This window comes from Salibacter sp., assembly GCF_031581065.1.
In the GTDB taxonomy this organism is placed as follows: domain Bacteria; phylum Bacteroidota; class Bacteroidia; order Flavobacteriales_G; family Salibacteraceae; genus Salibacter.
The window spans coordinates 1-57,671 of sequence record NZ_JAVLBN010000011.1 but is presented as its reverse complement, the minus strand read 5'-3'; the positions used below and the strand labels follow the sequence as shown (position 1 = coordinate 57,671).

Here is a 57,671-nt window from a genome sequence, read left to right as displayed (position 1 = left end):
TCAAAAACTTTAAGAGTGGCTTGCTTAGTCCGGCCGAAGGAAGACTCAACCTTCGCATAAAAAATGAAGCCGGAGTTGATTTTGGAGTAGATCTAAAAACAGTTGCAGGAGCTAACACCAACACAGGACAATCTGTCAATCTCGATCACTTTGTAACACAAAATAATGTAAAACTGAGTCGCTCACTTGAGAGCGGGAGTGGCTATCCACCAATTAGACCGAGCAATTACAATGCAGTTATTAATGAACAAAACAGTAATCTGCCCGAGTTCATAGGTGTACTGCCAAAAGAGTTTAAGCTTGTTGGTGAAGTAGAGCTCAATCCGCTTGGAAATATTTCGAGCGGCAATGACTTCGCGTATTTTGGAACCGGATTTGAAATGAACATCGATGCTGAAATCCCGCTCAGGTTTAATGCTCAGAACCTCATTTTTCAGGATACTACTGAGTTTTCGATCGACAGCGATTCGAAAGAAGACACAAAACGGATAAATGGCGGATATTTACTGGTTCATTGCTTCAACCTCTACCCTATTGAAGGTGAACTACAGGGATATTTCATGGATTCTACCAACACGATTGTGGACTCATTATTTACAGAGGATTTGGGTTATTTGTCTGGTGGAATTATCAATAACGATCAGAACCGCGTTACCAACAGAAGTGAAAGTACAATCCGCGTGCCGCTAACGCCACAAAAAATCGACAACTTGTATGAAGCTTCTAAAATTTGGTTCAACGCGAAGCTGAACACGACAAACCAGCCAGACTCACTTACCTTTTACGACAACTACGACCTCAACATCAAGCTTGTAGGCGACTTCAACTATCAACTCGAAGCTGATTTATGAGAATTTGGATCATAGCAATTTCAGTATTGTGGAGTGTTTGTACCGTAGCGCAAACCCGTTATTTTGATGCTGCTCCTCAGCTAGATGACAATAAACTTGCAATTGAGTTCAACACTGAATTATACGCTTCATCAAACGCTATCTCAAACCAGTTTTTATACGGATTTATTTCGGGTGGTAAAATTTCATCTTCAACCCAGGAAATGATGTTGAAAAACACAAGCCATAAAAACAGGTTAGGACTTGATTTTAATACCGGTTTTTCTGTTCATTTAAAACCTGATAATCAAAATAAAATCACTTATCACTTTGGTGTTCATGACAGGCAACACGCAAATGCATCATTCAGCGGAAACGCTTTTAAGTTATTGATTGATGGAAACAAACAATTTGCAGGAGAGGAAATCGATATGAGCGATTTTTCTTTTTCAATGCTTCGTTATCAACAAATAAGAGCCGGTATTTCCTGGAAATACAAACCTGGTAAATCATTTCACCTCTCAGCATCATTCCTCAATGGTGAGCAGTACCAATCTGCTCAAATGGATTACCTTACTCTATACAGCTCAGCTTACGGAGATGAAATCAGGTTTAATGGAGGAGGCGCAATCTACCAGACTGACCCTGAAAACAAGGGTTTTGCCAAATCAAATGGCTATGGAGCATCCATCGACATACAGCACGACTGGGAATTAGCGCTCGGTCAGAGCCAAAACGGCCGGCTGAGTGTGGCTCTGAACGACATAGGTTTCATAGCTTTTGATGGAAATTCTCGTAAACAAGAAATCGACACGCTATACAGCTTTAAAGGAACGCAACTGGGAAATGTAATTTTACCCTTTGATACCAGCTACACTTTTATCGGTCCTGATTCAGTCGCTGATGATATTTTGCAGAAAAAAGACACAACCGGTTACAATGTAATGTTGCCCGGCTGGTTCAGAGTTAATTTGTATCAGCAATTTGAACGTTTTGATGTAAAAGCCGGATTTCAGGCCAGATTTAACGCAAGCCAAAAACCTTACTTCTACGTAGAATCAAAGTATTTTTTGAATGAAAAATGGAAATTGGGTGGAATCCTTGGTGCCGGAGGTTACAGCAACTTTAACATAGGAACAAGTGTGGAATACTCAACTGATAAAATCACCTTGCAAGCTTTGAGCCAACACCTTGAGAGTGTCGTGGTTCCTTCCAGGCTGGGAGGTTTGAATTTGCAGATTAGAGCAATTGTCAAAATCTAAAAAGGGAGCACTCAACCAAACACATAAACCACTAATCCACTAACCTAATCAAATCAAAATTTGAGCGCCCCCTCTAATCTTTTTAAGCTTTTTCTTTAACTAAGAGCTCTTTTTCGATGACTTCTACAAGAGTCTCTTTTGGTAATGCTCCTGCCTGCATCATCGGCTGACCTTCCATCGGAACGAAGAGAATACTCGGGATTGAGCGGATTCCGAAAATTGAAGCCAGCTCCTGCTCTACTTCAGTATCAACTTTGTAGATGTCAACTTTTCCCTTGTAATCTTCTGATAATTCTTCAAAAATTGGTGCTACTGCTTTACACGGCCCGCACCAGTCTGCATAAAAATCTATAACAGCAGGTCTTTCACCGTTGTATTCCCATTCCTGCGTTTTTGTATAATCGAAAAACTTTTCTTTAAAACCTTCTTTTGTCAATTTGCTAGTAGCCATAAATATCTCGTTTAAATTTGTGTACAAAAGTAGTTTGGGATAAACATTTGTACAGTAACCCAAATCACATATAAAAAATCATATATAATTTTACGTCAATAAAACACATAAGTTCCATGAGCATTTGGTTTAAAAACAACATAAACCTCGAAGACTTAAAAGGTATCGAGTCAAACACTATACACGAGTTAATAGGCATTGAAGTAACTGAGTTGACAGATAACAGTATTTCAGGTAAAATGCCCATAGATCACCGCACAAAACAGCCGGCCGGCATTCTACACGGTGGAGCATCAGTCGTTTTAGCCGAGGGATTGGGTAGCATTGCCAGCAATCTCATTATCGATCAGAGCCGGTTTTACGCTGTTGGGCAAAACGTGAATGCGTCACACATCAGGCCCGGAGTAAAAGGCTTTGCAAATGGAACAGCTACTCCTATTCATATTGGTAGAAGAAGTCATTTGTGGGAGATTAAAATTACCAATGATGAGGGAAAACTCATTTGCATTAGCCGACTTACAATGGCTATTTTACCGAAGGAGTGATTTTGAGTATTTGACCGTTTTGCTTTTTAGGTTCTGACCATAACGTATATTTGCGTAAATACACCGAGTTCATGAAGCTTTCATACGCTGAAGAAAATTATTTAAAAGCTATTTACCGCTTGAATAGACAAAGTGAGAGTGGCACCAGTACGAACGAAATTTCACACTACGTGGAAACCAAAGCCTCCTCAGTTACTGATATGCTAAAGCGGCTGGCCAAAAAAGAAATGGTCAACTACAAACCTTACCAACCAATAACGATTACTGAAGCAGGTCGTTTAATGGCGATTAAGACCATTCGAAAACACCGGCTTTGGGAAGTATTCCTGGTTGAAAAACTGAACTTCAAATGGGATGAAGTACACGAAATAGCTGAAGAATTAGAACATATTCACTCTGATAAACTCATCAACAGACTGGATGACTTTTTGAACAAACCCACTCATGATCCGCACGGTGACCCAATCCCGGATGCAAATGGAAACATCGAACACCACAAAGACATCACCATTGCCGATTTAGTTGAAGGACAAGTCGGGATGATCATCGGGTTAAAGGATACAAGCTCTGAGTTTTTGCAGTTTTTGGATAACAGCCAACTCACTTTGGGTAAATCCATTAAAGTTGAAGAGGTAACCGGTTATGACGGGAGTGTCACCATTACGATTAATATGACGACCAGAAAAACCATCTCTCACCAGGTTGCTAAAAACCTTTACATCAAAAAGTTAACACGTTAATGAAAAAGATCAATATCCAAAATAAAAAGGCGAAGTTCGAATATGAGTTTGTCGAAAAATTCACTGCCGGGTTGAAACTGCTGGGCACTGAAATAAAATCGATTCGTGAAGGAAAAGCCAGTATTAAAGAAGGATATTGCACATTTGAGAATGATGAGCTCTTCATCTACAACATGCACATCACTGAATATGAAAATGCGAGTTTTAGCAACCACGAGCCAACACGCAAGAGAAAACTTCTCCTCAACAGACGGGAACTCGACAAGATGAAGAAAAAGGTGAATGAAAAAGGTTTCACCATTGTTCCTACTCGTTTATTCATTAGCGATAAAGGTTTTGCAAAGCTCAATATTGCGTTAGCTAAAGGGAAAAAGATTTACGATAAACGCGAATCCATCAAACGAAAAGACGACAAACGTAAAATCGACAGGGCTCTGAAAAACATATAGACCCTTATTTTGTTTCGTTTATTTATTATCGCCAAAATTTAATTTCATAAATAGTGATATTTATATTCGTCAACCTATATTGCTAATCATTTGGACAGGTACAGTTTTTTGAGTAATTTCAACCTGTTAATAACCAAACTTTACCGCGAGAAATAAACATAATGACAAAAGACCAAGACGAAAATGATCATAGAAGAGCTGAAGAATTAAAAAAATACTCAATCCTCGATACACTTCCTGAAGAAGACTACGATAACATAACCAGAATTGCTTCTCAAATTTGCAACACCAAAATTTCACTCATAAGTCTATTAGATGAAAACAGGCAGTGGTTCAAGTCTCATCATGGAACAGATCTTAAAGAAACTCCCATTGAACATTCTTTTTGCCATCACGCAATTGAAGATAAAGATGAAATGTACATTGTTACCGATGCCAGAGTTGATGAAGAGTTTAAAAAAAACCCTTTAGTCAAAGGTGAAACTAACATTGTATTTTATGCAGGTGTACCGCTCACATCAGAGAAAGGAATCCCGCTTGGCACCCTTTGTGTCATCGATGAAAAACCTAAAAAACTCAGCGATAGTCAGATCTCAACACTCAAGGCTTTGGCTAAACAGGTGATCAACCTGCTAAAGTTGAGGAAAAACCAGGTAGAATTAGAAAATTCAATGCGTTCTTTAAAATCTAAAAATGAAGAACTCGAAAGGTTTGCTTACATCGCTGCTCACGATATAAAATCACCACTCAACAATATTTTCTCGCTTTCATCAATGATTGCTTCTTCAAAAGGAAATTCAATGGATGATGATACTTTAGAAATGGTTCATTACATTGAAGATTCTTCACAAAAACTAATCGATCTTGTTAACGGTTTACTGGAATACAGCAAAGCCGATAACTACTTGAAAACAGAAAGGGAAGAATTACCTGTTTCACAGTTTAAAAATGATATTTTGAACTTTTATTTAGATGATGATAAGTCTAAAATAAAATTCAACTCTAACCCAGATGTCCTTTTCACAAACAAAATTGCACTACAGCAAATCCTACTCAACTTGATAGGTAATTCTATCAAGTATAACGATAAGGAGACAACAAAAATCGTTATCAACATCACTGAAAATCCTGGTGAGTACCTTTTTGAAGTAAGTGATAATGGACCGGGCATACCGGAAAGCCACCAGAAAAAAATCTTTAATATTTTCCACCGTGTCAATGACACCAATGATGATTCAGGAAACGGCATTGGTTTAGCTACCGTTAAAAAACTCGTTACCTCACTTGGTGGTTCTATTGAAGTGCACTCTAAAGAAGGGGAAGGAGCAACTTTCAAGTTTTACATTTCAAAATAGCCTATGAAGCAGGATCATCTAAAAAAACTTGAAAACCTTTACTATGCTGCCCCTATCAATGAAGCGTTAAATCCAACAATTTCAATCTCTGAAAAACGCACAACTATTGAGCAGTTTATCGGTCAGAGCCAATGTCACGCTGGCAATTTTGCCCATGGCTCAGTCATTTTCAAATTGCTCGATGATGCGGCTTATTTCGCTGCAGCCACATCTCAAACTGAATTTTTTCTCGTTACAGCATCTTATGACATAAAATTCAAAAATCCGGCTCCTGTTGGTCGTTATAAAGCAATTGGAGAACTGATTGATTCATCCGGGAGAATGCTAACAGCTGAATCAAAAGTCATCGATGAAAATGAGCAGGTCATCGCTAAAGGAAAAGGGCTTTTTATCCCCACAAAGCAACCGCTTTCAGATTTAGCAGGGTATTCCTCATAGTACTGTTAAAAACATTTTTCAATCTGCCTGATTTCACTAACCGAATACAATACTTTTCAACTGTATTCTCAACACACTGTGATAATGAAAAAAATAGCACTCGTTTTGGCAGGAGCATTTTTGGCTCTGACCGTTACTGCTCAGCGAATGACCGATGAAGAATTCAGCGAAACTTTTAAAAAAGGTATTCTTCATTTGAGTAACAACAAGCTGCAATTAGCTGAAGAAAATTTTAAAACGCTCCATCAGGAAGATGAAGACAATAAGAATGTGACATATCTTTTGGGACAGGCTTATGCCAGGCAGGGGGAGCAATTACCAAAAGCTATAGAGCTGTTAAAATCTTCAATTAAAGCTTACTCACCCAATTACAAAAAAACTGATCCCACCGAAAAACGAGTATCAGAATACGCCTATTACTATTTATTGATGGCTTATAGCAAAAATGGCGATTGCGACAAAACCCTCGATGCTCTCAACCAATTTTACACGGTTTATAGCTACGAAAACGAATGGTATTTGGTTGATGCGCAGGAACTCTTCAGGAATTGCAAACCAAAAGAACCTGAGGCTGAGCCTGAAGAGCAAATCGTACAGGAAGAAAAGCCGGTCAAAAAAGACGAACCAAAGCCGTATAAATATCCTGAGCAAAAACACATCATAGGAACCAAAAATGTTCAATACACTTACAAGGGAACCGAGTGGGGAATTCAGGTAGCTGCTGTTCTCGATCCTGTTTACACGTATGAATTCCCGGGTTTGAGAAACATTGAAGTGTACATGGACAACAACGGTGTTTACCGCTATATCATCGGGCACTTTATGTTTAAGTCGCAAGCTGAGCGACTCCTGAAACTCATACAGAAAAAAGGATACAACGATGCTTTTCTCGTAAACGTGAAAGACAAGCAAAAATTCAGTGAGCAGGTTATCACGATCGATCAGGACAACGTAAATAAAAAGATTGTGGGAAAGATCGATTTCAGAGTGCAAATTGGAGCATTTAGAGGAGATACTATCCCCGACCACCTGATGGAAATCTACCTCAAACTTGACAGTATTTCAGAAACGCAGGTCAACGACTTAACGATCATGACCGTTGGGTCATTTGACACTTACGAAGAGGCCTCTTTCTACAAGGAACTCGTACAGGATTTAGGTGTAAAAGACGCTTTTGTTGCTGCGTTTAATTACAACCGAAAAGTTGATTTACGACACGCCATCATGCACATCAAAGAACAACAAAAAGCTATTGAAACCCGCAAGAAAAAAGAAAGTGAAACAACCAGCCCATGATACGAACAATTATTCTAGCATTGACAATTCTCCCGCTAACAGTATTCGCACAACAATTCCCTAATATTCAAACGGAAAACCTCAACGGTAAAAAGGTGATGTTACCCTCAGATCTGCCTGAGAAAAGTACGGTACTTGGAATCGCCTTTTCACAAAAAGCGCAGGAAGACATGGCTACGTGGATTGAACCTGTTTACAAGCAATTCATCGACAAATCTGGACTGGGAGCTATGATCTATGATGTAAACTCCAGGATGCTGGTGGCTTTTACAGGAGCTAAAAGAGCAGCTTCTCGCAAAGCTGAAAAGATGATTAAAAAGGCAACTGAAAACGATTTTTATCCTTATGTGCTCCTACATAAAGGAAGTTTCAGAGATTTTAAAGACGCTATTGATATAAAAGATAAGGATGAGTTTTACATCCTCATCCTCGATCCAAATGGTAAAGTCATTTTTAAAACTACAGGCCGATATACCGAAAACAAATTCGATAAAATCAGCCTCATAATTGAAGAATAGACTTAACGTCTCAATTCAATAAAGCCTTTAGGAGCGTAGAGTTTTCCATCTTCACCACGAGCTGTGATCTGATAGTAATAAATGCCCTCAGGACAAACATTACCGCTGTTTTCAGTTCCTTTCCACCTCAACTCAGGCGAGTTCGATTCAAAAACCACTGAACCGGCTTTACTGAGAATCACGATATTAAACTCCTGAATATTCTCCGTTTTCACCACAAATTCATCATTAATGTTATCTCCGTTTGGTGTGATGAAATTACCAACTTCAATGGATGAAGCCGGAACATCTTTGACCTCTTTTTCAGGCTGCTTTACATTTACCTTAATCTTATCCATGAACACTTTTCCATTGGCGTCTTCTCCCAAAAGCGTTACCGTGTAACTTCCCGGCTCATCATAGGTGTAATCAGCTTCAGTATTTTCAACCGGATCTGATCCATCACCAAAATCCCAGCGTGCACGCTTCAACGACTCTGAAGAACTCAACGAAACGGTGAGCGGTGCAGCACCACTGAGCGGACTCGCACTTATTTTTGATTTAAATGCTTCTTTGATCGTTTCTTTTTCAGCCTCACTTTTACCGATGTTAGCTACTTTGTCTGAAGCTGATGGTGAAACATTTTGCTCGCTTCCAGTTTCATTTGAACTACTACCGGTATTCGAATCACTGCTTTGGTCAGATCCCTGGGCAGAATCACTGTTTTTTACCTGATCAGCAGACTCGCTATTGCCTGAAGTGGTTTTGTTTTGCGTTGCTTTTTCTTTTTGGTCAGATCCATCCTGAGTCGATACCGGCTCATTCTCAAATTCAAAATTTTTAGATTTTCCAACGTTTGTTTCACTTTGGTCAATCATCTCTTCATTTTGTGCAACCGGCTGGCTATTTACTGATTCCGGATCTGACTGTGAAGAGAAATAAAATGCGGCCCCGGCAACTCCAACAACTGCAACTCCGGCAGCAATCCAGCCACCCACATTTCCCAGTCCTGCTGAAGAACCACCGGCTGTTCCGGCATTCATCTTTGATTGAACTCCCTGCCAAACCGAATCATCGACCGGCATTTCGTGTTTTTCAAACTTTTCCTTGAAAAAATCTGCTATGTTATCCTGTTTTTTCACGATCTAAATAGCTATGTTCTAGTTTCTTAATTGCTTCCTGTAACTGTAATTTTGCTTTCCTGTACTGCGATTTGGAGGTGTTTTCTGAAATCCCCATTTCATCGGCTATCTCCCTGTGAGCATAGCCTTCAATCGCATACATGTTAAATACTGTGCGATATCCATCCGGCAATTCCTGGATTAAATTGAGCAAATCCTGATGTGCCAAATGACTCGTCACTTTTTCATTAATCGGTTCGAGATAGCTGACGTTATCAAGGTCAACATTCGCCTCAAACTTCTTGTTCTTGCGCAAATGATCAAGACACGTATTCACTACTGTGCGCTTCATCCATCCTTCAAATGAACCGGTACTTTCATAACTGCTCATCTTTTGGAATATCTTGACAAAACCTTCCTGCAAAACGTCTTTAGCTTCGTCAGTATCTTTTACATACCGGCAGCAAATAGACATAAAAAGACCACCATAGCGATCAAACAACTCTTTTTGAGCTGCGCTATTACCCTTTTTACAGCGCTTTACAAGGTTTTCAAGATCCATTTGCTAATTCCTTTTCAATAGATGGAAGTTCAACGAAAATAGTTGCCCGATGTGGAAAAGTATCCCTTTCAATCAAATTTGTAAAGTTATCTGAAAGGTCGTGAAGAATTACTTTTTATAGCATTAATCATTTAAACGGTTGCAATGGTTTTAAAGTTTTGAATTGAAATTAAGCCATCCTTAGACGATAACACAGTAAATCTACTTTACAGGACGGAAAAAAATCGCCTCTGAGGAGGCTTGATTTATTCGCAACCGATTCATTTATTTATGTGCTCATGAGCTCGCCATTCGGCTCGGTTTTTTTATCTTTTTTATCAAGAAAAAAGATTGCTGATTTAAGCTAATCAAGAATTTAGTTTTGTCCTTTTGCCTTGATGCAAAAGGACGGAAAGATCAAGGCTCACGGAAACTTTGCTCGAATTTCTAGCAGTCAATCGTCCCGCAGCAAGTGCGTGGATGTAAGAGTCACTAAGTAGCTGATTTTTCAGCTACTAAGTTTTTCTAACACTATTTTTACTGAACTCGCAAACGCCTTTTGCGTGTTTTTCTTTTGAAAAACCCGAAGGCTGAGCTCAGGCACAGCAAAAATGTACGCTCACTCTGCTGAAATTACTACGCGTCAGTTCCCGAGGCCGTAAAAGCTCGTAAAATCATATCGGGAGTAAGCTGGATTCCGTTCTCGTCTCCGGCTTTTCGAGTTTAAAAAATCAAGCGTTCCCTGATTATACTATTAACCAAACCTCAATTCGTAGGTTGCGGCTCATCAGTTAGTGATATGCAGCGGATGTGCGAAGTGTTAGAGATTCTTAATCTGACCAAACCGTCAGATTATTGAAGCTCTTACATCCTCGTGACGAAAGGAACGGGAACGCGTTTCGAAGCGTAACCCAATCAGGATTTTTGTAATCAGACAGCTAATACCAATAGTTACTAATTACCATACCAACTTAGCTAGTTGAGCAAGGAACAAAGCGCGGAGCACATAATCCGACTGCAGTTTTCGCAACGAAGTGGAGAAAAATCGCCTCTGATGAGACTTGATTTTTATTCGCTAAATAATGATTTATAAGAAGCTCATGAGCTCGCCTTTCGGCTGGGTTACGTCCTTTGTGTCAAGTTGAGAGTTCACTCGAAATCCCGCTTATAACAGCGGGGACAAAGGACAATGAGAAAAAACTGTAAACAATAGCGAACTGCAGAAGAATCTATCTCCAAATATTTCCGTAAATTTGAGAAAATGCCACATGAAATGATCTCTAAAACAAAAGTTGAAGAACAATTAAAGTCGTTGCCCGATGAGTTTTCAGTTGAAGATTTAATTGAAAAACTGTATTCAACAGAAAAGGTCGACTTAGATGCTCATCAAATTGAAATGATCAAAATGAGTGAGCAGAACATCAAAGATGGCGACCTCCTTTCACAAGAAGAAATGAGAAAGCTCGACTCCAAATGGCTCGGCTAAAACTCTACTGGTCAAAAGTTGCAAAAGCTCAAAGAGACCATATTTTCAATTATTGGATTGAAAGAACAGGTTCTTTTTCGTATGCCAAAACACTGAATAAGTTAATAATAGCCAGAACGACCTTAATCAACGCATATCCTCAAATTGGAAAGAAAACTAATTACAGTGATGTTCGGGTCAGTATCATCAAGCACTACTCTATCATTTACATCGCTTTGAAAGATAAAATAATCATACTTGGTTTTTGGGACAACAGACAGGATTCAGCTCAATTGAAAAAATTCATTGAACAACAGTTTGATAAATAAACAACCACTTAAAATCACCCCAAAAACAAACGATCCCAAATCAACATCAACAAGCCCTAAACATGAATCGATACCCCGGCTTATCAGTTAGCGATATGCAGCGGATGTGCGTAGTATTAGGGGTTCTTAATCTGACATATTTGTCAGATTTTAGAAACTCTTATATCCTCGTGACGTGACGAACGGGATCGCGATTTAGAGAATGCACTATTGTACAGGACGGAGAAAAATCCCCTCTGAGGAGTCTTGATTTTTATTCGCTAAAAATATCATGAGCTCGCCTTTCGGCTCGGTTGGGTCCTTTGTGTCAAGTTGAGAGCTTACTCGAAATCCTGCTCAAAACAGCGGGAACAAAGGACAATAAAAAACAAGTAAAACAATCGACAAAAAATAAAACCTCACTTTAAGGCAATTCAAAATGATGAAGAAACCCAAATAAGCGAACCCCAAACAATTTCAAATAATAGGCTCATCACCCGATATTCTCAATTATCGGGTTTTAAGGCGATATTTTGAATTATCGGGTTTTTAGCCGATAATCGCTTTCATGATAAGTGTGATCACAGGTGATATTATCAATTCAAGGCAATTGAAAAACCTGAAACAGTAATCGGCCTTTCCCAATTTTTATACCTTTATAAACGCAAATGGATATCAACCCCATCATATTAGCGATACCGGTTTACTTCATTCTCATTGGAGTTGAAGTCCTTTACGATCGATTGAAACACAAAAAACGCTACCGCCTCAACGATGCTATTACCAACATCAGTTGCGGCATTACCGAGCAGGCAACAGGTGTTTTCATAAAAGTGTTTACCGTTGCTGTTTATCACTTTTTCTTTGTGAACTTCGCTGTTTTCTCCGTTCCGGAAACTGTTTTTTGGACTGTCATATTATTCCTAGGTGTTGACTTTTTCTATTACTGGGCACACAGGATGAGCCATCAAATCAATCTCTTTTGGATCGGGCACATTGTCCATCACCAAAGCGAGGATTACAATTTTTCTGTCGCATTGAGACAGGGAGCTCTGCAAAAAGTGTTTACTTCTGTGTTTTATATTCCGCTCGCTGTTATTGGTTTTAAAACAGAGTGGTTCCTTTTTATAGGAGCCTTTACAACGCTCTACCAGTTTTGGATTCACACTGAGATGATCGACAAACTACCGCGCTGGTTTGAGTTTATTTTCAACACGCCATCTCACCACCGCGTTCACCACGGGCGCAATGAAAAATACCTCGATAAAAATCACGCGGGTACATTGATCATTTGGGACCGGATGTTTGGCACGTTCCAAAAGGAAGAAGAAAAACCCGATTACGGTGTCACTTCTCAAACGGCAACATTTGATCCTATCAAGGCTCACATCGACCCCATAAAAGCATTGTGGCGAAACATGAATGCGTTCGATAAAAACACTGACAAACTACGGGTGCTTTATAAAAGTCCGGCATGGTTGGCAAAACAGCCGCAAATCGAGCTACCTGCTCACCCGGTTAGTAAATACGACAACACTGTAGGATCTGACCGTGGCGCATACATCCTTCTTCAATATGCTATCATATTAGGCATTACAGCATTTTTCTTATTCTGGTTTTCTACTTTTAGTGTAGCGACACAGGTATCATTCCTGGCGTTTATTCTTTTTTCGGTAATGTCGATCGGAAAATTACTCGACAAAACAAAAACCGGATCAAATCTCGAATTGATCAGGCTCTTTATTACGCTTATTTTTACGCTATCTGTATCTGTCAGCTCGATGTTTCCTCCATTATTCTCAAGTTCAATCATATTACTGGAAATGATTTCACTAATTTGGTTTTTCACTTTTGGCGTTTCGGCAAAGCCCGCAAAATCCTAAACAATTCAAGTGCTGCTGTTAATAACAAGTCTTCCCTGAAGCTCAAAATATCCTAACAATAGCTTTCTTTGTCAGTAATGAGAACCATTTTGTTTTTACTGCTATTGCTCTTCGCCAGTGTAGGTTTTGGTCAGAACCTCATCCCCAATGGCGATTTCGAGAAAAAACGGGGAAGACGATACACGCACAGGCCGTGGCGTTTCATCAACACAGTTGACCGTTTTGTCCTTGATGGTGACACGCGCAGGCCATACGGCACTGAAGACTGGCAACTACCACAACCGCAATCGGGAAACGTGTATGTGGGCATTAGGGTTTATGCCAAATACCGTGAGTTTTTGCAACTCCGCCTAACAGATGATTTGGAAAAAGGCATACGTTATTTATTTGAAATGTATGTTCACCCCAGCGAGCGGTACAATTCATATTTACGGAGTATAGGTGCCAGTTTTTACCACCGCAGGCCTTACTACACGAGTGAGTACTATATTTATAAAAACCCTCCACAAGTTGAAGAATACAGGCACGATGGTATTGTTGCGGCAGATACAGCTCAAAACGGCTGGGTGAGAGTTTCTGGCACATTCAAATCCAATGGCACCGAAAAATACATCTCCGTGGGGAACTTCAGTAAAAAGCGAATCAGGGATAAGTTCAAAAAGAAAAAATGGTACGTGCCGGATTATTGGAAGTTCAAAGCTTATTACTTCATCGATAATGTTGCCCTTTACAAAATTCGCGATGAAGAGCCCGAAGACAAAGAGGATTTGCAACCGCTGGCTCTGATCGATACAACTGTACACATTCCCGATACACTTCCCTATTCAATTGAAGATGAAAACTATATTTACACAATTGATGAAAAACGAGAGCTCGTTTTGGAAAACATCAGGTTTGAGTTTGGAAGTGATGAGCTTATTCCCACATCTTATCGTGACCTTGAATTGGTTTTGGAGTATTTGAACGCCAACAGAGAAGCCCGACTCAAAATTGTGGGACACACCGATAATGTAGGAGATAAACGCGATAACATGCGACTATCAATTAAACGGGCCAAACGCGTTTACGATTATTTTACTGATAATCAAATAAGATCAGACCGTCTCGAGTATGAAGGAAAAGGAGAGTCAGATCCGTTACATCTCAATAGTACAAGGCAGAATCGGGCAAAAAACAGGCGAGTAGAAATTCTCCTGCTCGAATAATTTGAGCCGTTTTATTCTTGCTGGTTTCGCTATTTTTGGAACGAAGAACAAATTCGCCTCATTACATGAAATCATTTAAACTGCAAGTTGCCTCTCTTAAGACATTTTACTCTGAAATCCAGTCTCTCGTAGAACAGAAGCTATGGATAAAAGTAATCATCGGGGATCATTTTCGATAAAATAGGCAACTTTGAAGCGCAAGGAAATGTAGTGAATGAAAAAGAAGAAACACAAGCAGCGCAAAAAGCATAAATCAAACCCCACTCTTCAATGGGGACGAGCCTTTTTACTCGCGTTACTTATTCTTTGGATTTTCAAATCCGGCTTTTTCGACCTCTACCTCGTTTCATCGAGAAGCATGAGTGCTACCATTCAAAAAGGTGATTTCATCATCGGGAATAAACTTGCAGTAGGCCCAAGGTTGCCCATCACACCGCTCTCTATTCCATTTACACATCAAAAATGGCTGGGATTTCAACCTTACTCCAAAATCGTTCAACTCCCCTACTGGAGAATTCCCGGATACGATACCGTTTCACGCGGTGATATTCTCATTTTTAATTACCCCAATGAATCGCATTACCCAATTGATCAGCGTACTTTTTTCATCAAGCGATGCGTTGCTCTTCCCGGTGATGAACTTACGATCAAAGAGAAAAAGCTCTTCGTCAACGGAGAAAAAACTGAGTTCGAAGGCGCTGAGCTGCAATTTGAATACTCGATTGAAATCGATCACGACCTGTTCGAGCAGATTGAAGGTCATTCGAACATAAACTTTCCTGAAAAGTTTGACGGTAAATTCTCATTGAACATCACAGAACAGCAGGCAGAGAAACTCAAAAGCCAGAAAGGTGTTAAAAGTGTTCGCAAGACCGGCTCTGACCGTTACCAAAACACCGGCCTTACTTTCCCTTCCTCACCTGATCTTCAATGGACAAAAGATAACTTTGGTCCGCTCAAAATACCGGCAGAAAACCGGAAGGTTAAACTCGACCAAAGAACCTTTGAATTGTACAGCTCAACCATAAGAGACCACGAAAACCACGATATTGAACGTATTGATGATCAATATTATATCGATGGAAAGGAAAGAGAATATTACACCTTTGAGCACAATTACTATTTCATTTTAGGTGATAACCGCGATAATTCAAGCGACTCCCGTTACTGGGGTTTCTTACCTGAAAGCCACATTGTTGCCATTACGAGCAGAATACTTTTTTCAGTGAATGAAGAAGGAGTAAACTGGCAAAGAACACTTAAAAGTTTAACCAAATGATTTTTCCCGTTTTTTACGCTGGACCTGTTTACTATTACGCTCATTTGATCGGGCAGGAAAACATTTCATTTGAAATTTGGGAAAACTTCACCAAACAAACACCGCGCAATCGCTGCACCATTGACGGCCCCAATGACGTGACCAACCTGGTAATTCCCATTAATAAAACAGCGTCAAAAATGAAGATGGCCGATGTAGAAATCGCCTATGAAGAAAACTGGCAACACAACCACTGGCAGGCTATTCAGTCAGCTTACGGAACTTCACCTTACTTTGAGTTTTACGATTATTTATTTGAAGAGGTGTATCGGTCAGAGCCCAAAAAACTCATCGATTTCAACCTGGCACTTCATCAAATAATCATGAAATGTTTGAACTTCAATGTTGAATATTCCTTAACCTCAACGTTTCAGCCAATTGAAAATGAATCAGACTACCGATTAAAATTCAACGTAAAACAACACAGGTTTAAAGAAAATTTACCAGAATATTTCCAGGTTTTTGGTGACCGTCATGATTTTAGAAAAAACCTCAGTATTTTAGACCTGATATTTAACCTTGGGCCTGAAAGCAGGACCTATTTACTCGATATAAAGGAAAACCACCTAAACAAAGATTGACGCCACTCCTTTTGTATATTTGACAACCGCAAAACAAAAACTATGGCATCTAAGAAAGAACTCGAATTCAATAAAAATGATGATAAAATGCGACTCAAACTATCTGAGTTGCAAAAGAAATTTGAAAAAGTTTCACTTGGTGGTGGACAAAAACGAATCGATAAGCAACACAAACAAGGCAAGTTAACAGCACGTGAACGTGTTGATTATCTGCTCGATGCTAAAAAGCCGAGCATTGAAATCGGCACCTTTGCCGGGGATGGAATGTACGAAGAATACGGTGGATGTCCCTCCGGAGGTGTTGTCGTAAAAATAGGCTACGTGAAAGGCGAACAATGCATTGTTGTAGCCAATGATGCCACGGTGAAAGCCGGAGCCTGGTTCCCGATCACAGGTAAAAAGAACCTCAGGGCTCAGGAAATAGCCATGGAAAACAAACTCCCTATTATTTACCTTGTCGATAGTGCCGGAGTTTTCCTTCCCATGCAGGATGAAATATTCCCCGATAAAGAACACTTTGGACGCATTTTCCGCAACAACGCTAAAATGTCGAGCGAAGGCATTTTACAAATTGCAGCAGTAATGGGAAGCTGTGTTGCCGGAGGAGCTTATCTCCCCATCATGAGCGATGAAGCCATGATCGTTGACAAAACGGGAACCATCTTTTTGGCCGGTTCCTATCTCGTAAAAGCTGCTATTGGAGAAGACATTGACAACGAAACGCTTGGAGGTGCGACAACTCACAATGAAATAAGTGGTGTTACTGACTACAAATGTGAAGATGATAAAGCGTGTTTAGACCGCATCCAAAACATCATGGATAAAGTGGGTAATCACACTCCGGCTGGTTTTAATCGGTCAGAGCCGGCAAAGCCAAAAGAAGACGAAAGCGAGCTTTACGGCATCATGCCATACGATCGTTCAAAACCTTATGAAGTAAGAGACGTCATCGAGCGATTGGTAGATAACTCAGAATTTGACGAATACAAAAAAGACTACGGCAAAACCATCGTAACCTGCTACGCCCGCATCGATGGATGGAGTGTTGGAATTGTCGCCAATCAGCGCGGGATGGTGAAATCGCGCAAAGACGGAATGCAGTTTGGTGGAGTAATCTACAGCGACAGTGCCGATAAAGCTGCTCGTTTCATCATGAATTGCAACCAAAAGAAAATTCCGCTCGTCTTTTTACAGGACGTAACAGGATTTATGGTAGGCTCACGATCAGAACACGGTGGAATTATAAAAGATGGCGCTAAAATGGTGAACGCCATGGCTAATTCAGTTGTGCCTAAATTCACTATCGTAATGGGCAACTCTTACGGAGCCGGAAACTACGCCATGTGCGGAAAAGCATACGATCCACGATTGATCGCAGCATGGCCCACTGCTGAGCTTGCCGTAATGGGTGGCTCACAGGCAGCAAAAGTTTTACTCTCCATTGAAGTTTCCCGATTGAAAGCAAAAGGTGAAAAAATAACCGAGGAGAAAGAGAAAGAACTGTACGATAAAATCAAAAACAGTTATGATGAACAGGTTTCTCCTTACTATGCTGCCAGCCGACTCTGGGTCGACAACATCATAGATCCAATGGATACCCGAAAATGGATATCCATGGGAATTGAAGCAGCCGATCACGCACCAATTGAAAAACGCTACAACGTTGGAGTTATTCAAACATAATGATGCACGAAAAACTCAAAACATACTCAAAAGCTGATATCTCGAAATACGTTTCAAAAAGAGACGGAGAAACAAAAATTGGCGAAGTCATTCGGTCAGAACCAGAGCTTCTCGGTTCTGACCGTGTTGATTACGTATTGCTGGGAATACCTGAGGATATCGGGATACGTGGAAATCTTGGCAAAGGCGGAGCTTACTCAGCCTGGGAAGCCTTTTTGAATGCCTTCCTCAATGTGCAAAGCAATAGGTTTCTCAAAGGAGATAATGTGCTATTGCTGGGACACATCGATTTTGAATCTGAATTGAAAAGCCTGCAGGCTCTATCAACCTCTCATCCTGATGATGTTGAAGTATTTCGATCAGAGACTGCCAAAATTGATGAAGTGGTTTCATCTATAATCCGGGAAATCGTTGAACACGGTAAAATCCCCATTGTTATTGGGGGCGGACACAACAATGCTTACCCGATTATCAAAGGTGTGTCCACCGCACTCGGAAAGCCAATTGGAACAATTAACTGTGATCCTCACAGTGACTTTCGCAAACTCGAAGGAAGGCATAGTGGAAATGGATTCAGTTATGCAATGGAGAATGGTTTTTTGGAAAAGTACGCTGTTATAGGTTTGCATGAAGGTTATAATAGCGAAGCAAACCTGACAGATATCCGGGATAAAAAAAACATATTCACTTCATTCTTCGAAGATGTCTTTATCAGAGGAAAATACACCTGGAATGAAACAATATACAAAGCAGTTCGGTTTATAGGAGAGCTGGAAACGGGAATTGAGCTAGATTTAGATTCAATAGAAAAGATGCCGGTAAGTGCTTTTACCCCTTGTGGAGTTTCAATTATCAATGCAAGACAATATATATCTAAAGTTGTTTCCGGTACAAATTATAAATATTTGCATATTTGCGAAGGAGCACCCCTACAAAATGACATAAATCAAAAAGTTACAGGGAAATGTACAGCTTACTTAGTAACAGATTTTTTAAAGCACTGAACTTTTTTAATTAATGACTGTATGTATGTTCTAATAATTCATTATATTGAAGGTCAATTCAAAACATCTGACTAAAATTTACAACCTGTTAAACTAACACCACTCTATATTTGCGAAACTTAAATAACATTTCCCCTCTTTCCAGCTACGCTCAAAACCTGATTCTTTAAAATTAAGGAGGAAAACAATTATGAAAGATTTCAAAGGAGAAATTTGGAAAGAGGTTAACCTCAAAGGCATCGATCTCAAATCGAAGTACGAGGTATCTAACCTTGGCCGTATTAAAAGTTACGCGTACGGCCGCGGAAAAATTCTAAAAGGGACGTTGATTGAAGGCTATCCGGCTGTTCGGTTTAGAACTAAAGAAGAGAAGCTTATCAACCAGTACGTTCACCGTTTAGTAGCTAAAACATTTTTACCAAAACCGAAAGAAGGTCAACGCCTGATTCTTCATCTCGATTACGACAAAACGAATAATAGGACTGATAATCTTCAGTGGGCAACTCGTAAAGAGCAAATTGAACACAAAGTTAAAGGACCTAATCACAGAAAAGGACTGGTAACAAACTCAAAACTGAGCAAAAATCAGGTGATTGAGATTAAACAGATGCTAAAAGAGGGGAAACTTAGAAAATCTGTTATTGCTCGTAAGTTCTTAATTTCACATACACAACTCAACAGAATTGAATCAGGCAGAAATTGGGCTAATGTGAAATTAGACGATTAATATTTTATAGTGTATTTACACTTATATTAATACTATTTATATTTGGGGAAATTGCTTGAATGGCAGCTTCCCCAAATTTTTTTAAAAGCATTTGGAAAAGAGTCGTTTTCTTTTTTCCGACCCAATTAGTTCTCATCCACCTCAAAAGGAACCAGGCTCTGTTGCTTTTTTGGCTTTTTCTGTTCGGGAACATTTCAGGCAACATTCTAAAAAAATACGGAGCTCATAATTTATTCCTTTTCCCTGAATATTTAGGAGAAGTTAACATCCTGTCACACTTTATTACGGGATTTGCCTTTGGTGGCTTTACTATGGCTTACTTTATCTCCAGTTACATTCTCAATGGAGATCGCTTTCCAATCCTTGCAACACTCGGAAAACCTTTTGCCAAGTATTGCCTCAATTCGTTTATAATACCGTTGTCCTTTTTTACATACTACTCAGTTACACTTTACAACTACCAGGTTCACCAACAACTAGATTCTCCTTTAGAAGTTACTGTTAGGTTGGTAGGATTATTTGGCGGAGTCTTTCTCTTTATTTTTCTAACCCTCACCTACTTCCTCAATACAAACAAAAGCTTCCAAAAGCTATTTGGTGATTTTCAGCTAAAAAAACGACCTTCAGGTGAAAGGCCAATGCAAAATGTGTATTCTAAACCAGAGCGTTGGTACAGCTACCTGAACCGTGCAAAAGAATGGAATGTTGTAACATACCTTCACTCTCCTACAAAACTCAAGCTGGCTAGAGACATTGCGCATTACGATGCTAAAATGCTCAAAACAGTTTTCGCTCAAAACCATGTGAATGCATCCATATTTGAAATACTGCTCATACTTTCAATTATATTCTTCAGCTTTTACCGCGAAACGGCCATTTTTACACTTCCCGCTGCAGCAAGTGTCACCCTTATACTAACTATGGTTCTTATGTTAGCCAGCGCTATTTACAGTTGGCTAAAAGGGTGGTCAACACTGCTTTTCATTGTCATCATCATAGGATATAACCATCTTTCACAAAACCCTGACTACACCTTTAAAAGTTATGCATACGGGCTTTCCTATGATCGTGAGCCGGCAAAATATTCAAACGAAGAAATTGAAAAGTACGCTTACGACTCAATAAAAATTGAAGAGGATAAAGAGAATACACGTAAAATTCTCGAAAACTGGAAAGTCCATAATGCCGGTTCTGACAGTAAGAAGCCAAAACTGGTTTTGCTCAATTGTTCAGGTGGTGGATTGCGAGCTACAATGTGGACATTCAGAGTTCTCCAGCATCTCGACAGTATTTCAAATGATGAGTTTTTCAATCAAACACAATTTATCACCGGCTCAAGTGGTGGTATGCTGGGGGCTGCTTACTACAGAGAGCTATACCGTCAACGATTTGCTGATTCATCAATCGTATTGAATGATGAAAAATATGTCGACAAAATAAGCACCGATCTGCTCAATACTGTCATTCTCAATCTATCACTTCACGACTGGTTATTGAGGCTGAGAAAATTTTCCTACAAAGGAGAATATTACACAAAAGACAGAGGCTATGCTTTTGAGCAACAACTAAATGAGAACACTGATGGTGTGCTGGACAGAACAATTGGCGATTACAGAGCTGAAGAAAAGCTCGCTAAAATACCGATGTTCCTGCTCTCTCCTACAATTACAAATGACGGCCGAAAATTGAATATTGCCAGTCAGCCGATTTCTTATTTGAGCCAGCCTTTATCGGGATCTTCATCTCAAAAATTGATTGGTTCAGTGGATTATCGTCAGCTTTTTCACAATCAGAACCCTGACAATCTCAGTTTTTTAAGTGCCCTTAGAATGAACGCTACCTTCTTCTATATTTTGCCTAACGTAGCACTTCCCACAGAGCCAATGACTGAAGTCATCGATGCGGGTATTACCGATAACTACGGCTTTACAAATACGCTTCATTACATCAACACTTTTAAGAATTGGATCATCGAAAACACGAGCGGAATTGTCATCGTGCAAATTCGTGATCGTTTCAAAGAAACCGAGATTGACGAAAAGCCGGTCAGGAGTCTTTTTCAGTCATTTTTGAGACCGATTGAAGCCGTTTCCAAAAATTACCTCAACATTCAAAACTTCCAACACGATGCCATGTTTGGATATCTCTCACCAGAGCTAAAAAAACGAATTGATGTTGTCGAATTCAACCTGCTCAGGAGTACAAGTGATGAAATATCGCTATCCTGGCACCTGACCAAAAAGGAAAAACTGAGAATCAAATCGGCCATTAACTCAGATTACAACAAAACACAAACTGAGCGATTAAAAAGTCTGCTCTACCAAAATGGCGAAGCCCCACAGTAACTGTGAGGCTTCATATTGCAATCCCGTAAGCCGGATTCTGTTCTATGCCATCATTTATCTTCTCGACCTACCCTCCCCGTTCAGGCGAGCAGCCTTCAAGCCGGGGTTTACATGGTCTTTCAGTGCCCGGGGTTTACCTGGCCAACACAATCACTTGCATTGCCGGTGAGCTCTTACCTCACCATTGCACCCATCACCGGTGACGCAAAGGTCACGGCTGGTTTATTTTCTGTTGCACTTGCCGTTACGTAAAACGCACCTGCCTTTAACAAGCAGCGGGCCGCCCTGTACTGTCCGGACTTTCCTACCTTAAAACCTGAGTTCGATTATATTTATATGTGGTTTGAATCCTAAACTATAAATCGAACTCAGGTTTAAAAAAGATCGATGACTCGGATTGCAATGCAAAAATACGCATTTCCTTCTCTATAAACCGTATAATCTCACATACGTTGCTCCCCGGCCATAGCGCTGAAAAGATGCATCCTCATAAGTGATATGAGCAAAAGAACTCAGGTACTGTCTCACCTCAGTTTTTAAAACTCCTTCTCCAACTCCGTGTATAACAATCAATTCACGCACTTTTTCACGCTCGGCACTGTCGAGAATGTGTTTTAAATATTCGAGTTGTAGTGAAACGATTTCGCCATTTGTGAGGTGTTCATGCTTTTTTACGAGCTTTTCGATATGCAAATCACACTCGGGAACTCCTTTTGGATTTACACGTTCAAAAACCTGACTTAAAGCACCTTTCAATGCAATATTGATTGGCGTTTCAGCATGGTTCTCTGTTGATTCATGAATGTTTTTTTCCTCACGGTCAGATCCAAAATCCCGCGTTTCAAAAACCGTGTTCTCACCATCTACCAAAATGACATCAGCCGGTGAGTACGGATACTCAAAACCATCGATATCAACAAAGAGTTTACCTCCTTCAATCCGTGTGATTTCTCCTTCTCCGGTTTCATTCAAAAAGCGTACTTCATCTCCAACCTTGAAACGCATTGCGTGTAATTTTGGAGGCAAAGAAATAAAACCTCATCGTAACAAGCACAGGATATAAAAGCACATTTAATTATGTTAATTTCGCCAGCAAAATAATGTAAGCTGTATGAGCAAACCTCTAATATTGGTAACCAATGACGATGGCGTAACGGCTCCCGGCATCCAGGCTCTGACCGAAGTTGCAAAAGAATTTGGTGACGTTGTGGTCGTTGCTCCTGATAAGCCGCAAAGCGGGATGGGCCACGCCATCACAATAAATGCTACTTTGCGTGTTCAGGAACTGAAAAGCAAAAATAATGTACCCGTTTACAGCACTACAGGCACTCCAGTTGACTGTGTTAAACTCGCTGTAAATGAAATACTTGATCGCAAGCCAGATTTGATTCTATCGGGAATCAATCACGGGACAAATGCCAGTATTAATGTGATTTACTCAGGAACAATGTCTGCTGCCATTGAAGGTTGTTTAGAAGGAATCCCGTCAATTGGGTTTTCGCTATCCAACCACAGTATAGATGCTGATTTTACATCGGCTAAGCATTATGCTAAAAAGATAGTTCCCAAAATTTTAGAAAACGGACTCGAAAAAGGCGTTTGCCTCAATATCAATATTCCGGATATGGGCATTAATGAAATAGCGGGAATCAAGGTTTGCAGGCAAGCTAATGCCAACTGGATTGAAGAGTTTGATCGCAGAGAAGATCCATCTGGCCGTCCTTATTACTGGCTCACGGGACACTTTGAAAACTACGATGAAAAAGATGATACGGACATAAGTGCCCTGGAACAAAACTATGTGAGCATTGTCCCCGTTCAGTACGATTTAACGGCTTATTCATCATTAAAGAAACTGAGTAAACTCGATTTTTAGATGCTTGAAAAAGACAAAATGATTACCGGTATTTTAATTGGTATTTTACTCCCTATTGTGCTCTATGCTCTGTTTTATTTTATCATGCAGGTATCTGGCATTTACGTTACAGAAACACTCTCTGAAAAAACCATACTTTTTTTAATTGGTATCAATGCATTTTTCATGAGGCATTTCATGGTAAAACGCGAACAGGATCAAATTGGAAAAGGAATTTTGATCGTTACATTTTTAGGAGCCATTGTTTACGTAATTTACTATTACGCTGGAGCCATCGTATAAAAGAGAAAAATGAAGTACTACATCATAGCAGGCGAAGCATCGGGAGATTTACATGCCGGAAATCTCATCAAATTTCTTAGAAAAAAAGATCCTGAAGCTACGTTCAGAGCCTGGGGCGGTGAACGGATGCAAAACGAAGGAGCTACCATCGTCAAGCACTATCGCGATTTAGCTTTCATGGGGTTTGTTGAAGTACTGCTCAACCTGCGAACCATTCTCAAAAATATCAGCTTTTGTAAAAAAGACATTGAAGAGTTCAATCCCGATACTATTATCTTCATTGATTACCCTGGATTCAACCTCCGTATTGCTGAATGGGCAAAAGAAAAAGGGTACAAAACAATCTATTACATCTCCCCGCAAATTTGGGCCTGGAAACAATCACGTGTACACAAAATCAAAAAGTGTATCGATCACATGTACGTGATTCTACCGTTTGAAAAAGACTTTTACGGTAAGTTTGATTATGACGTAACATTCGTAGGCCACCCACTACTCGATGCAGTTGAGCAATACCAGGAAGAAAAACCAAAATTTGAAACATTTTGCGAACAAAATGATTTACCTGACAAACCCATCATCTCATTATTGCCGGGAAGCCGAAAACAGGAAATCAAATCTGTTCTCCCGATAATGCTCAAGCTGAAGGATCAATACCCAGATTATCAATTTATCATTGCCGGTGCTCCTTCTCAATCACCAGAGTTCTACGAACCATTTACAAGAAAAAAAGGCGTAAATGTTCTTTACGGCAAAACATACGAACTACTCCAGCAATCGAGAGCTGCACTTGTCACTTCAGGAACAGCTACATTAGAAACAGCTCTTTTTGATGTTCCGCAGGTTGTTTGCTACAAGGGGAGCTCTATTTCCTATTGGATTGCACGTAGCTTAATCAAAGTCAACTACATATCACTCGTGAACCTCATAATGGACGAGGAAATAGTTAAAGAACTAATCCAAAGTGATCTCAATACCAAAAAACTAAAGAGTGAATTAGACAGTATTTTGACTGGCGTTGGAAGAGCTAAAATGCTCGATAATTACATCAAGTTACGCAAAAAACTAGGCGGTACAGGAGCATCTGAAAATGTAGCAACTCAAGTGTTGAAAACTCTTTAATCTCTGTAAAAACGGCTCGATAATTGAAATTAAATTTGAGTCCGAAATATCATGAGAATACTCGTTTTCATATCACTACTATTTTGGGTCACACAGGGAGCATTCAGTCAACACTCAGACAGAGTTAGAGTTGGCCTGTTTTGGAATGAACGCCCGGCAAGTGTTATCGTTAGACCCGATGCCGGTGCTTACCAGGTTTACGGAGATGGAAAACTGGTTACCACCCTTCACGGAATGGGATTGTTTCAAATCAGCATCCAAAGCGGGTTAATAGAAGTCAAAAATTTCTCAAAATCTTACGGCAGATTTAAACAAGTAAAATTAGTTGAACGCGATCCATTTAGCCGGTTTAAAATTAAACCAGTTTCATCTGATCAAACTCAGCGGATTTATGAAGATGATTTAGAAATTTCCATCTATAAAAACAGACTCAAAATCATCAACGAAGCCACTATGGCAAATTATGTGGCCGGAGTTGTTCAAAGTGAATCAGGAAACGGACACGAACCCGAATTTTACAAAGTTCAGTCGATAATTTCCAGAACCTATGCACTCAAGCATTTTGATAAATACGAGAAAATTGGATTTAACTTATGCGATCGTGTAAACTCTCAGGTTTATAAAACCTACGGTTATAATGATACGATAAAGCAAGCTGTTAAAGAAACCAGAGACATTGTAATGGTCGATGCAGAAATAAACCTCGTGACCGCAGCTTTTCACTCTAACTCAGGTGGCGAAACAATCAACTCTGAAGACACATGGACGTATCCCCGCCCCTACTTGAAAAGTGTTGAAGATACCTTTAGCCTTTGCATGCCACACTTTGAATGGGAAAAAACAATATCAAGAAAAGAATACCTCACTTACCTTCATGACTTTAAGGGTGTTGATACTACATCTTATTCGATTAAGCGTTATTTATTGAACTATTGCCCAGAGCAAAGACAATCACATTTATTTCAAAAAGATTCCATAATAGCCTTAGATGATTTGAGAAGACATTTCGAATTAAAATCAACCCACTTTTGTGTCGATACACAAAATGATTCAATCTTAATAGTTGGTAAAGGATTTGGTCATGGAGTAGGATTAAGTCAGGAAGGTGCAATGAAAATGGCAAAACTCGGTTATAACTACAGTGATATATTACACCATTATTATTCAAATATTCATTTGATAAAACTTTCCGTTATAGACTTCTTTAAAGCTGAGAATTAAAAAAGGCCACTTATTTTTGATAAGCAGCCTTGAGAAAATAAGAGGTTTATCCAATTATTTCTTTTTTACTTCATATCCTTTTTGCTCGAGAAACTTTGTGAGTTCATCAACTTTTTGATCTTCTCTTTTTTCAATTTCTTTTTCGCAGCTTTTAACAATTCCCTCCAATTCCTGAAGAGTGAATTTTGATAAAAACTGGTTAGCAAAAAGAGCTTTAATTGTACCATTCTTGTTCTGGTTTTCTCTAATTTTAGTTACGAGTTTACCAGGTGTTAAATTATCAGCTTTTGCCATTTTTATTAGGTTTTAATGTTAAAACTTTTTACAAATTAAGATTAATTCAAAAATAGCAAAATATCTATAGGTATTTTATTAATTATGACAGAAAAGACTCATAAAAATACTATTTCTTTAGTGCTTTGTTAAATTTGCGTTTTCAATAAATGATCTCTTTTTATCAAGATGGAAAAAATCAAATTTGCAGTAATAGGCCTCGGCCACATTGGTAGAAGACATGCTACCATCATAAATGAATTCCCAAATGCTGAGTTAGTGGGCCTCATGGATAAAAATGACGAAGCCAGCAAACATGAGCTCGTTCCGGCCAATATTCCTTTTTACACTAGCCTGGAACAAATGATTAAGGAAACTGAACCTGACGTCATCAACATCTGCACACCTAATGGCTCTCACTCAGATTATGCATTGGATTGTCTTCAACACAAACGCCATGTTGTAATTGAGAAGCCCATGGGCCTTAGCAAAGCAAAAGCTGAAGAAGTTATTTTTAAAGCGCTCCAGGTCTCCAAACAGGTTTTTGTAGTGAAGCAAAACCGTTACAGTCCGCCATCAAAATGGTTGAAAGAAATTGTTGAAGACGAAATGCTCGGTGATATTCACATGGTTCAAATCAATTGTTACTGGAACCGTGATGATCGCTACTATAAAAAAGGAGGCTGGAAAGGTAACCTCGAACTCGATGGTGGAACGCTATACACTCAGTTCAGCCACTTTATCGATATCATGTATTGGGTATTTGGTGACATCACAAATATCAAAGCCAACTTTGCAGATTTCAATCATCAGGAATTAACTGATTTTGAAGATTCAGGTGTAGTCAACTTCAATTTTGTCAATGGCGGTGTTGGTTGTATCAACTTCTCAACTGCAGTATGGGACACAAATATGGAAAGTTCTATAACTGTGGTCGGATCCAAAGGGTCAATCAAAATTGGTGGTCAGTACATGAATGAAATCGAGTATTGCCATGTTGACGGAATGGAGAAGCCGGAATTACCTCCTACCAATCCGCCAAATGATTATGGACCATTCAAAGGGTCTGCAGCTAATCACCATTATGTAATTGAAAACGTTGTGAACACACTCAACGGTAAAGATACCATAACAGCTAATGCGCTCGAAGGATTAAAAGTTGTGGAAATCATTGAACGCATCTACGAAACGCGCGATTTAGCAGAAATTAAAAAGAAGAAATGAGTCAGCCTATTCGTTTTGGAATAATGGGATGCGGATATATCGCACAAAGGCATCTCAAACATATAATTGATCATCCCGGTGCAACAGCTGTTGGGCTGTATGATACTTTTAACGATGCTGCACAATCTCTCGAAAACGAATACCAGGTCCCTTGCTACACTAGCCTCGATGCTTTTCTCGGATCTGACTGTGATATGGTTGTGATTTGCACACCAAATGGTACTCATGCTGATTTAGCCATCAAGGCAATGAAAGCCGGAAAACACGTGCTGGTAGAAAAACCGATGGCCACATCTGTGCAGGATGCACAAAAAATGGTTGATACAGCTAAAGAACTCAACCGGTTTTTATACGTGGTAAAACAAAATCGTTACAACCCTCCCGTTCAGGCCGTTAAAAAAATTATTGATAACAATAAGCTGGGTGAACTTCAACTAGTATCGTTGAATTGCTACTGGAACAGGAATGAAGCTTACTACAAAAACTCAGACTGGAAAGGAACTAAAAAGCTTGACGGTGGCGTTTTATACACTCAATTCAGTCACTTCATTGATATTCTCTACTATTTCTTTGGTGATATTGATGGTGTAAATGGTTACATTGGAAACCTGGGTCACCATAACCTTATAGAGTTTGAAGATACCGGCTCGTTTAACTTCAAAGTGAAATCCGGTGGTGTTGGAAATATGAGTGTAAGTACCTGTGCTTTCAATCAAAATATGGAAGGCTCTATCACGATTATTGCTGATAACGGAACGATCAAGATTGGAGGAAAATATCTCAACACAATTGATTACCAACAAACTGACGGCTTTGACATCAAGCACCTTCCCCAGTCGAGTCCCGCAAATAATTACGGCTTTTACCAGGGTTCCATGTCAAACCACGACAAGGTGATTGACAATGTTGTGGAAGCTTTAAACGGAGAAGCCGAAATCATGACTACGGCTGATGACGGGCTTCAAGTTGTTAAAATGATCGATCAATTTTACAAATCGGCAAAGTGGATATCATGAAAATTGTATTCGCCACAAACAATCCCAATAAACTAAAAGAAGTCCAGAGTATTCTTGGTGATAAATTTGAGATTCTATCACTCAAAGATGTGAATATTGAAACGGATATTCCTGAAGATCACGAAACATTGTGGGAAAATGCACTCCAAAAAGCAGAATTCATCTATAATATGACAAACCTGCCCTGCTTTGCTGATGATACAGGACTTGAAGTTGATGCACTCAATGGTGCCCCGGGTGTCTACTCTGCACGCTACGCTGGCGAAAATGCAACCTCAAACGAAAACATAGATAAATTACTGAAAGAACTGGGAAATAATACTGATCGAAAAGCGAGATTTAAAACAGTCATTGCTTTTGTAACCGGTAAACAAAATCATTTTTTCGAGGGAGTTTGTAATGGTCAGATCCTCAACTCCAGGCAAGGAGGAGAAGGATTTGGTTACGATCCTGTTTTCATGCCTGATGGCTATTCTGTATCTTTTGCTGAGATGTCGTCAGCAGAGAAAAATAAAATTAGCCACCGCGGACTAGCAGTCCAAAAGTTTGCCAAATTCATGCGTGAATTGAGCTGATTTTATAACCAAACAGGATCGTAATCCGTTTTAGTTATAACTTTTCGGGATTACAATCCATTTTGGTTATATTTGGAGCATGATTGAAAGACAACTCTTCGAGGAATTAAAAAAGAGAATGTTTTCTGGAAAAGCTATTGTGATTAATGGTCCCAGGCAAGTTGGAAAAACGACTTTAATCAACGAGCTTTTAAACAACCAGAACCAAAATGTTCTGTTTCTTGATGGTGATGATCAAAAAATACGAGAGCTTTTAAGTGAACCTCTTGAGAGTCAAATAGCTCAAATTATTGGCAACAATAAAATCGTATTTATTGATGAAGCTCAACGAATTCAAAATATCGGATTAACCGGAAAAATAATAACCGATCAATTCAAAAACGTTCAGCTAATCCTTAGCGGTTCATCCAGTTTTGAGTTATCAGAATACATCCAGGAACCATTAACCGGTAGAAAATGGCAATACAACCTCTACCCTATTTCATGGAAAGAATTTGAGAAACATTTTGGCTATTTAGAAGCTGAGAAAAGAATTGATAACCAGCTTGTTTTTGGCTTTTACCCTGATATAATAAATCACCCTCAGGATCAAAAAGAGATACTTCATCAATTAGTTGACAGTTATCTCTATAAAGATATCCTTGCGTATGATGGTTTGAGAAAACCTCAAATAATACAAAAGTTAACCAGGGCTTTAGCTTACCAGGTTGGACAGGAAATCAGATATTCAGAACTCTCAAAATTAGTTGGCGTTGACACCAAAACAATTGAACGATATATTGATATTTTAGAAAAAGCCTATGTCGTATTTAGACTTCCGGCATTTAGCAGAAACTTACGCAACGAAATTAAAAAGTCTAAAAAAATCTACTTTTACGATAATGGAGTGAGAAACGCTGTTATCAACTCGCTAGAGCCCTTCTCTGTGAGGAATGATAGAGGTCATTTATGGGAAAACTTCCTTGTAAGTGAAAGAGTCAAACAAAATGCCTACAAAAGAAATTTTGGAGAATTGTATTTCTGGCGAACTAAACAGCAGCAAGAGATAGACTTAATTGAAGAAATTGACAACGAATTAAAGGTCTTCGAATTCAAATTAAACCCGCAAGCAAAAGCTTCATTATCTAAAACATTCATTAGCAACTACAAACCATCACATTCTGCAATCATCAACCGAAGCAACTTTAGAGAGTTTGTTCAGTAATTACTTTCAAACACAAACGCACCTTCTTCAGCCACATCGTAAACTTCGATATTGTTTTCATTTGCTATTTCGGTCAGAGCCTTTATTCTGCCGGCAGAGTTGGTTGCATCGAAGATAACTTTTTCAATTTGATTTGATGCGAAAAAATCAACAGGAATAAACCCTCCATCACTGATTACAACCCAGTCAAAATTCATGTCTTGAGGATATTGCTCTCTATCTCCAAACAGATGGAGAATCACTTTATCATCAAACTCATAAACAACAGAATCTGGCTGTAGCTTTTCCTCACTTACAGACTCACCTCTCAGCAATCCGCGTTTCCATAGATGGTGATCCACATGAAAGAGTAATTGATCGTCACTTCCCAAAAATGAAGCGGTGGAATAAACCTTTCCGCTACTACCATTGATGATGGCTAAAGCCGGCTCTGACCGTGTGCTGTAAACTGTAAAAACCTGCTGATTAGATTGAGCATATTTCTCCACTATTTGAAACCCTAAAAATATGACCAACAATGTGGTGAGATAGAAAAAAGCTCTCTTCTTGCGCGCCATAAAAGCGAATAAAAAGGATCCGATTATAAAGTAGATCAAGTAGGTTTCAAGGATTGAAATATCAATACCAGCCAATATGGAATTTGGCAACTGATCCACTAAACTCACAACATAATCGAGCAATCTCACCTCATACTTCAATAAGTAACCAACAAATTCTCCTACAAAAGGAACGATTGAAACAGCAAGATAAATGAGTCCGGTTGTGAGAATCAAAAAAGCACACGGAATAACCGCCAAATTTGACAACAAAAAATAGTTGGGAAACTGATGAAAATACAAAAACCCAAGAGGAGCTGTTGCCAATTGGGCACTCACCGAAACACAGCTAATTTCCCAAACCCATCTCAAAATCCGGTTCTCAATTGTAAGGAAGCTGCTCAGCCACGGCTGAATCAATATAATGCCAAGTACAGCCAAATAGCTCAATTGCATCCCTACTTCCATAATCCTGAACGGACCAAAGACCAACAAAATGAAAAAAGCTGATGCGGCTATGGTATTATAAATATTAGTGTGCCGGTTAAAAACAGTGGCCAATACAACAAACGTGAGCATTGTAGCTGCTCTAATTACTGAAGCAGATAATCCGGTGAGAATTGCATAACTCCAAATTCCGCCCAACAACAAAGATCCGCGCAGCCATTTCTTTCGATACAGGAGTGGAAAAATTTTCAGCAGTTTTTCTATTACCAGATAGATTATTCCAACATGGAGTCCGGATACTGCAAGAACATGCATAGCTCCGGCACTCGCAAAAGCAGATCGTGTTTGAGACGTCAGTTCGTCTTTGTACCCCAAAATAAGCGCTGATGCTATTGCGTGTTCATCTTTTTCTGGTACAACTTTCGCTAACTGTTTCATCAACTTTTGACGAGCAGAGATAGCAAATGCCTGAATAGGATTTCCATTTCCTTCACTCAATAAAGTATCCTTTTCACTTGCGACATAACCGCTGTGATATATGTGGTGATGGAACAGGTAACGCTTGTAATCAAACTGTCCAGGGTTTTTAGGTCCATCAATTTCATTCAGCTGAGTTGCGATCAACCTTTGATCTCCGTAACTAATTGATAATGTGTCATCAAAATAGATAATTGCTTTGCCGCTTACCGGTAAAAATTGTTCACCTTTAACAACCTGTAGAACCTCAACCTCAGCTTTGATCGAGTTTTCTTTGACATGAGGCTCCTCCACAACTTCAATTAGAAGTGTGTCAGAACCATTCAAGTAATCACCAACAGGGTTTTTGCTGAATTTTGAAATGCTCGATTCAGCCAATAAATACCCAAACAACATGAATACAGGAACAGCTATTACGCCAAATAATCTCCTGTATTTTTTGAGTAGTAAAAGAAGTGAACAACTCAAGAGAACCAGAGTAATCGAGATGTTAGTAGCTATATTTATTGGGAAATATGAGCAAAGGATCACGCCACCAATAAATGGCAGTATGCATCGACTTAATGGTATTAAGCGGTTTATTTGCACGCTTAAATATATAATTTTTTCTGTAAAATGCAAAATATCTTCTCGAGATTCAACACAACACAAAAATTGAAATTAAGCTACATTTGCCGCATGGCTGAATACTTCAAGCACATCTGCATATTGGCAAAGCGATTAGCTATCGTTTTACTCATCTTTACGATTTGCCGCTTTCTTTTTTGGATATTCAACGCATCTTACTTTCAGGATGTCACAGCCGGTGTCTTTTTAGGAGGTTTACGATTCGATTTATCAGCTATTGTTATCCTCAATTCACCACTTATTGTCTTCCACCTTATCCCTTTTTCGTTCAGATCCAAAAAATGGTATCAAACGTTCCTGAAAGTCCTGTTTTTCATCATAAACTCACTCCTCCTCACTTTTAACCTCATCGATCTCGAGTATTTTAAATTTACCTTTAAGCGCAGTACGGCCGATCTACTCGAACTTATAATACTTGGTGATGATGTCGCCAACCTTCTGCCTCAATTCATGATCGACTACTGGTACATCTTACTCATTTTAGTGGTTCTGATCGTGGTGATGAATTTCCTTTATGGTCAGATCCGATTAAAACCAACCAACAACTCCAAAACAGGAATCCGTTATTACATCTTTCACTCTGTCATTTTTGTGATAGGAGTTGGATTGAGTGTTCTTATTGCTCGTGGAGGTGCTCAGTATGTTCCTATCAATATTATGGATGCCAGTCATTACGCTACAACACAAAATATTCCGCTCGTCTTGAACACTCCATTTGCCATCATGAAAACAGTTGGCAAGTCGAATGTAGAAACACAACATTATTTTTCTGATAAACAGGCAGAGTCATATTTCAATACCAAATTACACATCAAATCGAGTGGCGAAAATCCTAACTTCGTCATACTCATTCTCGAAAGTTTTTCTGAAGAATATGTTGGTGCTATTAATGGTGATCTCCCAACCTATACACCATTTCTAGATTCGTTAATTGAAAATTCAATTCGGTTTGAAGCCGGATATGCCAACGGTCGAAAATCAGTTGAAGCCATGCCGGCTATCATTTCCAATGTCCCGGCCTTGATGACTACACCTTATATCCAATCTGCATACGGTGGTAACTCTGTAACCGCTCTTCCAGAAATTTTAGGTGATTTGGGCTATTCCACCTCCTTTTTCCACGGAGGCAACAACGGAACAATGGGTTTTGATGCTTTTGCTTATGCAGCCGGATTTGACCGATATGTGGGAAGATATGAATACCCTTACGAAGGCGATTACGATGGAAATTGGGGAATATTTGATGAGCCGTTTCTCCAGTTTTACGCTGATGAGCTCGAAAAAGAAAAGCAGCCTTTTATGAGTTGCATGTTTACCCTGAGCAGCCACCATCCATTTAAAATTCCTGAGCAGTACAAAAACGAATTTAACGGTGCTGACCTACCGCTTAAAAACAGCATCCGATATGCTGATCATGCACTTAAAAAGTTTTTTGAAAAAGCCCGTAAAGCGAGCTGGTTTGAAAACACCTGGTTCATCTTAACTGCTGATCACACAAGTATTCCACAAGAGCAATTTTACAGGAAAAGAGTTGGTTCTTACCGTGTTCCCATCGCTTTTTACCACCCTAAAAAAGAAGGCAAAAAGAAGAAAGGAATAATCCAGCATACTGATATCATGCCCTCAATTCTTCATTTATCTAATTATGAAGGTGATATTATCCGTTTTGGATACAATGTTTTTGAAGAAGAAAACCGATACGCTTTTAGCTACATCAACAACAATTACCAAATCATTGATAACCGCTATATTGTTGGGTTTGACGGCAAAGAAGTAAAAGCCATATTCGATTACAAAAACGATCCACACTTACAGGAAAACCTGGTTAAAAAAGGCATACAAAAACCCGAGATGGAAAAAACGCTAAAATCTGTCATTCAACAATTCAACGACCGACTCATTTCCAATAACCTGGTTTTGCGATGACAACATTCAGAACCAAAATAATCGTAAACCCTAACTCGGGACACAAAGATGCTCAGCAGTCTGAGCGCGATATTGATCGATACTTAGACAAAACCAGATTCGACTATGATATTGAGCGATCAAAGTACCGCGGACACACAGCAGAGCTGGCAAAAGAAGCTGTCGATAATAACTATGACCTTGTAATTGCTGTAGGCGGTGACGGAACGGTGAACGAAATCGGCTCGGTTCTGACCGATACCGAAACAGCTATGGCTATTTTACCTAAAGGATCAGGAAATGGTGTTGCCCGTTGCCTGCAGATTCCGGTGAAATTCAAGAAGGCGATTGAACACTTGAAATACAGCGCTACTTTCCAACGGATTGATACAGCTTTGCTCAATAACAGACCGTTCATCGGATTGGCCGGGATTGGTTTTGACGGGTTGATCAGTCATGAATTTGACCGTTATGCCAGCAGAGGATTAACCGGGTACCTCAGAGCAGTAGGTAAACATTTTTTAAAGTTTAAACCAGCTATGTTCACCGTTTCAACAGAGGATGAAAAGATTGAAGTGAAGGGCTTTTTGGCTGTAATTGCAAACAGTGACCAATTTGGTAACAATGCTCGTATTGCACCAAAAGCCAATATGCAGGACGGCCTACTCAACATGGTAATCGTGAAAGATGCGCCAAAAATCACGCTACTCACAGCCGTTTTGAGACTCTTTGGAAAGAACTTTGACAAGAGCAAAAATGCCGTAACGTTAAAAGGTAAATACTTTAAGATTGAAACTACTTTTCATCACGCTCACCTCGATGGCGAACCAATAGAAGCTGAAAGTCCGATTGAAGTGAAGATTAAACCGGCTTCGCTAAAGATGTTTGTTTAAAATCTTATTTTTCAAAAAGTGTTTCTCCCTCTTCCTCAATATGCTTCTTCAGTTCAGGGTTTTTAACTCTTGAAAATCTAATTAAATCAACTTCATAAGGCAGCAGCAAATCAACGAGGTCGTTATCGATCATGAACAGGAGACTAATATCAATGTCTTTTCCCTCCAGAGCCAGTTCAATATCTGTTTTGTCTCCATAATCTCCTCTGGCTCTATCCCCAATCAAAATTGCCTTTTGAACTTGCGGATACCGACCTAGTATCTCTCTTATCCTATCAATTGTAAACTGAGTTAAACCATGATCCATTTCACATATCAGATTTTTTCAAAACTAAACATTATCAATACCAACTTTTAGGTATTTATTTAGAATCAGTCTAAATACCGTGTTTTTGGTATTGTATCAATAATTGAATGAACTCACTTTTGTGACTGTTTAGAATCAATCCAAATAAAAATAAATAGTCACGTCATGAAATCGATTTTTACATTATTGACAGCATTCGCCTTATTATCAGGTAGTTTAAAAGCCCAAACCAATACAGATTCAGTATCTGTAAATGCCGGTTATACCCATCAGGTTTGGTACAGCTTTGAAAATGGAGAAGTTAAATCTGAACAAGTTGATAACTGGGATTTAGCATTCGAAATCAACGGGTACAACTCTTCAATCCGCATCAATCATGCAGGCGGTACACAACTATGGATTTATCCAACTGCTGACACAGCTGCATGGGGATCAAACCTCGACACAACAGGAATCACAAACTGGCCGGCTCTATTGAACAGCGATACATCCTGGGCGCATGGAGCATTTAACAACTCGGCAGATCCTAATGATCAATTCGATCTTGGTTGGGGAGTTTACAACATGACAACTCACCATGTAACAGGTGACAGTATCTATATCATTCAAAACACGGCTGGTGACTACAAAGCTTTTAAAATGCTCAAACTCGCTGGCGGTGTTTACACTTTTGAGCTCGCCAACCTCGATGGATCTGATATTATCACCCGCCAGGTTGATAAACAAGCATTCAGCGAAAGAAACTTCGGTTACTACTCGATCACAAATGACGAAACAGTTAATCGTGAACCAAATCGATTCGATTGGGATATTACATTTACTCAATACGGTGCCCCAATGCCAGGTTTTGGTGTTTATCCTGTTACAGGAGTATTGCAAAACAAAGGAATTGAAGCAGCTGAAGTCTATCCGGTTAATGATCCTGAATCTTACAAAGATTACCAATCTGCACAATTCTCAACTGAAATGAACATCATGGGCTACGACTGGAAGTCTTATGACTTCAATGCAGGAGGTTATGTGATTGCCGATAGCACCGTTTATTTCTGCACTGATCAAATGGGAAATTACTGGAAACTCATCTTCAGTGATTTTGGCGGATCGTCAAATGGTACTTTCTACTTCACTAAAGAAAAACTGGGAGCAACAGGATTTGAAACATTTACCAATAAATCAGAAACAACACTCTACCCTAACCCGGTTGCACCCGGTCAATCACTTCGTTTAAAAACTGATTCACAGTCAGAACCGGTTGAGCTTACACTCATTGACATGACCGGAAAGATTGTATTCGACAAGATAGTTGAGCCAAATACAACCATCTCAACTTCTCAACTCACTGGCGGATTATACCTCGCTAAGATCAAAATCGGAAACGAAATAAGAACACAAAAAGTAATTGTACAATGAGAGTATTGACATCAATCACACTATTCCTGAGCTTCATCCTTTTTGGATGTGGCTCCGGGAATGGATCTGACCAACAATCGACAACAGAGAAACAACAATCAGAACCTAAAAATCAAGAGATGCGCATCGTGACACTCAACGGTGCCATTACCGAAATCATTGCTGCTGCAGGAGAAACGGATAAAATCGTGGGCGTTGACGTCACCAGTAATTATCCGCAAGAAGTACAAAAGCTTCCTAAAGTTGGACACAACATGAAAATTCAGGCTGAAGGGATTCTCTCGTTAGAACCAACTCATGTACTGGGTAATGAAGGAAATATTAAGCCTGAGGTTCGCGAGCAACTTAAACAGTCAGGCGTTGAGCTTATCATGTTCCCTGAACGTGACTACTCAGTTGAAGGGACAAATAAACTTGTAAAAGATGTTTGTGAAGCAATTGACAAGCCTGAAAAGAGTAGCGAAATCATCAGTTCAATCAAAACTGATTTGAGCAAGCTCAACAACTTTGAAGAAAAGCCAAAAGTCCTTTTCATCTATGCTCGCGGAGCCGGAACAACAATGATTGGTGGTACCAAAACACCTATGAACACGATCATTGAAATAGCCGGTGGCGAAAATGCAATAACTGAAATCGAGGAATATCAACCACTCACATCAGAAGCTTTAGTTGAAGCAAATCCTGATGCTGTGCTCTTATTCAACAGCGGAGCCGGAAGCCTCAATGGCAGCGCAGGTATTCTTAAACTCCCGGGAATGAAGGCAACAAAAGCCGGAAAGAACAAAAACTTCATCGTTATGGACGGTGCACTATTGTCAAATTTTGGTCCGCGTGTGGGAAAAGCAGCTCTTGAACTCAACCAAAAACTCAGTAAAATAAAATGACATCGGGCAAACGCTCCATATTGCTCACCCTTTTAGCCTTGCTGGTAACGGCATCTATCTTCGTAGCTTCTGGATTAGGAGCCGTTAAAATTACCATTACTGAAATACTTGATATCCTCCTCACCAAATTAGGTATCAGTAACGGTCAGAGCCAGCACGAAGCCGTCTTTTGGATAATCCGCTTGCCACGTGTGCTCCTGAGCGCATTCGTGGGAGCGGGATTAGCCATCAGCGGTACAGCTATGCAAGGCATATTTCGCAACCCACTTGCTGATCCCTCAATCATAGGGATCTCATCAGGAGCTGCCTCCACAGCTTCTGTTTTCATTGTTGTGCTATCAGCTATTATGCCTCAATGGTACACAATGTGGGGCGTTTCCCTACTATCAATTGCATCTTTTATCGGAGCAGCACTCACTGCCTGGTTGATTTTCACTATTTCTCATACAAAACGCGGTGCAGATTTAGCTACAATGCTACTTGCCGGAATCGCGATCAACGCTCTTGGCGGAGCAATAACCGGAGTCATGACATTTTTAGCCGATGATGTGCAATTGCGTTCATTAACTTTTTGGACTCTCGGCAGTTTGGGCGGAGCAACCTGGCAAAGTGCAGGAATCGTAGCTGCAATCACTACGGTATGCCTCATTTTCCTCATCCCCATAAGTAAGGGGCTCAACGCTATGGCTCTGGGAGAAAGTGAAGCATTACATATCGGGATAAATGTGCAAAGCTTAAAAGTAAGAGTGATCATTCTTACAACACTTGCCGTGAGTGCCACAGTTGCATTTTGCGGAATCATCGGATTCATCGGGTTGGCTGTGCCACACATATTACGCATCAGTTTTTCGAGCGATAATAGGTTTTTGCTTCCTGCCTCTGCCCTGGGAGGAGCACTACTCCTTATTTGGGCCGATACACTTTCACGAACTATCGCTCAACCGGCTGAAATTCCGATAGGTGTTATTACGGCTCTGACCGGAGCACCTGTTTTCCTCTATTTACTCATTCAACAAAAAAGAAAGGCGAAATATGCTTGATGTACAAAATATCAGTTTTGCCACACCAGGCGGAAAAACACTTTTGCATCCCACCAGCTTCAAAGCTGAACTGGGAGAGTTGATCGCGATCATTGGCCCAAATGGTGCGGGAAAATCAACATTACTAAAATCGTTGAGTAACCAACTACACGATGCATCAGGTGATGTCTTTTGGAATGAAGCTAATCTCAAAAACTTGTCGCCACAGGAACAGGCGTTGAAACGCGCAGTTGTAGCTCAACAAGTTTACATGACAATGGAGTTTCCTGTTAGGGAAGTCGTGTTGATGGGGCGTTATCCTCACTTTCAAAAACAACCTTCTAAACACGATTTTGAAGCTGTGGATTGGGCAATACGCCATACAGAGGTTGAACATTTGACTGATCGATCATACAACTCGCTGAGTGGTGGCGAACAGCAGCGCGTTCAAATTGCACGTGCGTTTGCTCAGCTTCACGAGATAGATAGCCCCGGACTTCTTTTGCTCGATGAGCCACTCAACAACTTAGATATCAAACACCAACATCGATTTTTAGATCGTGTATCTGAGTTTACAAATCAGGGAAACACCACGCTTCTCGTAATTCACGACATCAATTTAGCCGCGCTCTATGTCGATAAAGTTGCGATTTTAAAAGATGGTGAGCTCATTGCCTTTGATTCGCCAGATAAGGCTCTGACCGAAAAAAACTTACTTACAGCCTACGACTTTCCCGTGCGGGTTGAACACCATCCTTACCACGATGCACCAGCAGTATATTTTGGGTGTCCCGCAACGGCTCATGAAAAAATAAATAACTCAACTTCAAAACAATATCAATTATGAACACAACAGCAACCTTAAAAGATCAATGGAGAGATTTAATTCAAACTGAACCGGGATTGCGCATCCGTAACGCGGCCGCAAAACTGGGAGTTACCGAAGCTGAATTACTCGCAACAAGAGTTGGAGAAGATGTCACGCTTTTGAAGCCTGAATTCCAGGAAATTTTAAATGAAATTGAATCACTTGGAAAGGTAATGGCACTTACTCGCAACAATGAAGTGGTACACGAACGCAAAGGTGAATACCTGAATCCAACACTCGATAATCCGCATGTTGGTTTATTTGTTGGAGATGACATCGACCTGCGTATTTTCTTTGCTTCATGGAAGTTTGCTTTTGCCGTAACGGATGACAACGGCCGTATGAAACGTCAAAGCATTCAGTTTTTTGCTAATGATGGCGAAGCGATTCACAAGATTTACCTCACTGACAAAAGCGATGAAAACGCTTATCAAAAATTGATTGAAAAATACAAAGCAAACGAGCAGAAAAGCTCAATTGTGGTTGAGCCTAAAAAAGAAAAAGAAGCTGAGACTCCTGATAGTGAAATTGATGTTGAATCTTTTCGTGAAGATTGGGTGAATTTAGAAGATACTCATCACTTCTTTGGCTTGCTCAAAAAACACAAGTTAGCTCGTAAACAAGCATTACGTCTGGCACCTGAAGGTGAGTACGTAAGCAAAATGGACAAGGATGCTATCAAGTCTATTTTACAAAAAGCAGTTGAAAACAATGTATCGATCATGGTTTTTGTGGGCAATAAAGGCATGATTCAAATACATACAGGAGTAATCAAAAAGCTGCTTGAACGCGGCCCGTGGTACAACGTAATGGATCCTGACTTCAACCTGCACATCAATATGGATGGAATTGTAGATGCCTGGGTAGTACGTAAGCCAACTGAAGACGGCATGGTCACAGCCATAGAATGTTTCAATAAAGACGAAGACCAGGTTGTTCAGTTCTTTGGTAAGCGTAAACCGGGTATTCCGGAATTAGAATCCTGGAGAGATATCGTAAGTGAAGTCGAATCAGAACACAAGCTCAGCTAATCATGTTGAATCGACTCGTTTTCTCTTTTTTATCAGCTGTTGTGTTAGCTGCTCCACTGTCGGCTCAGGTATCTCTTAATGTGTTTGACGCTGAGAGTGGGGCTCCATTGCCCAACGCTCACATTTTGTACAGTGGTATTTATGCCAACAAGAAAAAAGCTGTACTCACTGATGTTGACGGCAAAGCTGTTATTTCAGACTCGGGCCTGGCCAAACAACAAAAAGTAGCAGTTTCAGTTTCTTATATCGGCTATGGAAAAGTGAATGATACACTTTCATATCCGGGAGATTATACCATTGAGCTCTACCCCGAAAGCCAATTTCTCAACGAGTTTGTGGTTACAGGTCAGTACGGAAAAGAAAGTACTGAAAAAACTGTTCACAATGTTAGAATTGTGACGAGAGAGAAAATGGAGAAAATGGCTGCTGTCACGCTTAAAGATGTACTAGAAAACGAGCCAAATATCCGTATTTCAAAAGATCCCGTTTTAGGATCAGGCTTGAGCATGCAGGGAATTTCAGGCCAAAATGTCAATATCATGATTGATGGTGTTCCAATTATCGGCCGACAGGATGGTAATATCGATCTCTCACAAATCAATTTGGAAAATATCGAGCGGATTGAAATTGTGGAAGGTCCGCTCAGCGTTAATTACGGAACTAATGCTCTTGCTGGAACCATTAACCTCATCACAAAGAAAGAATACCAAAACAATACAGAAATCAATATCAACTCACAGGTAGAGTCAATAGGAACGTTTAATGCTTCAGCACAAGTGAGTCAAAAAATCGGGAAAGGCCGAATATCATTGACAGGAAGACGAAACTACTTTGACGGCTGGAGTAAAGAAGATCCTGTAATGCCTGAAACCGGTGAAATAAAAGCTGATGCCGGTCGAGTGCAAAACTGGAATCCGCGCGAGCAATACATTGGAAATGTAGCTGTTCAATATCCAATTGGCAACTTTAATTTAAGAGTGAGTTCTCAATATTTCGATGAGGAAATCATCAACAAAGGAATGCCCAGGAAGCCTTACAACGAAACAGCTTTCGATGATTTCTACTACACTACCCGATTCGATAACTCAATCGCTTTAAATGGAGAAATTTCAGATAAGTTGAGTCTAAAATGGATTTCGGCTCTGAACATTTACAAGCGTCAAAAAAACACTTATGTCACGGATCTGACCACTCTCGACAAAGAACTGGTAGCGACTCCCGGCTCTCAGGACACCTCAACTTTTAACGCTGTAATGAGCCGGGGAACTTTCACTTACAGTCATAACCAAAACCTATCATTCCAGGGAGGTTTTGATGCTCGTCACGAGTGGGCTACAGGTCAGCGGTTTGAGAATGCCGAGCAGATGGGTGATTATGCCGTTTTTGCTTCCTCTCAAATTCATTTATTTAATTCGGACTTAACTTTAAGACCCGGACTCCGCTATTCTTATAATACTGCTTACGAGTCACCTGTAACGCCATCAGTAAATATTCGTTACAGCAGTGGAAAATTCACTTATCGAGGTTCATACGCCCGCGGATTCAGAGCTCCGTCACTCAAAGAACTGTATTTCTACTTTGTAGATATCAACCACAATATCGTGGGTAATGATGATTTAAAAGCTGAAAGATCACATAATCTTGCAGCATCTGCCAGTTACAAAACACTCTGGGATCAAAAAATCCTTCAGCTTAAAGCTAAAGGATTCTACAACCTCATCGAGGAACGTATCACGCTTGCCAATGTGAATAGCACAGAATACAGTTATGTCAACGTTGGAGAATACAAAACTCACGGACTCAATTTTACAGGCTCTTTAATGCTCGAGCACTGGAAATTCAACGGTACCGTTTCTCTCATCGGACAGTACAATCAACTCAGCGAAGAGTACGAAGCCGATGAATACAACTATTATCCTGAGTTTACCGGAAACACACAATACACGATACCAAAGTGGGATTTGAGTCTGGCGCTATTTTACAAATACAATGGTGCGATGCAGGGTGTAGCGCTTGATGAAAACGAGAATGTTTACCAAACTGAGATCGAAAGCTACAGTATGTTAGACTTTATGATCACGAAAAAACTCTGGAAAAACCGCATCACAGTGGGCGTTGGAGCTCAAAACATTTTTGATGTTGACAACATTGCAGCTACCAGCTCTGGCGGAGCCCACTCTACCGGAGAAAGTGCCATGCAGGTAAGCACAGGAAGATACTACGTGGGAAATATCAAAATAAAAATCAGTAAGTAATGGTCAGATCCTTATTTTTCATACTCCTCGCCATCATCGCTTTATTTTCGTGTGAACGCGAAGAAGTTCCTGTAGAACCTCACGACCGCGGTGGAGTTGAAACAATCCAAATTCCGCTCGGATCTGATTACAACAGTCAGATTTGGTATGATTTAGGGACAAACTCAGTTATAAAAGTAGCTGATAAAACTAGTTGGGAACTGGGCTTTTCCTGTGCAGACTCATCCTGGAAAATCACATTGAACTCATCAATGGCCATGACAGCCGGATTGGTGGAAAACAAAACTTTTGATGAAGTGAACTCCAGTGACGAACCCGAGTTATTCGCAGATCATCCATCCGGCAACCCTGATAGTTTGGCTCTTGCAAACTGGTTCTCAAAAGAAGGAGTATGGATCGTTGATCTGGGAGTTGATGCAATGGGAAAAACGAGAGGTCAAAGAAAAGTTTCATTGAATAAAACAGATGACGGATACACGATAAAGTATGCTAATCTCGATGGATCTGACCAACAAATTATTACAATTGACAAAGACAGCCGCTACAACAGAAAGTTACTATCCCTCAAAACCGGAGATATCGTATTACCTCCTCAATCCTCACAATACGATTTACTTTTTTCGCAATACACACACATTTTCTATGAGCCGGAGTATATGCCTTATCTCGTAACCGGTACGCTGATAAATGAAACTAATACGAGTGTGGCGATTGATACAACATCGAGTTTTAGTGAAATCAACCGTGAGATGGTGAACGCTTATGAGTTTTCTTCAAGATTAGATGCCATTGGCTACGATTGGAAATTTTACAATTTTGATGCGAGCTCTTACATCATTTACGACTGGATGAATTTCATCGTCAAGGACGCTGAAGGTTATTATTACAAGCTCCATTTTATCGATTTTTACAACGACCAGGGTGAAAGAGGCTTTCCTTTGATGGAGGTGCAGGGATTGTAGGTTCAGGATTAAATCTTAAATTCGGAGGAGGATTATTAAACAACACACCATGCAATCAATCATCGACCAATTAAACGAAACACTTCATAAAGCTGAAGAGGCGGTAAAGGCTAACGGAAAAGTTGAGGAAAGTCATATCGATACAATGATGGAACTCACAAACAAATTTTCCTCTTCCATGAAGCTCTTTGATGAGGAAGTTAAAAATGATGAATCGGTGTTTTTAAAATTAGATAAATCAGGCATTGAAGAAATAAACGCTTTTGACAAGAAGCTCAATCAATTGAGAATTGACAAAATCAACGCAGTTGAGAAACATGACTATGAAAAAGCTGCCAGACACAGAGATGAGATGCGGAAAGTCCAAAATAAAAAGTACAAATCGCTCATAGACTTAAATGAACTTAACATCGGATTTAACGAATTCAACAACGCTCTTCTTTTAATCAACGAACCGTTAAATAACAGCAAGGTTGTAGATGCTTTTGTCAGGCGCTATCGCTTTTGAGTTCATTACAAGCTCATCTTTTCTTTCAGCTTGGCTGCCTGCCTCCTCGAAATTTCAATACGTTTCTCATCTTTTAAGATTACGAGCAAACCGCCATTGAACCACGTTTCAATTTTATCGATCCACTTGAGGTTGATGATATGCTTTCGGTTAGCCCTAAAAAACACCTTATCGCTCAACTTTTTATCGAGCGCATTCAACGATTTCAAAATAAGTGGTTTGTTGTTATCAAAATACACGCGAACGTAATTCCCTTCACTTTCAAACAGCCTGATATCCTTCAATGTAACAAACCAGCACTTATCCCCGTCCTTCACAAAAACCTGATCATTTTCACCTAGCGATTCAGACTCATTTTCATTTGATTTTACTTCATCCTTTTGCTCCATCTGTTCGAGTTTATTCTCGAGAGATTTCAGGAACTTTTCTTCCTCTACCGGTTTAAGGATATAATCCAAAGCACTCACCTCAAAAGCGCGTAGAGCAAATTCATCATAAGCTGTAACGAAAATCACCTCCGGTGTGTAATCGAGACTTTCCAGTAATTCGAAACCGTTTTTGCCCGGCATTTGAATGTCGAGGAAAATCAAATCGGGGGATAGCCTTTCAATTTTATCTTTAGCCTCAATTGCATTAGCCGCTTCATCTATTACATCCACCATTTTCTGGTTTTTGAGAACCGATTTCAACTCCTGCCTTGCAAGGCGTTCATCATCAATAATTATCGCTCTGTACTTCATATACTTAGGGTTTTATTAGGGATTTTGATATAAGTTTCTACAGTTTCGCCTTCTCCGTTTCTCAACTGGAAATCAGCATCTTCACCATAAAGTAAATCTAATCGCTGCCTGGTATTGATCACACCAAAACCAGTCTTTTTATCGATGTATTTTTGGTCAGATCCCAGCTTACCGGGATTCACAATACAAACGTGTAGCTCGTCATCTTTCACATCAACCTTGAGCCTGATCTCGCCTCCCTCTGGCAAATGTGCAATTCCGTGTTTGATAGAGTTTTCTACCATCGTTTGTACGATCATTCCGGGAACCTCAAACTTCATTGCCCTTTGATCAATATCAGCTTCAAATTGTAAGCGCTCCTCGTAACGCTTTTTCTCTAAATCCACATAATCCTGAACGAGTTGCCATTCCTCTGAAAAAGGCACTGTTTTTTTGCGTCCCATGAGTAGTGTGTTGCGCAAAAGATTGGAAAGCTGGGTGACAGATTTCTTCGCTTTTACCGGGTCTTCATCGATGAGGGCTCTGATCGTGTTCATAGAATTGAAAATAAAGTGCGGATTGAGCTGTGATTTAAGTTTATTCAGCTCCACTTCATTCTTGTGCGCCTCCCATGTGAGGTTCTTAATCTCTTCGCTTTTGTAGCGCTGGAAAAAATGAAACGCAAAATAAATCACGCTCCACAACACGAAAAGGACCGTCCAATTGAGAATTTGTATCGCAATCTCTACGAAGTTATAACTCTCAGATCCAAAGAATAGCCAGTCTGCTGTTACGTAAAGAAGTTGGAACAGAAATGCAAAACTCACGGATCCGACCAATACCCGTGGAATCAAGGATAAAAGGCGAAGCTCTGTCCACCTGAGTTTGATGATCAGATTCCTGTATAAATGCGAGCTCAATACTCCCACCAAATAAGCAATGAGATATTGAAAGAGCATGGCGATGGTCACGAGCTGACCTTGCAACATGTTGGTTACAATAGCCAGGATGATGTAGAGCAACCAACCACCGAGCTGCAGTGCAATGTATGTCTTGCGCATTTCTTGCATTTTGCCAAATATACACTACTCGCAAGCTCAAACAGCAGCTTTTACATTAGCGGTTTTATTTTAGGATGTTTTGAGTGAATCGTAATTCTAAACCAATAACTTATCGATATAGTCAGAATTGAGCAGACTCAAAGCTCCCATGTACTTGAGGTTAAACGAAACAATATCACCTACCTGGAAATCTTGTTTGTTTTCGCCCAGTTCGAGAATGAGCATATCAGAGCTGGCTCCTGTGATTTCAATGTTGGGATCGTCCGGAACGAGAAAGTCAGGTGATACATCGAGTAAGCCTAAATCAATAATCGCGCGGTAAGATTTTTTGCCGTAATCTTCTTCATCGATCTCCGTCATTTCACCTGATGGATTAGCTGCCATCGTCCCGATTGGAACTTTTGGTTTTTCCATCAATTCTATGATCTCAGCGTAGAGCTTGATGACATCCTGGTACATATCCTCTACAGGCTCTTCAGAAAAAAGATCATTCCCAAAGTACAGCATCTCTCCCACTCTAAAGTGATTAATACCATGCGGAATCTGTCCTTTGAGCAAAAGCGGGATTACGACACTGGTTCCTCCAGTAACGTAAGGAATTTTCTGATCAAACTTCGCTTCGATCAATTGCTCGTAAAGGCTCAACTGAATGAGTTTATCTTGCGAAGGCATTACTCCGTGTAAACAATTCAGGTTTGATCCAATTCCGGCCACTTCAATATTTGAGAGTTCGAAAATTCTGCCGTAAAAGTCCATCAAATCAATACCCATAACACCTTCCCGTAAATCTCCAAGCTCGATCATGATCACAATTTTATGCGTCTTTTCCTGCTTTTTAGCTTCTTCATTGAGCATTCTGATTGTTTCGTATTCAGAATTAAAACTGACATCAGCATAGCGCACAATCGTGCTGATACTTCTTTTAGCAGGCGGTTTGATGTAGATTGTTTGAACTGAAGGATCAATTTCTTTTACAACCTTGAGATTAGAAATCCGCGAATCACATATTTCGTGAGTTCCGAGGTTGATAACTTCATGAATATAATCGCGGTTACCACAAAGTACTTTTGTGACCACAGCCCATTCAATATCGTTATCCTTAAAAAGTTTATCCAGGTACTGATAATTGTGTTTTAACTTGTCTCTAAACAGCTTCAAATAAGCCATAAGTAATCCTTTCGTTAGGGGTTCAATTTACAATATTTCTGGGAATATCTGCCGGTAAGCGTGTGAGTAACTCGTAATTTAACTGAACACTCATCTCACCGAATGCTGATACTGAAATCTCCAAATCACCTTGTTTACCAATTAGCACTACTTCATCACCTTTTTCCACACCGTCAATTAGCGTAACATCAACGACAAGTGCATTCATGTTGACCATACCCACTACATTGATTCGCTCACCTTTGATCAGAACACGACCACGATTGCTCAGCGAGCGACTAAAACCGTGAAAGTAACCAACCGGAACTGTCGCTACTTTCATATCTTGTTGTGCCAGGAAGCTCGTACCGTAACCGATAAACTCACCGGCTTTCACATGCTTGATGTCCATCACTTTTGAGCGCCACGAGATGAGGCGTTTAAGTGGATCTGACTGTAAATCGCGCTGAGCTGCATAATGGATAAACGTTTCTCGACTGGGCCAAAAGCCGTACTGCAAGATTCCAACCCGAACGCGATCCATCAACGTTTTGGGATAGCGAATTGACGCTGCTGAACAAGCGGTATGGTATTCCTCAGCAACAATTCCCTGCTGTGAAAACCACTTTTTCATTTTCAGGAACGTTTTGTGCTGCTCCTTTACTCGTACCTGGTTCGCGATGCTCTCAGCACCCGCATAGTGCGTACACATTCCCTGCAAAATGTAATGTCCGTCATATTCTTCTAACAATTTCACGACAGAAGTCAATTCATACTGCTCAAAACCTGTGCGGTTCATTCCGGTTTCCACCTCAATATGAATATTGGCTTTTATTCCAATGTGCTTTGCCAGTCGCAACGCATGTTCGAGGCGATCGAGTTCAAATACATAAAAGTGAACACCACCTCTCAAAGCCCATTCCAGCTCATCGTTATCAATCATTCCCATGATCATAACAATCGGTTTGTGATGAGCAGCTTTTAAAACACGAAGCGCTTCATCTGCACTGAACACCGAAAAATGATCGACTCCTACATCCTCAGCAATTTGTACAAAATCTTCTATTCCATGACCGTAAGCATTTCCCTTTATCACAGATGAGATTCCAACGTCCTTTCCATACAAATCCTGTAAAAAAGAGATGTTGTTTTTGAGAGCTGATCTGTCTATTTCAATTTCCGATGTGTGAAACATATTATTCGTTTAAGTGCTGATTTAGAATCCCATAAAAAGTTTTAACAGCCGGCTCAATAATTTCATCGGGGAAGTCATAATCAGGATTGTGCAATGCCGGGCAATCCTCTCCGGAGCCAACACCAAACATGGCACCCTCGTATTTTTCAGTAAACAAACCAAAATCCTCTCCCCACTTAAATGGTGTATCGAGTTCTTTTAAATCTACTCCTGAATCTCGAGCACTTTTTCGCACTTTATCCACTGCCTCAGGTGCATTTTGATTAGCGCTAAAAACCTCAGTCCAACTAATATCAACCGGAATATGAAATTCTTTTGAAGCCTTTTCGGTCAGATCCACCATATCTTTCGTCAATTGATCCATGAGTTCGTTGGAAAAGGATCTGAATGTAAGATGAAGCTCTCCGTAACCGGCTGATACGCCATAAGCTTTCTCACCCAAATTGATGTGAATTGGCGTTATGAGTCTGAATTTTTCATGCGTGGGATCTTTGACAACCACATTTTCACTTTCGGTCAGAACATTAGCAATTGGATATGCCGGATTGAAACCTTTTTCGGGTTCAGCAGCATGAGAGGTTTTACCTTTCCACTTTGAGATCATGCTCTTTGCAGCAGCCGTAAACGTTTCGTTTTTAACTGCAACCTGTCCTTTTGGAAATCCCGGCAAATTGTGGAGCGCATAGACGTAATCCGGTTCAATTTTAGAAAAATTCGAATCTTCAATTACTGAACGAGCTCCTCTTCCATCTTCCTCAGCCGGTTGATAGAGTAAAATCAATCTGCCTTTTTTAGGTCTATTTTGAGAAACAATTGTCGCCAAACCGGTCATGATTGCCATGTGCCCATCGTGACCGCATTTATGCGAAACACCATCGCGCTCTGACCGATGATCAAACTGATTGATTTCCTGTATTGGAAGAGCATCCAGCTCACATCTAAAAAGGATTGATGGACCTTCCTCTTTTCCTTTAAAAATTGCAGCTAGCCCTGTTTTGCCTAGATGAACAATTTCATCGGGCTTTAGCGATTTCAGCTTGGTTTCTATTTTTTCAGAAGTGTCGTATTCATTTCCTGATACTTCAGGCTCCTTGTGAAGCTCTCTTCTAAAATCGGTGATTTCCTGGATTAAATCTTGCTCTATCTCCATGCTTATTGCTTTCTTTTCCAACGCATCTCGAGATACGGATTTGTAAAGCCAACCTTTTCATAAAGAAACTTGGCCGGATTATTATCCTCAACGTGTAGCGCCACATCTCCGGCACAAAGTTTTAATGCACCTTCCATCAATTTTTTTCCTGCTCCTTTTCCGCGCTGATTGTGGTGAACAGCTATGTAAACCAGAATATGCTCTGGAATGTAGCCAGACATCCCGGTGTCATTGATTACAACAGCTCCAACAATCTCTTTGTTTTCGAGCCCAAGCAGGATGAAACCACCGTGATCAAAAACATAGTTGAGAGCTTTTAATATATCCTCTTTGGGATCACCAAATTCTTCGAGGTGTTCATGGAGAAAATCAGCAATAACATCATTGCTGTGTAATTTGTCTTTTCCTGAATTTTGGTTGAGTGTCTTAAATTTCATGCTTTTATATTTTTAGTTTTTTACTTCTTCATGATGATCAATAACAGTTCTCTTGTTAGGAAATAGATTGCTTAAAGATATGAAAAGTACCGCTGAGGCTAGAATTCCAAAGAAGTTGGCATCCAATCCAAACGGAAGGTTTACTTCAAATGCATTGAGAAAAACCGTTGTTAATCCGCCACCTAACATTGCTGAAACAGCTCCAATCGTACTTCTCTTTTTCCAAAAGAATGCTCCAATCACAGGAACCAACAGTCCGGAGACCATAAAGGAATAAGATAGAAGCATCAGATCCAGCACATTCTGCAAATTGAGCGCAATCAAGATGGCTGCTGCACCAATAATGAGTGTGATCACCTGTGAGATTCGCACAACCTGATTTTCTTTGAGATTCACAATTTTAGAGAGTAAATCAGAGACAATATTACCCGATGCAGCCATCAGGCAAGAATCCGCTGTACTCATAATTGCTGAAAAATAAGCCGACATCATAATACCCATTAAACCAACTGGAAGTACGGTTCTGAGTAAAAGTGGTAATCCCATTTCAGAATCGAGGTCAGAGCCTACCGGAAAACCGAGTTCACCAAACATTCCCTGGTCAAAAGCCACACGAGCAAAAAGACCTAAAAGCACACCCATCATTGCCATGATAGGCCATTCCAGAATGCCGGCAATGAACCATGCTTTTTTTGCTTCTTTTTCACCTTTTGCCGCGTACATTCGCTGGTAAAGCGTCATCCCGACAAACCAAATGGGAATAATAGTAATCGCCCAATTGACGAGCTGACTCCAGGAAATATTAGTGAGCGACAAAAACTCAGGCCCCACTGAAGCTTTAATTGCCGGAATTCCACCAATAGCATTGTAAGCGAGTGGCAATCCAATAAAGATTAAACCGATCATCAGTATTGCCCACTGAACAGTATCGGTGTATATCACAGCTTTGAGTCCGCCCAGTACGGTGTAAACCACCGCAATAACTCCCATGATAATGAGCGCTTCGGTCAGACCCAAATTCACAAATGAGGCAGAAGCAAGCTTGGCACCTGCCAATATTTGAGAACTGGTAAAACCGAGGTAGCCAATAGCCGATATGAGTCCGGCTAACAGGGCTACCTCAGGTCCGTAAAATTGATTGAATATTTGCGGGAATGTGAGTAATTTGACCTTTTTTGATAGTTTGGCTACTTTGGGAATTAAAAAAGCACCGCTCAACCAAGCGCCTATCAGTCCCGTGAACAACATCCACGACCCACTAACTCCCATAACAAAACCAAGGCCTCCCAGTCCGATTGAAAAACCGCCACCTACATCGGTAGCTACGACTGAAAGGCCAATATGCCAACTTCCCATCGACCTACCGCCAACATAATAATCATCCTCAGATTTGTTCTTCCTCATAAAGAAGAAGCCCACACCGAGCATGACAACCATATATGTTATGAAAATCGTTAGGTCTATCCAGTGCATTGAGAATTAAGCTATATTCTCAAGCTTCACCAATTCGGCATCAATCATCATACGGTCAATTAAGTTTTGGAATTTCTCAGCACGATCTTTCGGTACCAGAAGCTTGAATTTTCCTCTATTTTGCTTTGAGTAAGAACTGAACAGAATCCATTTTGCAACCTGATCCTGTATTTCACGCTCTTTCATTTTGTGCTCTATTTCGTACACATCAGAAACTTCGTCTTTAACGGCTACCAGATCAGGAGTAAACTTCTTCATTGATCCGTTATAATTGAGATCTATTGGTGTTTTGTAGCCGGCAAAACGGGTTTTGAGCTCATCGTACCCTTCCTTTTCCAATTTCTTGACGAGCTTCTTTAAAACCTTCTCTTTCTTTTGCGATGTTGATGTTGCCATTTATTTCTTTATATTATATAGTGTTAAACAAAAAAAGTAAAATTTAGTTCTTGTACAAACTATTTTGGAATAAATATTGCTATTGAAAGTTAATGGGTTCATGCTCTGTAATAACAGGAGATGCACTGACATCTTTAGCTCCTAACACATTAACTAACAAATTAGATGCTTTTTTAACTTCCTCAAATTGATCAGGAGACATATTCTCGAGTTTATCTCTCAGCTCGGTATGTAAAAGGCCGGGAGAGTTTTCGATGATGTATTTTCCTTTAGTGGTTATCGAAACGTATGTTACCCTTCTATCTCCCGTTTTAGGCAATTTAGCTACATACCCCTTTGCTTCCAATCTATAAATTAACCCGGTAACAGTACTTGCATTGAGGTTGAGGTATTTTTTAATTTCACTTTGACGTGCCTTAAACTCTTCTTGTTCATTGAGATAAACCAATGTTAATAATTGTGGAATGCTAACACCAAACTCTTTTTGAATTCGCTTTGATTCAAGGTTAATAGACCTCACTATTTTGCGAATGTTCAATATGATATCTTTAGCATCCATTTTGATGAAAATAAAAAATTTATTTGGACTGATCTTAAATTGGGCGCAAAGTTTAGTGAAAAAATATCGAAAAGTCCACTTATTAAAGCTTTTGTAACAATTATTAACGGTTGTATTCAAAAAAAGATTTCTCTTCATACTTCACTAAACCTGAATTCCTATACTTTCGTATTTTCACGGAAATTGACAACTTTGGTTTCAAAACATACGAATCATGTCAGCAGATAACAATATGCAAGGAATCCCAAGCGTGGATTTAGCTGATTTCACATCAGGTGATAAGGAAAAGAAGCAAAATTTCGTAAAAAAACTCGGTGAAGCTTACGAAACAATTGGTTTTGTAGCGGTGAAAAACCACGGAATTGATGATGAACTTATCGAAAAGCTCTACAAAGAAGTGAAATGTTTCTTTGATCTCGATGAGGATGTTAAACTGAAATACGAACACGCTGATCTGGCCGGTCAGCGCGGTTATACTTCATTTGGCAAAGAACATGCTAAAAACCGTAACACCGGAGATCTAAAGGAATTTTGGCAATTTGGACAATACGTTGAAGATGACGATCCACTAAAAGAAGAATACCCTGAAAATATTTACGTTGAAGAAATTCCTCGCTTCAACCTTGTAGGTAAAAAAGCTTATCAATCGCTCGAAGCAACAGGTGTGGATATGTTGAGAGCTATAGCGCTTTATCTCGACCTCGATGAGAATTATTTTGATGATAAAGTGTTGCGTGGCAACAGCATTTTACGCGCTATACATTATCCACCTATTGATAAAAACGCTCCTGAGGATGCGGTCAGAGCCGGTGAGCACGAAGACATCAACCTCATCACTTTACTTATTGGCGCTTCAGCTGACGGATTGCAGGTTCTGAACAGAAAAGGGGAATACGTTGATGTTACAGCTCTTCCCGATCACATTGTAGTCAACGTTGGTGATATGCTTCAACGCCTCACAAATGCAAAACTGAGAAGTACTACGCACCGCGTTGTGAATCCGCCCAAAGATAAGTGGCACACTTCGCGCTACTCAATCCCGTTCTTTCTTCACCCAAAGAGTGATATGAAGCTGGATTGTCTCGGTTCATGTATTGATGAAGAACACCCAAAACAATTTGAAGACATTACAGCGGGAGAATACTTAGATGAACGCTTAAAAGAAATAGGACTCAAATAAATAAACGCTATGAAAAGAGAATTTTTAACACTATTGACAATTGGCTCGTTCGCGTTTTTCGCGAGTTGCGGAAATCAGGGAACTGAAAAGAAAACTGAAGAAAAAGACCAAAAGGTTGAAGAAGCCGCAAAAAAAGAAGAATGCACTTACGCATTTGATCTTGAAAATACTTCAGTAAAATGGACAGCTTACAAAACAACTGAAAAGATTGGCGTGAGCGGAACGTTTGATTCACTCATCGTTTCAAACACACAAAAAGCCAGTTCAATAGCAAGTGTTTTTGAAAATGCGACATTTGAAATTCCGGTTGCTACGGTTAACTCCAACGCTCCTGACCGCGACAAAAAAATCCTGGCACACTTCTTTGGTGTAATGGATGAAACTACATCGATTAAAGGAAAGGTTTTAGGAGTAGATGAAGCTATCGGTATTATTTCTATGGATATCACAATGAATAATATAAGTAAAGCTTTTGACTTTAGCTACGAAATCAAGGATAATACCTTATCAGTTTCAGCAGAAGGTATGAAATTATCTCATTGGAAAGCTCAGCCTGCTGTCGATTCACTCAACACAGTTTGTTACGATCTTCACAAAGGATCTGACGGTGTGAGTAAATTGTGGCCTGAGGTCAAAATCGAAATTGCCTCAAAAGTCCAAAAGGATTGCAAATAAGAAATCATTAACAATTAGAACCGAACCCCGGCAACAAACTTGTCGGGGTTTTTCGTATGTAAGCCCTACCTTTGCAGCGAATTATGGAAAAAGGAAGAGTTGTAGTTGGTTTATCGGGCGGAGTTGACTCAAGTGTAACAGCTTATCTTCTTCAGCAACAGGGCTATGAAGTCATCGGGATGTTCATGAAGAACTGGCACGATACCTCTGTGACCATCAGCGATGAATGTCCGTGGGTTGACGATAGTAATGATGCGCTTCAGGTTGCTGAATCGCTCGGAATTCCTTTTCAAACGATCGATCTCAGCGAACAGTACAAAGAAAGAATTGTCGACTACATGTTTGCTGAATATCAACGTGGCCGCACACCCAATCCCGATGTGCTGTGCAACCGCGAAATCAAGTTTGACATATTTCTCGATGCAGCAATGAAACTGGGAGCCGATTATGTGGCAACCGGTCATTATTGTCAAAAAGGTGTTGAAGAAATTGACGGCAAAAATGTTTACAAACTAATTGCCGGTGCTGATAAAAATAAAGATCAAAGTTACTTCCTCTGTCAGCTCAATCAGGATCAACTGAGCAAAGCTCTGTTCCCGATCGGGCATTTGCAAAAAAGCGAAGTGCGGGAAATCGCACAGGAAGTGGGTCTTGTAACGGCAGATAAAAAAGATTCTCAGGGCTTGTGTTTCATCGGAAAAGTGAAGTTGCCAGATTTTCTTCAGCAACAACTCAAACCCAAAGCCGGCAAGGTGGTGGAGATTCCGAAAGATGCCGGGATTTACGCTAAAAACGGCTCTGACCGTGACCTTGAAAAAATGGCTACTCCCTTCGCCCACTCTACTGAAATGGGCAATGTGGTTGGGGAACACAACGGAGCACATTTTTTCACAATCGGGCAGCGAAAGGGGCTGGGCATAGGAGGAACGCCTGAGCCGCTTTTTGTGATTGAAACAGATACTGAAAACAACATTATTTATACCGGACAGGGTGAAAATCACCCGGGGCTCTATCGATCAGCTCTTTTCATTCCCAACAGCGATACTCATTGGGTTCGCGAGGATTTAAAAATGAATAATGGTCAGAGCCAAAAGTTCGATATTCGCATACGCTACCGCCAACCTTTACAAGCCGGAACTGTTCACAAGACAGAAGAAGGTATTTACATTGAATTTGACGAACCTCAACGCGGCATCACGCCCGGTCAGTTTGCGGCCTGGTATAACTGTGATGAGTTGATTGGTTCAGGAGTAATTGCATAACGAAACATTGTTAGATGCGCGATAAATTAAATACGATAGAGGAAGCCCTCGAAGATATTAAACAGGGAAAAGTTGTCATTGTCGTTGACGATGAAGACCGTGAAAATGAAGGTGATTTTGTGGCTGCAGCCGAAATGGCAACACCTGAAATGATCAATTTCATGGCCACTCATGGTCGCGGATTGATCTGCACACCCATTACTGAAACACGAGCAAAAGAGCTCAACCTCGAGCTCATGGTGGGCAAAAATACCGATCCGCACGAAACAGCATTCACCGTTTCGGTCGATTTCAACGGAGCCGGAAATACAACCGGTATTTCTGCACACGATCGCGCAAACACGGTCAGAGCCCTTGTCGAGCAATCTACCAAACCGACAGATTTCAACCGTCCCGGGCACATTTTCCCGCTCAAAGCCAAAAACGGAGGTGTTCTCCGCAGAACCGGGCACACTGAAGCTTCCATCGATTTAGCGCGTTTGGCCGGATTAAAACCGGCCGGAGTGATCGTGGAAATCATGAACGAAGACGGAACAATGGCTCGTTTGCCACAACTGTATAAGATTGCTCATAAATTCGATTTAAAAATCATTTCCATCGAAGACCTTATCGCGTACAGGATGGAAAATGAATCACTTATCGAGAAAGTATTTTCTACCACACTCGATCACAATGGGGATAAATTTGAACTCCATGTTTTCAACCAAACCACTACAGGTGAGCGACACGTAGCAGTGACAAAAGGGACATGGGAAAAAGGAGAAGAAGTGCTAATCAGAGTTCATTCTTCCTATCTGCGAGGTGATATTTTGAAATCGACTCAAATCTCAGCCGGACCCGAAATCTACGCTGCGCTTTCCATGATAGAAAATGCCGATAAAGGTGTTGTTATTTACATGCAACAGGAAAACAGCAACACTGTCCTCAATCGCAAGCAACGCAAAGAAGGAATTGATGCTGTGGATGCTAAATTGCAAAAGATGAAAATGGATCCGCGCGATTACGGTGTTGGAGCTCAAATCCTGAACAGTTTGGGCGTTCAAAAAATGAAGCTCATGTCAAACCACCCCAAGAAACGCACAGGAATGGTAGGCTACGGTTTAGAGGTTACAGAGTTTGTTCCGTTAAAAGAGAAAGCATGATTATTTCTTAAATCAATTTAACTCCACTGCGTCTATTTTCCCGAATCTCTGTTATTTTGCAGCATGATCGGAATCAACAATATTTCTGTTTCGTTTAGCGGACACCAGCTTTTTGAAGACATTTCCTTTAAAATACTCCCCAAAGATCGCATCGGTCTAACAGGAAAAAATGGTGTAGGGAAATCCACGCTCCTCAAAGTCATTATGAACATCCAGGAACCGGACAGCGGTTCGGTTGCGCTTTCTGAAGACGATACGCTTGGCTACCTACCACAAGAACTGGAAGTTTCAAGCCAAAAGTCGATCATGG

The 57,671-nt window shown here is 40.2% G+C and carries 58 protein-coding genes and 1 other RNA gene (1 of these 59 running past the window's edge); 42 read left to right on the top strand and 17 right to left on the bottom strand.

Features of this window, described 5'->3' with window-relative positions; translation table 11 throughout:
- Together RI557_RS04685 and RI557_RS04680 are read left to right on the top strand one after the other, a co-directional pair.
- A protein-coding gene (locus RI557_RS04685) for a hypothetical protein (RefSeq protein ID WP_310682471.1) crosses the window boundary here: on the top strand, window positions 1-851 show its 3' portion. The gene continues 760 nt to the left of window position 1, outside the view; the window shows 851 of its 1,611 coding nt (coding positions 761-1,611); the start codon falls outside the window, past its left edge; the stop codon is at window positions 849-851.
- Window positions 848-2,092 (top strand): DUF5723 family protein, encoded by a 1,245-nt coding sequence (locus RI557_RS04680; RefSeq protein ID WP_310668224.1) that lies wholly within the window; start codon window positions 848-850, stop codon window positions 2,090-2,092. Before RI557_RS04685 ends, RI557_RS04680 begins: the two co-directional genes overlap by 4 nt.
- 82 nt (window positions 2,093-2,174) lie before the next feature.
- Here RI557_RS04680 and trxA read toward each other — a convergent pair whose 3' ends face one another.
- The gene (gene trxA, locus RI557_RS04675; RefSeq protein ID WP_310682469.1) at window positions 2,175-2,543 is read right to left on the bottom strand and encodes a thioredoxin; all 369 of its coding nucleotides are present in this window, start codon (window positions 2,541-2,543) and stop codon (window positions 2,175-2,177) included.
- 116 nt (window positions 2,544-2,659) lie between these two features.
- Between trxA and RI557_RS04670 the strand changes: the two genes are divergently transcribed.
- The 7 genes from RI557_RS04670 (at window position 2,660) to RI557_RS04640 (ending at window position 7,884) form a co-directional block, all read left to right on the top strand.
- Window positions 2,660-3,088: a hotdog fold thioesterase gene (locus RI557_RS04670; protein ID WP_310682467.1), complete on the top strand. Its 429-nt coding sequence runs from the start codon at window positions 2,660-2,662 to the stop codon at window positions 3,086-3,088.
- A 71-nt stretch (window positions 3,089-3,159) separates the two neighbouring features.
- On the top strand, window positions 3,160-3,828 hold the full coding sequence (locus RI557_RS04665) for a metal-dependent transcriptional regulator (RefSeq protein WP_310668227.1): 669 nt from the start codon (window positions 3,160-3,162) through the stop codon (window positions 3,826-3,828).
- The gene (smpB, locus tag RI557_RS04660) at window positions 3,828-4,277 is read left to right on the top strand and encodes an SsrA-binding protein SmpB (protein WP_310668228.1); all 450 of its coding nucleotides are present in this window, start codon (window positions 3,828-3,830) and stop codon (window positions 4,275-4,277) included. The genes RI557_RS04665 and smpB overlap by 1 nt, the downstream gene beginning before the upstream one ends.
- Window positions 4,278-4,438: 161 nt before the next feature.
- On the top strand, window positions 4,439-5,632 hold the full coding sequence (locus RI557_RS04655) for a GAF domain-containing sensor histidine kinase (RefSeq protein ID WP_310682460.1): 1,194 nt from the start codon (window positions 4,439-4,441) through the stop codon (window positions 5,630-5,632).
- A gap of 3 nt (window positions 5,633-5,635) precedes the next feature.
- A complete protein-coding gene (locus RI557_RS04650; RefSeq protein WP_310682458.1) occupies window positions 5,636-6,070 on the top strand; it encodes a PaaI family thioesterase in 435 nt (144 codons plus the stop codon).
- An 84-nt stretch (window positions 6,071-6,154) separates the two neighbouring features.
- Entirely contained in the window at window positions 6,155-7,366 is a 1,212-nt protein-coding gene (locus RI557_RS04645; protein ID WP_310668231.1) for a hypothetical protein, read from the top strand.
- Window positions 7,363-7,884, top strand: coding sequence for a hypothetical protein (locus RI557_RS04640; RefSeq protein ID WP_310682456.1), 522 nt, complete (start codon window positions 7,363-7,365; stop codon window positions 7,882-7,884). The genes RI557_RS04645 and RI557_RS04640 overlap by 4 nt, the downstream gene beginning before the upstream one ends.
- A gap of 2 nt (window positions 7,885-7,886) precedes the next feature.
- Here RI557_RS04640 and RI557_RS04635 read toward each other — a convergent pair whose 3' ends face one another.
- Window positions 7,887-9,005 carry a gliding motility-associated C-terminal domain-containing protein gene (locus RI557_RS04635; protein ID WP_310682454.1) on the bottom strand — a complete coding sequence of 373 codons (1,119 nt, stop codon included), beginning with the start codon at window positions 9,003-9,005 and terminating at the stop codon, window positions 7,887-7,889.
- Window positions 8,989-9,546, bottom strand: a complete 558-nt coding sequence (locus tag RI557_RS04630; RefSeq protein WP_310682452.1) for an RNA polymerase sigma factor — start codon at window positions 9,544-9,546, stop codon at window positions 8,989-8,991. The genes RI557_RS04635 and RI557_RS04630 overlap by 17 nt, the downstream gene beginning before the upstream one ends.
- A gap of 1,240 nt (window positions 9,547-10,786) precedes the next feature.
- On the opposite strand from RI557_RS04630, the gene RI557_RS04625 reads away from it, so the two are divergent.
- From RI557_RS04625 to RI557_RS04580, 10 genes are all read left to right on the top strand, one after another.
- A complete protein-coding gene (locus RI557_RS04625) occupies window positions 10,787-11,011 on the top strand; it encodes a hypothetical protein (RefSeq protein ID WP_310682449.1) in 225 nt (74 codons plus the stop codon).
- Window positions 10,999-11,319, top strand: a complete 321-nt coding sequence (locus RI557_RS04620; RefSeq protein ID WP_310668383.1) for a type II toxin-antitoxin system RelE/ParE family toxin — start codon at window positions 10,999-11,001, stop codon at window positions 11,317-11,319. The genes RI557_RS04625 and RI557_RS04620 overlap by 13 nt, the downstream gene beginning before the upstream one ends.
- A 647-nt stretch (window positions 11,320-11,966) precedes the next feature.
- Entirely contained in the window at window positions 11,967-13,181 is a 1,215-nt protein-coding gene (locus RI557_RS04615; RefSeq protein ID WP_310668384.1) for a sterol desaturase family protein, read from the top strand.
- A 77-nt stretch (window positions 13,182-13,258) separates the two neighbouring features.
- Window positions 13,259-14,386 (top strand): OmpA family protein, encoded by a 1,128-nt coding sequence (locus RI557_RS04610; RefSeq protein ID WP_310682440.1) that lies wholly within the window; start codon window positions 13,259-13,261, stop codon window positions 14,384-14,386.
- Between the two features lie 214 nt (window positions 14,387-14,600).
- Window positions 14,601-15,665, top strand: coding sequence for a signal peptidase I (lepB, locus tag RI557_RS04605; RefSeq protein WP_310682438.1), 1,065 nt, complete (start codon window positions 14,601-14,603; stop codon window positions 15,663-15,665).
- A complete protein-coding gene (locus RI557_RS04600) occupies window positions 15,662-16,285 on the top strand; it encodes a WbqC family protein (RefSeq protein ID WP_310682436.1) in 624 nt (207 codons plus the stop codon). Before lepB ends, RI557_RS04600 begins: the two co-directional genes overlap by 4 nt.
- A 42-nt stretch (window positions 16,286-16,327) precedes the next feature.
- Window positions 16,328-17,968, top strand: coding sequence for an acyl-CoA carboxylase subunit beta (locus RI557_RS04595; protein WP_310668387.1), 1,641 nt, complete (start codon window positions 16,328-16,330; stop codon window positions 17,966-17,968).
- Window positions 17,968-18,972: a formimidoylglutamase gene (locus RI557_RS04590; RefSeq protein ID WP_310668388.1), complete on the top strand. Its 1,005-nt coding sequence runs from the start codon at window positions 17,968-17,970 to the stop codon at window positions 18,970-18,972. The genes RI557_RS04595 and RI557_RS04590 overlap by 1 nt, the downstream gene beginning before the upstream one ends.
- 190 nt (window positions 18,973-19,162) lie before the next feature.
- On the top strand, window positions 19,163-19,699 hold the full coding sequence (locus tag RI557_RS04585) for an NUMOD4 domain-containing protein (protein WP_310668389.1): 537 nt from the start codon (window positions 19,163-19,165) through the stop codon (window positions 19,697-19,699).
- A gap of 59 nt (window positions 19,700-19,758) precedes the next feature.
- Window positions 19,759-22,044 carry a hypothetical protein gene (locus RI557_RS04580; RefSeq protein WP_310668390.1) on the top strand — a complete coding sequence of 762 codons (2,286 nt, stop codon included), beginning with the start codon at window positions 19,759-19,761 and terminating at the stop codon, window positions 22,042-22,044.
- 10 nt (window positions 22,045-22,054) lie between these two features.
- Here the strand turns inward: RI557_RS04580 and rnpB are convergent.
- An RNA gene (gene rnpB / locus RI557_RS04575) (RNase P RNA component class A) lies at window positions 22,055-22,448 on the bottom strand.
- Window positions 22,449-22,470: 22 nt separating this feature from the next.
- Complete coding sequence (locus tag RI557_RS04570) at window positions 22,471-23,049, bottom strand: Smr/MutS family protein (RefSeq protein ID WP_310668391.1); 579 nt, start codon at window positions 23,047-23,049, stop codon at window positions 22,471-22,473.
- 106 nt (window positions 23,050-23,155) lie between these two features.
- Here RI557_RS04570 and surE point away from each other — a divergent pair, with 106 nt between their 5' ends.
- The 4 genes from surE to RI557_RS04550 are packed head-to-tail and all read left to right on the top strand — an operon-like array spanning window position 23,156 to window position 26,545.
- On the top strand, window positions 23,156-23,920 hold the full coding sequence (surE, locus tag RI557_RS04565; protein WP_310682434.1) for a 5'/3'-nucleotidase SurE: 765 nt from the start codon (window positions 23,156-23,158) through the stop codon (window positions 23,918-23,920).
- Window positions 23,921-24,202 (top strand): hypothetical protein, encoded by a 282-nt coding sequence (locus tag RI557_RS04560; protein WP_310668393.1) that lies wholly within the window; start codon window positions 23,921-23,923, stop codon window positions 24,200-24,202.
- 9 nt (window positions 24,203-24,211) lie between these two features.
- Complete coding sequence (gene lpxB / locus RI557_RS04555) at window positions 24,212-25,324, top strand: lipid-A-disaccharide synthase (RefSeq protein WP_310682432.1); 1,113 nt, start codon at window positions 24,212-24,214, stop codon at window positions 25,322-25,324.
- A 51-nt stretch (window positions 25,325-25,375) separates the two neighbouring features.
- The gene (locus tag RI557_RS04550; RefSeq protein ID WP_310668395.1) at window positions 25,376-26,545 is read left to right on the top strand and encodes a SpoIID/LytB domain-containing protein; all 1,170 of its coding nucleotides are present in this window, start codon (window positions 25,376-25,378) and stop codon (window positions 26,543-26,545) included.
- A 54-nt stretch (window positions 26,546-26,599) separates the two neighbouring features.
- Here RI557_RS04550 and RI557_RS04545 read toward each other — a convergent pair whose 3' ends face one another.
- Window positions 26,600-26,839: a hypothetical protein gene (locus RI557_RS04545; protein ID WP_310668396.1), complete on the bottom strand. Its 240-nt coding sequence runs from the start codon at window positions 26,837-26,839 to the stop codon at window positions 26,600-26,602.
- A gap of 168 nt (window positions 26,840-27,007) precedes the next feature.
- On the opposite strand from RI557_RS04545, the gene RI557_RS04540 reads away from it, so the two are divergent.
- The 4 genes from RI557_RS04540 to RI557_RS04525 all read left to right on the top strand — a co-directional run bounded on the left by RI557_RS04540 (window position 27,008) and on the right by RI557_RS04525 (window position 30,837).
- Complete coding sequence (locus RI557_RS04540; RefSeq protein ID WP_310668397.1) at window positions 27,008-28,042, top strand: Gfo/Idh/MocA family oxidoreductase; 1,035 nt, start codon at window positions 27,008-27,010, stop codon at window positions 28,040-28,042.
- A complete protein-coding gene (locus RI557_RS04535; RefSeq protein ID WP_310682430.1) occupies window positions 28,039-29,058 on the top strand; it encodes a Gfo/Idh/MocA family oxidoreductase in 1,020 nt (339 codons plus the stop codon). The genes RI557_RS04540 and RI557_RS04535 overlap by 4 nt, the downstream gene beginning before the upstream one ends.
- Window positions 29,055-29,633, top strand: a complete 579-nt coding sequence (locus RI557_RS04530; RefSeq protein WP_310682424.1) for a non-canonical purine NTP diphosphatase — start codon at window positions 29,055-29,057, stop codon at window positions 29,631-29,633. Before RI557_RS04535 ends, RI557_RS04530 begins: the two co-directional genes overlap by 4 nt.
- A gap of 79 nt (window positions 29,634-29,712) precedes the next feature.
- Window positions 29,713-30,837: an ATP-binding protein gene (locus RI557_RS04525; RefSeq protein ID WP_310682422.1), complete on the top strand. Its 1,125-nt coding sequence runs from the start codon at window positions 29,713-29,715 to the stop codon at window positions 30,835-30,837.
- On the opposite strand, the gene RI557_RS04520 is transcribed toward RI557_RS04525, so the two are convergent.
- Window positions 30,831-32,765 (bottom strand): ComEC/Rec2 family competence protein, encoded by a 1,935-nt coding sequence (locus tag RI557_RS04520; protein WP_409079671.1) that lies wholly within the window; start codon window positions 32,763-32,765, stop codon window positions 30,831-30,833. The genes RI557_RS04525 and RI557_RS04520 overlap by 7 nt on opposite strands.
- Window positions 32,766-32,975: 210 nt before the next feature.
- Here RI557_RS04520 and RI557_RS04515 point away from each other — a divergent pair, with 210 nt between their 5' ends.
- Together RI557_RS04515 and RI557_RS04510 are read left to right on the top strand one after the other, a co-directional pair.
- On the top strand, window positions 32,976-34,850 hold the full coding sequence (locus RI557_RS04515) for a sulfatase-like hydrolase/transferase (protein ID WP_310668401.1): 1,875 nt from the start codon (window positions 32,976-32,978) through the stop codon (window positions 34,848-34,850).
- Entirely contained in the window at window positions 34,847-35,722 is an 876-nt protein-coding gene (locus RI557_RS04510; RefSeq protein WP_310682417.1) for a YegS/Rv2252/BmrU family lipid kinase, read from the top strand. The genes RI557_RS04515 and RI557_RS04510 overlap by 4 nt, the downstream gene beginning before the upstream one ends.
- Before the next feature lie 4 nt (window positions 35,723-35,726).
- On the opposite strand, the gene RI557_RS04505 is transcribed toward RI557_RS04510, so the two are convergent.
- Complete coding sequence (locus RI557_RS04505; protein ID WP_310682415.1) at window positions 35,727-36,029, bottom strand: nucleotidyltransferase domain-containing protein; 303 nt, start codon at window positions 36,027-36,029, stop codon at window positions 35,727-35,729.
- Window positions 36,030-36,194: 165 nt separating this feature from the next.
- Here RI557_RS04505 and RI557_RS04500 point away from each other — a divergent pair, with 165 nt between their 5' ends.
- Genes RI557_RS04500 through RI557_RS04465 form a run of 8 tightly spaced genes read left to right on the top strand, consistent with a single transcriptional unit; the run spans window position 36,195 to window position 44,966 of the window.
- On the top strand, window positions 36,195-37,439 hold the full coding sequence (locus RI557_RS04500) for a T9SS type A sorting domain-containing protein (RefSeq protein ID WP_310682413.1): 1,245 nt from the start codon (window positions 36,195-36,197) through the stop codon (window positions 37,437-37,439).
- Window positions 37,436-38,323, top strand: a complete 888-nt coding sequence (locus RI557_RS04495; protein ID WP_310667493.1) for an ABC transporter substrate-binding protein — start codon at window positions 37,436-37,438, stop codon at window positions 38,321-38,323. The genes RI557_RS04500 and RI557_RS04495 overlap by 4 nt, the downstream gene beginning before the upstream one ends.
- Entirely contained in the window at window positions 38,320-39,363 is a 1,044-nt protein-coding gene (locus tag RI557_RS04490) for an iron ABC transporter permease (RefSeq protein ID WP_310682411.1), read from the top strand. Before RI557_RS04495 ends, RI557_RS04490 begins: the two co-directional genes overlap by 4 nt.
- On the top strand, window positions 39,356-40,189 hold the full coding sequence (locus tag RI557_RS04485) for a heme ABC transporter ATP-binding protein (protein WP_310667491.1): 834 nt from the start codon (window positions 39,356-39,358) through the stop codon (window positions 40,187-40,189). Before RI557_RS04490 ends, RI557_RS04485 begins: the two co-directional genes overlap by 8 nt.
- The gene (locus tag RI557_RS04480) at window positions 40,186-41,241 is read left to right on the top strand and encodes a ChuX/HutX family heme-like substrate-binding protein (protein ID WP_310667490.1); all 1,056 of its coding nucleotides are present in this window, start codon (window positions 40,186-40,188) and stop codon (window positions 41,239-41,241) included. The genes RI557_RS04485 and RI557_RS04480 overlap by 4 nt, the downstream gene beginning before the upstream one ends.
- Before the next feature lie 2 nt (window positions 41,242-41,243).
- Window positions 41,244-43,496 (top strand): TonB-dependent receptor, encoded by a 2,253-nt coding sequence (locus RI557_RS04475; RefSeq protein WP_310682408.1) that lies wholly within the window; start codon window positions 41,244-41,246, stop codon window positions 43,494-43,496.
- Window positions 43,496-44,458, top strand: coding sequence for an HmuY family protein (locus tag RI557_RS04470; protein ID WP_310682406.1), 963 nt, complete (start codon window positions 43,496-43,498; stop codon window positions 44,456-44,458). Before RI557_RS04475 ends, RI557_RS04470 begins: the two co-directional genes overlap by 1 nt.
- A gap of 49 nt (window positions 44,459-44,507) precedes the next feature.
- Window positions 44,508-44,966: a UvrB/UvrC motif-containing protein gene (locus RI557_RS04465; protein ID WP_310667487.1), complete on the top strand. Its 459-nt coding sequence runs from the start codon at window positions 44,508-44,510 to the stop codon at window positions 44,964-44,966.
- Window positions 44,967-44,971: 5 nt separating this feature from the next.
- Here the strand turns inward: RI557_RS04465 and RI557_RS04460 are convergent, their stop codons facing one another.
- The 9 genes from RI557_RS04460 to RI557_RS04420 form a co-directional block, all read right to left on the bottom strand.
- Window positions 44,972-45,706, bottom strand: coding sequence for a LytTR family DNA-binding domain-containing protein (locus RI557_RS04460; RefSeq protein WP_310682404.1), 735 nt, complete (start codon window positions 45,704-45,706; stop codon window positions 44,972-44,974).
- Entirely contained in the window at window positions 45,703-46,746 is a 1,044-nt protein-coding gene (locus RI557_RS04455) for a histidine kinase (protein WP_310667485.1), read from the bottom strand. Before RI557_RS04455 ends, RI557_RS04460 begins: the two co-directional genes overlap by 4 nt.
- A gap of 96 nt (window positions 46,747-46,842) precedes the next feature.
- Window positions 46,843-47,913 carry an alanine/ornithine racemase family PLP-dependent enzyme gene (locus tag RI557_RS04450; RefSeq protein ID WP_310667484.1) on the bottom strand — a complete coding sequence of 357 codons (1,071 nt, stop codon included), beginning with the start codon at window positions 47,911-47,913 and terminating at the stop codon, window positions 46,843-46,845.
- Window positions 47,914-47,935: 22 nt separating this feature from the next.
- The gene (alr, locus tag RI557_RS04445; RefSeq protein ID WP_310667483.1) at window positions 47,936-49,087 is read right to left on the bottom strand and encodes an alanine racemase; all 1,152 of its coding nucleotides are present in this window, start codon (window positions 49,085-49,087) and stop codon (window positions 47,936-47,938) included.
- Window position 49,088: 1 nt separating this feature from the next.
- Complete coding sequence (locus RI557_RS04440) at window positions 49,089-50,237, bottom strand: amidohydrolase (protein WP_310682402.1); 1,149 nt, start codon at window positions 50,235-50,237, stop codon at window positions 49,089-49,091.
- A 2-nt stretch (window positions 50,238-50,239) separates the two neighbouring features.
- Window positions 50,240-50,674: a GNAT family N-acetyltransferase gene (locus tag RI557_RS04435; RefSeq protein WP_310667481.1), complete on the bottom strand. Its 435-nt coding sequence runs from the start codon at window positions 50,672-50,674 to the stop codon at window positions 50,240-50,242.
- 12 nt (window positions 50,675-50,686) lie between these two features.
- Window positions 50,687-52,147: a sodium:solute symporter family protein gene (locus tag RI557_RS04430; protein WP_310667480.1), complete on the bottom strand. Its 1,461-nt coding sequence runs from the start codon at window positions 52,145-52,147 to the stop codon at window positions 50,687-50,689.
- A gap of 6 nt (window positions 52,148-52,153) precedes the next feature.
- Window positions 52,154-52,543 (bottom strand): hypothetical protein, encoded by a 390-nt coding sequence (locus RI557_RS04425; RefSeq protein WP_151170013.1) that lies wholly within the window; start codon window positions 52,541-52,543, stop codon window positions 52,154-52,156.
- A 79-nt stretch (window positions 52,544-52,622) separates the two neighbouring features.
- Window positions 52,623-53,102 (bottom strand): MarR family transcriptional regulator, encoded by a 480-nt coding sequence (locus tag RI557_RS04420; RefSeq protein ID WP_310667479.1) that lies wholly within the window; start codon window positions 53,100-53,102, stop codon window positions 52,623-52,625.
- A gap of 232 nt (window positions 53,103-53,334) precedes the next feature.
- Here RI557_RS04420 and RI557_RS04415 point away from each other — a divergent pair, with 232 nt between their 5' ends.
- The 5 genes from RI557_RS04415 to RI557_RS04395 all read left to right on the top strand — a co-directional run.
- The gene (locus tag RI557_RS04415; protein WP_310667496.1) at window positions 53,335-54,282 is read left to right on the top strand and encodes a 2-oxoglutarate and iron-dependent oxygenase domain-containing protein; all 948 of its coding nucleotides are present in this window, start codon (window positions 53,335-53,337) and stop codon (window positions 54,280-54,282) included.
- Between the two features lie 9 nt (window positions 54,283-54,291).
- Entirely contained in the window at window positions 54,292-54,957 is a 666-nt protein-coding gene (locus tag RI557_RS04410; protein ID WP_310682400.1) for a YceI family protein, read from the top strand.
- A gap of 83 nt (window positions 54,958-55,040) precedes the next feature.
- A complete protein-coding gene (mnmA, locus tag RI557_RS04405) occupies window positions 55,041-56,219 on the top strand; it encodes a tRNA 2-thiouridine(34) synthase MnmA (RefSeq protein WP_310667477.1) in 1,179 nt (392 codons plus the stop codon).
- A gap of 14 nt (window positions 56,220-56,233) precedes the next feature.
- The gene (ribB, locus tag RI557_RS04400) at window positions 56,234-57,361 is read left to right on the top strand and encodes a 3,4-dihydroxy-2-butanone-4-phosphate synthase (RefSeq protein ID WP_310667476.1); all 1,128 of its coding nucleotides are present in this window, start codon (window positions 56,234-56,236) and stop codon (window positions 57,359-57,361) included.
- A 63-nt stretch (window positions 57,362-57,424) separates the two neighbouring features.
- The coding region (locus RI557_RS04395) for an ATP-binding cassette domain-containing protein (RefSeq protein ID WP_310682398.1) at window positions 57,425-57,671 on the top strand (247 nt) is incomplete at its 3' end.

Coding starts and splice junctions, on each gene's coding strand:
- RI557_RS04680 (WP_310668224.1), top strand. CDS start 848: ATGAGAATTTGGATCATAGCAATTTCAGTATTGTGGAGTGTTTGTACC.
- trxA (WP_310682469.1), bottom strand. CDS start 2,543: ATGGCTACTAGCAAATTGACAAAAGAAGGTTTTAAAGAAAAGTTTTTC.
- RI557_RS04670 (WP_310682467.1), top strand. CDS start 2,660: ATGAGCATTTGGTTTAAAAACAACATAAACCTCGAAGACTTAAAAGGT.
- RI557_RS04665 (WP_310668227.1), top strand. CDS start 3,160: ATGAAGCTTTCATACGCTGAAGAAAATTATTTAAAAGCTATTTACCGC.
- smpB (WP_310668228.1), top strand. CDS start 3,828: ATGAAAAAGATCAATATCCAAAATAAAAAGGCGAAGTTCGAATATGAG.
- RI557_RS04655 (WP_310682460.1), top strand. CDS start 4,439: ATGACAAAAGACCAAGACGAAAATGATCATAGAAGAGCTGAAGAATTA.
- RI557_RS04650 (WP_310682458.1), top strand. CDS start 5,636: ATGAAGCAGGATCATCTAAAAAAACTTGAAAACCTTTACTATGCTGCC.
- RI557_RS04645 (WP_310668231.1), top strand. CDS start 6,155: ATGAAAAAAATAGCACTCGTTTTGGCAGGAGCATTTTTGGCTCTGACC.
- RI557_RS04640 (WP_310682456.1), top strand. CDS start 7,363: ATGATACGAACAATTATTCTAGCATTGACAATTCTCCCGCTAACAGTA.
- RI557_RS04630 (WP_310682452.1), bottom strand. CDS start 9,546: ATGGATCTTGAAAACCTTGTAAAGCGCTGTAAAAAGGGTAATAGCGCA.
- RI557_RS04625 (WP_310682449.1), top strand. CDS start 10,787: ATGCCACATGAAATGATCTCTAAAACAAAAGTTGAAGAACAATTAAAG.
- RI557_RS04620 (WP_310668383.1), top strand. CDS start 10,999: ATGGCTCGGCTAAAACTCTACTGGTCAAAAGTTGCAAAAGCTCAAAGA.
- RI557_RS04615 (WP_310668384.1), top strand. CDS start 11,967: ATGGATATCAACCCCATCATATTAGCGATACCGGTTTACTTCATTCTC.
- RI557_RS04610 (WP_310682440.1), top strand. CDS start 13,259: ATGAGAACCATTTTGTTTTTACTGCTATTGCTCTTCGCCAGTGTAGGT.
- lepB (WP_310682438.1), top strand. CDS start 14,601: ATGAAAAAGAAGAAACACAAGCAGCGCAAAAAGCATAAATCAAACCCC.
- RI557_RS04600 (WP_310682436.1), top strand. CDS start 15,662: ATGATTTTTCCCGTTTTTTACGCTGGACCTGTTTACTATTACGCTCAT.
- RI557_RS04595 (WP_310668387.1), top strand. CDS start 16,328: ATGGCATCTAAGAAAGAACTCGAATTCAATAAAAATGATGATAAAATG.
- RI557_RS04590 (WP_310668388.1), top strand. CDS start 17,968: ATGATGCACGAAAAACTCAAAACATACTCAAAAGCTGATATCTCGAAA.
- RI557_RS04585 (WP_310668389.1), top strand. CDS start 19,163: ATGAAAGATTTCAAAGGAGAAATTTGGAAAGAGGTTAACCTCAAAGGC.
- RI557_RS04580 (WP_310668390.1), top strand. CDS start 19,759: ATGGCAGCTTCCCCAAATTTTTTTAAAAGCATTTGGAAAAGAGTCGTT.
- RI557_RS04570 (WP_310668391.1), bottom strand. CDS start 23,049: ATGCGTTTCAAGGTTGGAGATGAAGTACGCTTTTTGAATGAAACCGGA.
- surE (WP_310682434.1), top strand. CDS start 23,156: ATGAGCAAACCTCTAATATTGGTAACCAATGACGATGGCGTAACGGCT.
- RI557_RS04560 (WP_310668393.1), top strand. CDS start 23,921: ATGCTTGAAAAAGACAAAATGATTACCGGTATTTTAATTGGTATTTTA.
- lpxB (WP_310682432.1), top strand. CDS start 24,212: ATGAAGTACTACATCATAGCAGGCGAAGCATCGGGAGATTTACATGCC.
- RI557_RS04550 (WP_310668395.1), top strand. CDS start 25,376: ATGAGAATACTCGTTTTCATATCACTACTATTTTGGGTCACACAGGGA.
- RI557_RS04545 (WP_310668396.1), bottom strand. CDS start 26,839: ATGGCAAAAGCTGATAATTTAACACCTGGTAAACTCGTAACTAAAATT.
- RI557_RS04540 (WP_310668397.1), top strand. CDS start 27,008: ATGGAAAAAATCAAATTTGCAGTAATAGGCCTCGGCCACATTGGTAGA.
- RI557_RS04535 (WP_310682430.1), top strand. CDS start 28,039: ATGAGTCAGCCTATTCGTTTTGGAATAATGGGATGCGGATATATCGCA.
- RI557_RS04530 (WP_310682424.1), top strand. CDS start 29,055: ATGAAAATTGTATTCGCCACAAACAATCCCAATAAACTAAAAGAAGTC.
- RI557_RS04525 (WP_310682422.1), top strand. CDS start 29,713: ATGATTGAAAGACAACTCTTCGAGGAATTAAAAAAGAGAATGTTTTCT.
- RI557_RS04515 (WP_310668401.1), top strand. CDS start 32,976: ATGGCTGAATACTTCAAGCACATCTGCATATTGGCAAAGCGATTAGCT.
- RI557_RS04510 (WP_310682417.1), top strand. CDS start 34,847: ATGACAACATTCAGAACCAAAATAATCGTAAACCCTAACTCGGGACAC.
- RI557_RS04505 (WP_310682415.1), bottom strand. CDS start 36,029: ATGGATCATGGTTTAACTCAGTTTACAATTGATAGGATAAGAGAGATA.
- RI557_RS04500 (WP_310682413.1), top strand. CDS start 36,195: ATGAAATCGATTTTTACATTATTGACAGCATTCGCCTTATTATCAGGT.
- RI557_RS04495 (WP_310667493.1), top strand. CDS start 37,436: ATGAGAGTATTGACATCAATCACACTATTCCTGAGCTTCATCCTTTTT.
- RI557_RS04490 (WP_310682411.1), top strand. CDS start 38,320: ATGACATCGGGCAAACGCTCCATATTGCTCACCCTTTTAGCCTTGCTG.
- RI557_RS04485 (WP_310667491.1), top strand. CDS start 39,356: ATGCTTGATGTACAAAATATCAGTTTTGCCACACCAGGCGGAAAAACA.
- RI557_RS04480 (WP_310667490.1), top strand. CDS start 40,186: ATGAACACAACAGCAACCTTAAAAGATCAATGGAGAGATTTAATTCAA.
- RI557_RS04475 (WP_310682408.1), top strand. CDS start 41,244: ATGTTGAATCGACTCGTTTTCTCTTTTTTATCAGCTGTTGTGTTAGCT.
- RI557_RS04470 (WP_310682406.1), top strand. CDS start 43,496: ATGGTCAGATCCTTATTTTTCATACTCCTCGCCATCATCGCTTTATTT.
- RI557_RS04465 (WP_310667487.1), top strand. CDS start 44,508: ATGCAATCAATCATCGACCAATTAAACGAAACACTTCATAAAGCTGAA.
- RI557_RS04460 (WP_310682404.1), bottom strand. CDS start 45,706: ATGAAGTACAGAGCGATAATTATTGATGATGAACGCCTTGCAAGGCAG.
- RI557_RS04455 (WP_310667485.1), bottom strand. CDS start 46,746: ATGCGCAAGACATACATTGCACTGCAGCTCGGTGGTTGGTTGCTCTAC.
- RI557_RS04450 (WP_310667484.1), bottom strand. CDS start 47,913: ATGGCTTATTTGAAGCTGTTTAGAGACAAGTTAAAACACAATTATCAG.
- alr (WP_310667483.1), bottom strand. CDS start 49,087: ATGTTTCACACATCGGAAATTGAAATAGACAGATCAGCTCTCAAAAAC.
- RI557_RS04440 (WP_310682402.1), bottom strand. CDS start 50,237: ATGGAGATAGAGCAAGATTTAATCCAGGAAATCACCGATTTTAGAAGA.
- RI557_RS04435 (WP_310667481.1), bottom strand. CDS start 50,674: ATGAAATTTAAGACACTCAACCAAAATTCAGGAAAAGACAAATTACAC.
- RI557_RS04430 (WP_310667480.1), bottom strand. CDS start 52,147: ATGCACTGGATAGACCTAACGATTTTCATAACATATATGGTTGTCATG.
- RI557_RS04425 (WP_151170013.1), bottom strand. CDS start 52,543: ATGGCAACATCAACATCGCAAAAGAAAGAGAAGGTTTTAAAGAAGCTC.
- RI557_RS04420 (WP_310667479.1), bottom strand. CDS start 53,102: ATGGATGCTAAAGATATCATATTGAACATTCGCAAAATAGTGAGGTCT.
- RI557_RS04415 (WP_310667496.1), top strand. CDS start 53,335: ATGCAAGGAATCCCAAGCGTGGATTTAGCTGATTTCACATCAGGTGAT.
- RI557_RS04410 (WP_310682400.1), top strand. CDS start 54,292: ATGAAAAGAGAATTTTTAACACTATTGACAATTGGCTCGTTCGCGTTT.
- mnmA (WP_310667477.1), top strand. CDS start 55,041: ATGGAAAAAGGAAGAGTTGTAGTTGGTTTATCGGGCGGAGTTGACTCA.
- ribB (WP_310667476.1), top strand. CDS start 56,234: ATGCGCGATAAATTAAATACGATAGAGGAAGCCCTCGAAGATATTAAA.